Origin of the sequence: Nocardia sp. NPDC059691, assembly GCF_042733915.1 — a bacterium.
Lineage (GTDB): Bacteria > Actinomycetota > Actinomycetes > Mycobacteriales > Mycobacteriaceae > Nocardia > Nocardia sichangensis.
The window spans coordinates 1-57093 of record NZ_JBHWFB010000009.1 but is presented as its reverse complement, the minus strand read 5'-3'; the positions used below and the strand labels follow the sequence as shown (position 1 = coordinate 57093).

The window sequence follows — 57093 nt, the reverse complement described above, 5'->3', positions numbered from 1 at the left end:
CGGTCGGCCGGGGGACGTCGCCGCGCAGGACGCGCACCCCGCCGTGTGTCGTGTCGAGGATGTCCACCAGCAACGCCAGGCGCTGCCAGCGCGGCAGCTCCTCGGCGGGCGCGGTGAGATACCCGAGGCCGAGCGCGATCGCCCGCGCGCCGAAGATCCGGGCCATGTAGTCGAGCTCGGGCGTGGGCCGCACGCCGAGCGCCGTGGTCAGCGTCCGCGGGGCCACGAGCGCGGCCGAGCCCAGCGCGACCCGCCCGAGCGCCAAGCCGCGCAGCGCACCGGCCAGTGCGGAGCGGTTTCGCCGCCTGCTGTTCGTCACCATGATCCGAGCCTCGCCCACAATGCCGATCAGGTCGATTACCAGCGAGGTAATCGACCTGATCGGCGGCGTGTCGAAGGACTCAGGGCAACGGGACCCACTGGTTGAAGAACCAGAATCCGTGCGGGCTCGGCTGCGGGTCCTGGTGGTGCTGCTCGGGAACCGGGCCGCGGCCGTGGTCACGATCGTCGTGGCCCGGATCCGCGCTCGCGACGCCCGCGCCGACGCCGACCGCCGCCAGAGCGATGCCTCCGACGGCCGCGGCCTTCGCCACCTTGGACTTCAACGCCTTCATACTCGTTCTCCTTGGTATCGGCCCGTGGGGCCATCGGCCGGACTTCGACCGCGAGAACGATGCTCGGCCCGGGATCTCGAGGGAGCCCGATACTGCGCTGGGAAATAGCTGGCAGCCGGATCGATATCTCCAGCGAATTCACAGCTTAGACAGCGTTCCCCGGCCGGGCTCGGACGCGATGATGGTTCGGAACCCGGACCCGGCCGTCGACGCCCTCGTCACGGCCTACCCTGAGATCTTCCGCCAGCCACCCCAGGAGAGGACATCCGTGAAGCTTCTCGTCACCGGCGGCGCCGGCTACATCGGCAGCGTCGTCGCGCATCAACTCGTCGACGCGGGCCATGAAGTGGTGATTCTCGACGACCTGTCCACCGGCTTCCCGGCGAACCTTCCGCCGCGCGCGACGTTCCACGAGCTGTCGATCCACCGCGTCGCCGATGTGCTCACCCCGGCGGCGGGCTTCGACGGCGTGCTGCACTTCGCCGCCAAGATCGAGGTCGCCGAATCGGTCGCGAATCCGGAGAAGTACTGGTGGAACAACATCGAAGGCTCGCTCGCCCTGTTGCGCGCCGTTCGCGCCGCGGGCACCCCGCGCCTGATCTTCTCCAGCACCGGGTCGATGTACACCGGCGACGGCAGCACACCCTTCGACGAAAGCGCCGAGGTGCGTCCGGCCAACCCGTACGCGGCGACCAAGGCGACGGTGGACCTGATGATCGCGGGCGAGTGCGGCGCGAGCGAACTCGGCGCGGCGTCGCTGCGCTACTTCAACGCCTCCGGCGCCGTCGCCACCGGTGACACGCACCTGGGCGAGCGGCACGAGCCGGAGTCGCACCTGATCCCGATCCTGCTGCAAGCCGCTGCGGGACAACGTGATTCGTTCACCCTCTACGGCACCGACTACCCGACGCCGGACGGCACCTGCATCCGCGACTATGTGCATGTGGCCGATCTGGCCGCCGCGCACCTGCTGGCGCTGGAGGCCATCCGTCCCGGCGAATACGAGGTGTACAACCTCGGCAACGGCAGCGGGTACTCCAACCGGCAGGTGCTCGACACGGTGCGCGAAGTCACCGGACGCGATTTCCCGGTCCACTACGGCCCGCGCAGGCCGGGTGACCCGGCCGTCTGCGTGGCCGCGAGCGGCAAAGCGGGGACCCGGCTCGGCTGGAAGCCACAGCGCCCCGACCTCGCCGACATCGTCTCCGACGCATGGGAGTTCCACCGGTCGGTGCACGGCGACTGATCGACCGGGAGAACGATCCAGCGAATCTCCGTGATTCCCGGGCAACCTTCGTCGGCGGGCCCGGGAAACACGAGTCGCTCAGAGGATGAGCAGGATCAGCGCCTTCTGCAAGGTGTCCACGATGCGGCCGATGGTGATCGCGATTTCGACGGTGCCCATGACAGGCCCCTTTCCTCGGACATGGCAAATCCTCGACACATCAATTCAAACGCGCGCGAACGGGATTCGCCAAGCTCGCGCGGGAACGTAGGTGGTCGAGGCGGCTTGATCCGCGTGTCCTCGCTCTTCGAATCATCTGTGTCGCGGCACCGGTCGCGACCGCGGGGCGGAACGTCGCCGCGCGCAAACCTTTCGATCGACCGTCAGGAGCACCTGTGACATCGTCGCAACCGTTGGCCCGGAGACACTCGCACGACTGTTCTCGGCGGGCGGCGGATACGGTCGGGCGGGCCGCGGCGATGCTCGACATGCTTCCCGTCGTTCCCGACGCGGTACACGCTCGGCTCTCGGCACTCGCCGAGGGCATCGCGTGCGAGCCGAACTGCGATCTCACCCGCGCTTTGCGCGATGTCGTGGTCCACCTCGCGGCGACAGCCGAACTCGCCCACCGGCACCGCGTGACGGCGCTCGCGGACGAACTCGCCGAGATCATCGGCATCGTCGAGGAATGCGGCCGGAACACGGCCCGATCGTTCGCGGCACCGTGGGATCCGGTCGGGGCGGCGCGCTATCGCGCCGAGATCCTGCGGCTCGCGGGTGACGCCGACGACGCGTTCCGCCGCTTGTTCGCACGGTGGTACTTCGACATCGACGATCTGGCGGCGATCGCCGGGATGCGGGATGTCGGCGACGAACTGGAGAACGTGATCAGAGCCTTCGAGTCGGTCGCCGACGCCGTGCTCGTCGCGCAGCCGCCGAACGAGCTGTCCGGGTGACTCGGCCCCACTACATCCCGACGACGTCGATGATCGGCGCCGGGTAGTCCGCCGTATCGACGTTTTCCCGCCACGGTCGGTGAATGCGCGCACCGGGTAGATGCGCCAGCTCCGGAATCCAGCGCCGGACGTACGCGCCGTCCGGGTCGTAGCGCTGCGCCTGGCGCAGCGGATTGAGCACCCGGTTGGGCCTGGTGTCGGTCCCCGTACCCGCGACCCATTGCCAATTGAGCTGGTTGTTCGCCAGATCGCCGTCCACCAGCCAGCGCAGGAAGTGCTCCGCTCCGACCCGCCAGTCGACCAGCAGCGACTTGGTCAGGAAGCTGGCAGTGATCAGTCGTGCCCGGTTGTGCATCCAGCCTTCCGCGCGCAGCTGCCGCATGCCCGCGTCCACGACCGGGTGCCCCGTGCGCCCGTCCCGCCAGGCGTCGATCGCCTGCTGGTCGTCGCGCCAGCGGATCGAGCGGGGACGGTAGTCCGACCAGGCCGCGGACGGGCGGGCGGCCAGCAACTGGTGGTAGAAGTCGCGCCAAGCCAGCTGCCTGGCGAACGCGTGGCCGCCCTCGCTCGACATGTCGACCCGGTGCGCCAGTTCCACCGGCGACAAGCAGCCGAAATGGAGGTAGGGCGACAGCCGTGAGGTGGCGTCGGCGGCGAGGTCGTCGTTGTCGCGCGCGTAGTGTTCCACCGGGCCGGACAACCAGTCGCGCAGGATCTTCCGGCCCGTCGTCTCACCGCCCACCGTGAGCTGGGGCGACGTCGGGCCCGCGCACAGCTCGGCCGCGTCCGGCAGCGGCAGGCCGGACACCCGCGGCACCGTGAGGTTGCGCGGCTTGTTCAGCGGCTTGCGCTGTAGCGCGTCGGTCCAGCGCCGGAAATACGGGCTGAAGACCGCGAAGTGGTCGCGCCCCGTGGCGGGCAACAGCGTCTCCGGATCGGCGGCGGTGACGGTGGCGGGATGCGTGTGCAGCAGGCAGCCGCGGCGGGAGAGAAGCTCGCGCAGCGCGCGTTCCCGCCGGCGGCTGTAGCCGCTGACGTCGGCGGCGACGTGCACGCTCGCGGCGCGCACCTGCGCCGCCACGCGATCGACCTCCGCGGCCACGTCACCGCGGCGCACGACCAGGCCGCCGCCGATGGCGCGCAGTTCGTCGTCCAACTCGGCGAGGGCGGCGGCGAGGAACCTGGCTCGGTTGGGCGCGGCGAAGCGGCCGGAGAGGATGGCGTCGTCGAGCACGAACAGCGGCACCACCTCGGCGCCCTCCCGGTGCGCGGCGGTCAGCACCGGATTGTCTCGCACCCGCAGGTCGCGGGTGAACAAAGCGATCGTGACGGTCACCGCACACGCTCCCGACATGCGGCACGAATGGTCATTCTCGAGCCTCCTTCGGACGGTGCGGTCGTGCTCGGCGCCCATGAGGGCCGCGCCGGGACGGCATCGGGCGGCTCAGCCATACCGCGCGACGCGACCCTCGCGAGCGCCGAACACGCCGGATCACCCCGCGCAGAGCGGGACGATGCGCGACTCACCGCCTGTCGTCGGTGAGGTCAGATACAGGCAGGTGTTCTGGCCCGCGGCGGTGATCGCCGCGCGCACCTGCTGCCACGCATCGGCGTCCAGCGACACCGCGCGAGCCAGGACGAATCCGGATGCCCGGCTCGGGTCGGTGACCACCGCCCACGAATAGTCCGGGCCGAGCGCGGTGACGATGTAGTTGGTCGGCCCGTCCAAAGCGTCTTGGGTCGGCACGCTGGGGAAGCTGACGTGCAGTTGCGCCCCGGTCTCCCGATCGTTGACCACCGCGGTGCCGTTGATCTCGTTCTGCGTGTTCGCCCACGTGGTGCAGGTGTTGCGCACCGCGATATTGCCCTGCGGATCGAGCGCGTAGTTCGCTTGCGTGTCCCGCGCGCAGGTGAGGTTGAAGTACTGCGGGATAGCGGCGAGTTGACGCCACGTGCCCAGATACCGCTCCAGTTCGAGGCGCGGCACCGGCGCGGGCCCGGCGACCTGACCGGGCTCCCCGGAGGCGCCCACAGCCGCCAGCGCCGTGACGGACAGGGCCGACACCGCCGCGATGAGCAGGCGGGTGGACGTACGCAGCAGATCGCGACGGTGCACGCTAACTCCTCGGAAATCGGCGACGCGGTCCACATTACCATAGAACGATGCATAATTGATGCAAACAGCTCTTCACGGAGGACCGATGACACCGCGGACAGCGCCCCGGCGCACGGCGACAGCCCGTCGGCTCACGCGCGACCGCCCGGCCAGAGATCGAGGATGACGTGGCGCCGCCGCGCGGACCCGTCGACCGGCCGGGTGGAACGAATCCCGTCGGCGGCGGGCAGAATAGTGCGATGCCCGCCGGTCCCGTCCCCGTGTCCGACGCGGCCGGATACACGGTGCGCGCGGTCGCCGAACGCCTCGGTATCCCGACCGCGACGCTGCGCAGCTGGAACCGCCGCTACGACATCGGCCCGCCGCAGCACCGCCCTGGCAAGCACCGCCTGTACACCGAGGCCGACATCGCCATGCTCGAGCGGATGCTGACCCTGATCCGCGCGGGCGCGAGCCCGGCGGGTGCGGCCGCCGCGGTGCGTGGGCCCGCGCCCACCCTCGGGCGCCGCGAATCGTTGCTGGAGGCGGCCTTCGCGTTGGACACCACCGCGGTCTCCGATCGGATCGAAGCGCATGTCCGCGCGTTCGGCGTGGTGGACACCTGGGATCTGCTGTGCCGACCGGCTTTCGCCGACATCGTCGACCGCCAGCTCAGCGGTGAGGGCTGCATCGATGTGGAGCACTTGCTGTCCTGGTGCGTGATCTCGGTGCTGCACCGGACGAACCCGCCGTCGGCGCCCGTCGGCACGACGCCGGTGGTACTCGCCTGCACCAGCGGGGAAACGCATTCGCTTCCGCTGGAGGTGCTGCGCGCGGCCCTCGCCGAACGCGGTGTGGGGGCGCGGATGCTCGGCGCCGACGTGCCCGCCGCCGCGCTCGCCGACACCTTGGCCCGGTTCGAAAACCCCGCCGCCGTGCTGCTGTGGTCGCAGCAGGAGTCCACCGCGCTGACCTCCGCGGTACGCGCGTGCCTCGGCGCGAGGGCCCGAGTCCTGGTCGGCGGCCCCGGCTGGGAGGCGGTCCTCCTCCCCGACGGCGTGGAACGTGTCGACAGTCTGCTCGACGCCGCCGACCTGCTCGCCTGAGGCGTCGAGATACGCCGGAACGGAACACTCGCCGCGGATCGTTCTCCGGCGCAGATCATGTGGGACCCGATCGATGACTGACGGCACCGATCCTTCTCCCAATATTCGATGCAAAATTGATGCATTACCGACAGGTGTATCGCTGTCGCAGCGCCACAGTAGGAAGACGAGCGATGATCGAGCACACGCCACCGCCATCCCAGCTCTCGCCACCCGTCGGCAGCGATGCGCCGTAACACGATTCGGCCCTCGCCTACGCAACGCCTCGCGTCGACTGCGGCCACCGACCGGACGCGACTCGCCCATGAACGACATCCCGCCGGACCCAGAACCGCCTCAGGCGTCCCCTCGGTGTCGCCCAGGTCAGTCCGCGGGCCTGCCGAGCAAGTGCCGCAGCGCCGGTTCCAGGGCCGGGGTGCGGAACGGGTGACCGGCTTCGGCCAGTCGCGCGGGCACGACACGCTGGCTGGCCGATGCCACTTCCCGGTTGCCTTCGCGCCCCAGTAGCAGCGCCGGACCGAACCCCGGCACCGGCAACAGTGCGGGCCTGTGCAACACGCCCGCGAGGACCGCGGTGTACTCCGCGTTCCGAACGGGTTGCGGAGCAACCGCATTGACCGCACCCGACAACCCGGTGTCCCAGAGCGCCCGATGGTAGACGTCGATCAGGTCATCGATCCCGATCCACGACAGCCATTGCCGACCGTCACCGATGCGGCCGCCGAGCCCGGCCGTGAACAACGGGCGCAACAGCCGCAGCGTGCCGCCGCGCGGGGACTGCACGATTCCGGTGCGCACGCGCACCACCCGCACCCCCGCCTCCGCGGCGGGCGCCGTGGCGGCCTCCCATCCTTCGACCACGTCGGCGAGAAAGCCCGCACCGCGCGCCGACTGCTCGGTCAGCGCCTCGTCGCCCCGGTCGGCGCCGTAGTAGCCGATCGCGGAAGCGCTCACGAACACCGGCACCGCCGCCCGGGCCGCCACTTCGGCGAGTGCGCGGGTCGGTCCGATCCGGCTGTCGGCGATGGCTCGCTTGTGCCCCTCGGTGAACCGGCCCGCGATGGAAGCGCCGGCCAGATGCACCACCGCGTCCACGCCGTCGAGCAGATCCGGCGCGGGCTCGGCGGTGACCCACTGCCTTTCGTCCGCGGCGCGGGGTGGATGCCGGACCAGCCGCACCACGCGATGCCCGCCGGCGGACAGGAACGCGGCCAGTGCCGAACCGACCGTGCCGGATGCTCCGGTCACCGCGACGGTCTTCGACACGAACCCCGCCCCCGCCGCCCGCGCGTGGGCCGCGAGATCGTCGGCGAGCTGCCGGTGACGGTAGGCGAACATGGGGCGCAGCACCGCGGCGGGCACCGGCGCGTCCACCCGGTCCACCACCCGGGTGCGCGTCTCGTCGACGACCTCGAAATCGTGGGTGTGCCGCCACGGCAGCAGCCCGGCGGGCAGCGACCCGATTCCGTCGACGGTCACCGCGTCGACGAATCGGCGCGGCGGGTCGTACTCACGAGGATCGTGCCGGGCCACCCAGCGCAGGCCGCCGGGCAGTCCGAGCACCGCCTGCCCGTCGCGGAGCGAGTCAGATTCGGCGCGGGGCGACACCGGCTGCCAGGGCGGCGCCAGGCGGGTCATGGCGCCGGGGCGCGCGTGCCAGGCGAAAACCTCGGACCGGGGTAGATCGATGACGCTCGCGTACTCGATACCCATGACCCGACTGTAGCCCGAAATCGCCCAAACGCAGCGTTTCCGCATCGTTTTGTCGAAGCTATCCGAGAAAGCGCAGGTAACTACCCGCGACCAGTTGGTCCGATGCAATATCACCGACTCGATAGATTCGCGAGCGGCACAGGCCCCCGAGGTCAGGTTACGAACGGAATCAAGGCTTTCCGATCCACCGGACAGTCGGCGAACTTCTCCAGATCGAAGCCGACGGCGGTGGTGGCGAAGCGTCCGCACCATCGAGTTCCTTGTCGTGCGGAGGCGACCGGCGCGGACGCACCGGAACACGACGCCAGAACTAGAACTTGTTCTACCATGTGTCGAGTCCGGTTCACGTCGACGGAGGTTCTGCCATGCCGCTGGATCACTCGAGCGCAGCGCTGCTGACGGCCGTCGAGGCGTCGCCGCTCGCGGTCGCCGCGCACGACAAGTCCGCGTGGGTCGGCCTGTTCGCCCCGGACGCGGAGGTCAACGACCCGGTGGGCTCGCGCCCGCACGTCGGCCGCGCCGCCATCGAACGCTTCTACGACACCTTCATCGGGCCGAACACCATCGCGTTCCGGGTCGAGCGCGACCTGGTCCATCCGCCGACGGTGCTGCGCGACCTCACCATCGTCACAACGATGTCGACCGGCGCCACCGTCTCGGTCCCGATGCATCTGCGCTACCGGCTGGTGGAACAGGACGGCGTCTGGAAGATCGCCTACCTGGCCGCGCACTGGGAGCTGGCGGGCATGATCTGGCAGCTGTTGCGCACCGGGCTGCCCGGCCTCGCCGCCGCGTTGAAGCTCGGACCGCAATTGATCGTCAACCAAGGCGTCGGCGGGGCGCTGGGCATGCTGCGGGCGCTCGGCGGCGTGGGTCGTCGCGGAAAGCGAGCTACTACAAAGCTTTTCGCCGCCGCGGCGAGCACCGACCTCAGCCGCGTGCGCGAGCTGCTCGGGCAGCGAATCGACATCGAACTGCCCGCGGGCACACCGGTGTCGATGGAGGAGTTCACGAATCGGGCGCGCAACATGCGCTGGAGCAAGGTGATCGCCGCCGGACGCACCGTCACGGCGAGTGTGCGGCTCGGCGCGATACCGGGAGTCGCGGTCGTGGAGTTCGCGACCGATGGCGACGGCATCACGAGTCTGCGGTTCTATCTCGATTCCGTCTGATCCGAGCTCACGTCATCCACCGCTTTCGAACGGCACCGATGCCGCCGGTAGCCGGACGGCTGGTGCCGCCCGGCTACCCGTCACCAGTCGATCAGGACGCGAGCCGCACGGCTGGGACGTGCTCCTCGGCGCGGACCGGCGGCTCGATCGAGGCAGGCGGTGCGGGGTGCTCGGTCCACCCGGGCGGGCCGAAGACGTACCCGAGCCGCCCGCGCCAGGTGCTCGCGCCGCGCACGTCGCGGATCAGCGCCGCCAGTTCGTGGTAGTTGACCTTCAGCGGATTGTCGGTGCCGATGTTCTTGGTGAGGCCATAGCGGACCGGTTCGGACTCGGCGGCGAAGCTGCCGAACATGCGATCCCAGATGATGAGGATGCCGCCGTAATTCTTGTCGATGTAGGGCTTGTTCGACCCGTGGTGCACGCGGTGGTGCGACGGGGTGTTGAACAGGAACTCGATCGGGCGCGGCAGCGTCTCGACCCGCTGGGTGTGGATCGGGAACTGGTAGAGCAACCCGATGCCCTGCAACAGGAAGATCATCCAGGCCGGGAAGCCGAGCAGCGCGGCGGGCACCCACGCCAGTCCACGCAGGATGTTGGGGATCGGGTGCAGCCAGGAGAGACGCAGCGCGGTGGAGAGGTTGAAGTGCTCGCTGGAGTGGTGCACGTTGTGCGCGGTCCACATCAGCCGGACCCGGTGATCGGCGCGGTGCGCCCAGTAGTAGCAGAGATCCGTCACGATCAAGCCGAGCACCCAGACCCACCACGATCGCGGCGACAGGTGCAGCGGCGTGATCGCCGCGGCGACGACGACCGCCGAGAACGGCACCAGATGCTGCATCAGCGGCTTGACCAGCCTGCCCAGCGTGAACGTCGTCACGTTGGATGCGGTGTCGCGGGCCGATCCGCCGTTGCCGGATCGGTCGGGATCACGGCGGTAGGCGATCCACTCGACCAGCATGAGCGCCGCGAATGCTGGGATGGCGTAGGTCAGCAACTCGAACTCCACACGGCCCATGGGTACTCCTTCTTCGTCTGCCGTCGATCCCCGACGCTACGGGCTCGGGCCTGGGAAGACATCGCGCCGACGAGGGACTTCGCGTCCCCCGCACGGGGGACGCGGGCGCGTCCGCACCCGGGCAGAGTTGTCGTCCGTGCGGCGTCTTCGGACGGGGCCCGATCATTAGGATCACCCTCAGGGCTCGGCACCGGAACCGAATGGAGGCGGTGACGAACTGGTGGACGTGAGCAGGTCGCTGGCTCGCCAGTCGGTGGTGGTCGCCGTGGTGGCCGCCGCCATCGACGCGGTGGTGCTCGGTCTGTGCGGCGTGTTCGCGGTGGCGCCGTGGCAGACGGTCGCCGCCGTGACGGCGATCGTCGCCGCCGATCTCGCCTTGGCCGCGCCGCCCCGGACGGCGGGCGTGGTCGCGGCGGTGCAGGTGCTCGTCCGGCTCCTGGCCGCGCTGCTGCTGTACCGGCACGGATTCCCGGTGCGATTCGCCGACGTCGGGTTCCTGGTGGCGGGATATCGCGCGGGGGCATGGCTCGCCGGGCCGACCTCCGTGCTCACCATGCTGCTGCTGTGCGCGGGAGTCGCGGGAGCGCACCTGTTCACCGACAGCGCCGCGGCGCACGACTGGCGGCTGTTGCTCGCCGCGACCGTCTCCGCGGGCTGCGTACCGTGGCTGGTCGGCCGTTACACGGCGGCGCGCGGCGCCTACATCGCCGATCTGGAGCAGCGCGCCCGATTGCGGCAGCAGGAGCACCGGACGGCCGTGGAGCGCGCCGTCACCGATGAGCGGGCCGCCATCGCCCGCGACCTGCACGACGTGATCTCGCATCACGTCAGCGCGATCGGCATCCACGCGGGCGCGGCGCGGCTGGCCCTCGGCGGCACGCCGAGCGAGGCCGCCGCCCGGTCGCTGTCCGCGGTGGAGTCCAGCAGCCGGGCCGCGATGGTCGATCTGCGCCGCCAGCTCGACCTGCTGCACGGCCACGAGGACGAGGGGCAGCGCCAGCCGGGACTGGCCGACATCGACGGGCTGATCGAGCACGTCCGCGCGGCCGGGCTGGACGTCGAGACAAACGTGCGCGGCGAGGCGGTGGAACTGCCGGACTCGCTGAACATCACGCTGTACCGCATCGTGCAGGAGATGCTGACCAACGCGCTGCGGCACGGAGACGGTACGCACGCGCGACTGGAGGTGGAGTACCTGCCCAAGCGGGTGGTGCTGCGCGCGACCAATCCCCTCGCCGCCGAACCGGTCACCGCGGACACCTCGGTACCGCGTGGCCTCAACGGAATCCGCCGCCGCGCCGAGCTGTTCGACGGCGACCTGGACTACGGCCGCGACGCCACGCACTGGCACACCACGGTGTCGGTGCCGATCGGAGGATCGTGAACCTGCCCATCCGCGTCCTGATCGCCGACGACCACAGCATGTTCCGTTCCGGCCTGCGCGCCGTCGTCGACAGTCAGCCGGATCTGGATTGCGTCGCCGAGGTGAGCGACGGCCGCGCCGCGATCAGCGAGACCGCCCGGGTACGACCGGATGTCGCGATCCTCGACGTCCGGATGCCGAAACTGGACGGGCTCGCCGCCACCGCCGCGATCGTGGCCGCGGGCGGCACGCACGTCCTGGTGCTCACCACCTACGACAGCGAAGCCAACCTGTATCGCGCCCTGCAGGCGGGCGCCAGCGGGTTCCTGCTGAAGAGCCTGCCGCCGGAAGAACTGGTCACGGCCATCCGGATCGCGGCGCGTGGAGACGCGCTGATCGACCCGTCGATGACCCGCCGTCTGGTCTCCCGCTTCGCGACCACGCTCGCACCGCCGCGCACCCCACCGGAGGTCCATCAGCTCACCGCCCGCGAACTGGAGGTGCTGCTGTTGCTCGCCGACGCGCGCAGCAATGCCGAGATAGCCGCGCAGCTCGGCGTCGGCGAGGAGACGGTGAAGACCCACGTCTCCCGTATCCTGGCCAAACTCGGTGTCCGCGATCGCATCCACGCCGTGGTCTACGCCCATCAGCACGGTCTGGTGTCGCCGGAATCGGCGCGCTCCGACTGACCTATCGCCCGGGGCCTGGACCTCGATGAATCGCCGCACCCGTCGGCACGAGCGTCGTTCATGAACCGTGTCGACCGGGCCCTACGCTCCCGCGCCGCGAGCCGCGGAGTCCGTCGACACCCCCGCCGAGACCACGATTGCTCCGGCGGCGACAACCGAGCGCGGCGGCTCGGTTGTCGCCGCCGGACGACTCACGCGCCGGTCGGCGGCTCCCCGACTGTCGTCGTCGGATCGATGAGGCCGAAGACCTCACCCTGCGGCCCCTGGACGAGGCCCATGCGGCCGAAGGGACTGTCGTCGGGTCCGGACATGACGGTGGCGCCGAGATCGCGCGCCTTGGCGAGCGCGTCATCGGTGTTGCCGACCTGGAACCAGGCCAGCCAATACGACGGGTTGTCGCCCGGCATCTTCGTCGAGTCGTTGATGCCGCCGACGGCGTCCCCGCCCTGCGGCAAGCTGAAGGTGGAGTAGACGAAATTCTCCCCGTCGCCGATTTCGGAGTACTGCCAGCCGAACACATCGGCGTAGAACTCCTGGGCCTTCTTGTAATCGCTGGTGTGCAGCTCGTTCCAGCAGTAGGCGCCGTGCTCGTTGTATACCCCCGCGCCGCTGTGGGCCTTTGCCTCCCAGATCCCGAAGACCGCGCCGGTGGGGTCGGCGCCGACGACCATGCGGCCGACATCGAGCACGTCGAACGGTTGCATCATCAGCGAACCGCCCGCGGCGTTCACCTTCTCCGCGATGGCGTCGGCGCTGTCGGCGGCGAGGTAGGTCGTCCACACCGACGGCATCGGCATGCCTTCCGGCTTGGGTCCGATGCCCGCGGCCGCGCGGCCGTTGCGCATCGCCATCAGGTATCCCCCCGCCTCGGGCGGGCTGTCCTGGATCTCCCAGCCGAAGAGTGCGCCGTAGAATTCGCGGGCGCGCGCCGGGTCGTCGACCTGGCAGTCGACCCAGCACGGTGTTCCCTGCGGCCAGCTTCCGTCATGAGTGGGCATTGCGGGTGCCTCCTGATACGGGTTGCCGAATGTGCGGCCGAGACAGCCGGCACACGGCTAGTCAACCATCAGCATTCCGTTGGAGTGGGCCGATTCAGCCGCGACTCCGGTCCTGTTCGCGAGCCTGAGACCAGGCGAAAGACCCCCTACACAGATCAGTCCCCGGTAGTCTCGTCGTTTCCGTGATCCTCAGTCGTCGCTGAGTCTCCGGTTTTGCGACTGGCTTGCCGGGGGCCTAGCCGGATCCTGGGTCGGTGTCTTCACTGCCTACCGACGTCTCAGCTGACAGTGCGCTCACCTACCGGTGCTCCGGTGTAATGACTAGTTTCCTCCACATTTTCCGCTAGTCAAGAGGGTCGGCAGCGCAATTCTCCGAGCCGGGCGCGCCCGTCTTCGCCGCGCCACAGGCATCCTTCAGCAAATCGATCTCGACGTGTACGCTCGGTATCCGAACCATGCGATTGTGACCGAGGTCACACCTCGTCGTCCGACTGCACCCGCCTGGGGCGGGCCGTCCCGTTGGAGTTTCCATGGCGCTCGCTCCCCCTCCAGTTCCTACCAGGGAAGGCGTGCGCGAGCACACCTGTCGCAACCGCCCCGCCGTGGACCCAGGATCCGTCACTTCGGAGACATGATGAGCGCACCGAACCGATTCGACGAGTTGCAGCATCGCGTCGCGGACCTCGCACCGGTCTTTCGCGAGCCGCTGGACTCGCCCTACGAGATCTCGAACGCGTTGTTCGCCGCCCTCCGGCACGTTCTGCACGACGTGGGCGGCCAGCCGGACACTCCGGTCGAGTACCGGGAGAAGGAGGAAGAGGCCTGGGAGATGAGCACGTACGTCACCTGCGAATGCCTCGGCTGGCGCGGCGTATGGAACTCCGAGGAACGCAGGCGAGCGGAGAACGACCTCGGCGCGACGCTGTACTTCGGCCTCCCCTACTACGCGCGCTGGGCGACCGTCGCGGCGAAGACATTGGTCGCCAAGGGATTGATCACCCCCGACGAACTGTCGGCCAAGCTGGACGAAGTACGCGCACGAATGGAGGCGCGCACATGAGCAGGAGGTACCGGATCGGCGACCGTGTGCGCGTCCGCGACGCCACGTCGATGTTCCACACCCGCATGCAGGCCTACACCCGCGGGCACATCGGTGTCGTCGTCGAGTACCGGCCGGAGTGGATCATCCCGGAGGACGAGGCATGGGGACGGGACGACGGTCGCGTCGAGCCGTTCTACGTCGTGCGATTCCGCCAGAAGGATTTATGGCCCAAATACACCGGCTTCGACGTCGACACCTTGGAGACGGAGGTCTCCGAGCGCTGGCTCGAGCCCGCGGAGGAGGATGCCCAGTGAGCCCGACCCACGATCACGACGCGCACGCGCCGATCCGGACCAGCGAAGAGATCAGCGAATTCGAGGTGCTCGAGACGGCGGTGCGGGAACTCGCCATCGAGAAGGGGCTGTTCTCCCAGGAAGACCACCGCAGGTTCGCGGAGTGGGCCGAATCGGTGGGTCCGCACGGCGGGTCGAAGCTGGTCGCCAAGGCGTGGACCGACCCCGAGTTCAAAGCCCGCATGCTCGCCGACGGCACCGAGACGTGCAAGGAGATCGGCATCGACTGGCGCGATCCGACCGGATCGGGGACGCCGAGCGACTACACCTACTTCTACGTGCTGGAGAACACGCCCGAGGTGCACAACGTCATCGTGTGCACGCTGTGCTCGTGCTATCCGCGACCGGTGCTCGGGATGTCCCCGGACTGGTATCGCACGCCCAACTACCGTCGCCGCCTGGTGCGCTGGCCCCGCGAAGTGCTCGCCGAATTCGGCTTGCACTTCCCGCCCGACGTCGAGATCCGCGTGCACGACTCCAACCAGAAGTCGCGGTTCATGGTGATGCCGATGCGCCCCGAGGGCACCGAGGGCTGGACCGAGGAACAACTGGCGGCCATCGTCACCCGGGACACGATGATCGGCGTGGCACTGCCCCAGGCCGATTGGACCGCACAGCAGCCACCGAACCGAGTCGAAGCCGCCGCCGAGAAGGAGGGACGCCCGTGACGAGCGGTCCGTACGAAGTCCTGCTGGAGACCTTGGACCCCACGTCGCACCGGGAGACCTCGCTGCCCGAACTCGACGGCAAACCCGACCCGTGGGAGTCCAGCATGCAGGCCACGTGCGAATGCCTCTCGTGGCGCGGCGCGTTCGACAACCTGGAACGCCGCCACGCCGAGGACACACTGGGCGAGACGATCTATCGCGACTTCCCGGTACGCACCCGCTCGGTCGTCGTCACGGCGCACACCCTGATGGATCGCGGCGTGATCAGCCCGGACGAATTACGCGCCCGCATGGACGCCGTCCGGGAGCGATTCCACCGGCAGTAGCCCCTCGGAACCAGCCCGTGGGCTGCGAGCGGTAGGCGTCTTCCTACTTCGTCGGCGCCGGGTTGAACGGCTGGTTGATCGTGGTGAAGTATTGCGAGGCCGCCAGGATCGCTACGGGGGCGGTCACCAGCAGCTGCCCGACCAGAGTCCCCAGCGCTCCGATGGCGAGAATGCCGCCCAGGCAACCCACCGCCGCGGCAGGCAGGAACGCGCCGAACAGGCCGACGATCGCGGCCGAGGCCACCGTCGCGCCCGCGATGCCGCCCAGGACGCAGCCGACGGCTCCGCCGGTGAGGCCGCCGACGAGGGTGCCGATCGTGGCGCCCGCGGCGATGGTGGATGTCATCCGGCTCCAGGCCGCCACCTCGCGGTCGTACGGGGTCTTCCAGGGAGCGGAGTCCTCGTAAGGCAGTGCCACCGGTCGGTAGACGGCGTGGCCGAGGTCGAATCGCGGCGTCAGGGTGGCGGTGTGACCGGTGATGTCCGCGGTGATCGGAAAGACGAAATCGTCTACCCGAAACGACAATTCGGTGCCCGCGAGCACCGTGCCGTCGGTCGCGGTGATCTTGAACACGCCGTCGGCGGCGGTGAGCGATCCGCCGTCGGTGGTGACGGTGACGGCCTGCGGGGTGCTGACGGCGGTGTAGTTCACCGCCTCGTCGCCCGCTGCGGGAGCCGCCTGAGCGAGATTCACGGCGGTCGTGGTCGCGGCGACGGCGAGCGCCGTCGACACAAGTATCTTCTTCATTTCGATCCTTGTTCGGAGTGAATTGACTTACGAGAGGTCCGAATCGGTGGTCACGGGCAGCAGCACGGTGACCACCGGAAAAACGAGGGCGCTGCACACCGAGCACAGCGATCCCACCGCCCAGAAGGGCGAGTCGGCCTGCAGCAGTGCGGCTGCCGCCGCGGTGCCCGCCATCATCCCGCCGTACTGCAGCGAGGAATTCAGCGCCAGCACCGTGCCGCGGGCCCGCGGCCGCAGGGTGCCCGCCAGCGTCGTCAGCGCCGACTGGCCCAGCCCCACCGCGCCGCCCCAGACCACCTGGACCGCGACGGCCGCCACCAACGACCCGGTGGACAGCGAGAACGCGAGGACCGAGGCGGCCGCCACCAGCGTGGCCACCGCGACGACCCGGCGGCCGCCGACGGCATCGGCCAGCCGCCCGCCGCAGACATTCCCGGCGACGCTCATCGCGCCGCCGCCCGCCAGCGCCAGACCCACTGCGCCCGTGGACAACCCGAAGTTGTCGGCGTAGAAGAGCCCGGCATTGGCGAACATCCCCTGCAGGCCCGCGGTCCACAAGAACGTGCACAGCAGGGTGTACACCACCGCCGCATCGCCCAGCGCCGCGCGGATCGGCGCGTCACCGGCCGCCGCCGTCGGCGCACCGCCCGGTACCAGCCTCGCGAGCGGTCCGAGCAGCGCCGCGGCGGCGATGCCGATGCCCCAGAACGTCCAGTGCCACGACACCGCGCCGGCGAGGAACGCACCCGCGGGCACGCCGACCACCGACGCGCCCATCATCGCGCCCACGATCACGCCGATCGCGGCACCGCGCCGCCGCGGCTGCACCTGCCCAGAGACATGGGCCAGGATCGCGGGCACCAGCATCGCCGCGCCGACGCCGGAGAGCACTCGAAAGCCGAGCAATACAATGAAATTCGCGCTGAATCCGGTCGCCGCGGCGCCGGCCGCGAAGACGGCAAGCCCGAGCGTCATCAGCCGCGTCCGGCCCCACCGATCCGACAGCGGCCCGAAGACCGGACCCGCGACCAGATAGGCCAGGGCGTACGCGGTGACCAGCAGTCCGCCCACCCGCGGCGGTGCGCCCACCTCGTGGGTGATCCGCGGTGCGAGCGGGGAGACGACCAGCGCGTCCAACCCGACGAGACAGGCACAGGTGGCCAGCACGGTCAGCCAACGCCATTGCGGGACGGCGCGGGCCCGGGAGCCCGCTGCCGAGGTCACCACCGGGCCGGCAGCGTCTTCGGTCGCAGGGTCAGCAGTCCACTGGACCATTCGACGTCGTCCGGCGGCACGGCCAGCTGTAACTCCGGCAGCCGCCGCGCGAGGGTCGCCAGCCCGATCTCGAGCTCGAGCCGTGCCAGGCCCGCACCCGGGCAGAAGTGGCTGCCGTGCCCGAACGCCACATGTTTGACATCCTCGCGGAACAGATCGAGCCGGTCCGGATCGTGGACGTGGCGGGTGTCGCGCCCCGCGGCATGCATGATCGGGATGACGCCCTCGCCCTTGCGCACCGCGACGCCACCCACCTCGAGATCATCGGTGGCGATGCGCAGGAAGCCGATCTCCGAGGGCGGCGCGTAGCGCAGCAGTTCGTCCACCGCGTGCCGCACCACCTCCCGGTCATCGACGCGCGCGACCAGCGAGGCCCACTGATCCTGGTGCCGCAGTATTTGATACGTCGCGCGACTGAGCGCGCTCACCGTGGTGTCGTGCCCCGCAACCAGCAGATTCACTGTCAGCCAGACCAATTCCTGCTCCGAGAGGCGGTCCCCGTCGTCGCGCGCGGTGATGAGGTCCGACAGCAGGTCCTCGCCGGGCGCGCTGCGGCGCTCGGCCAGCAGCGAGACGACATAGGCCGCGGACTCGTCCCTGGCCCGCAGCCGCTCGTCGGCGGTGTGGGCGGTGATGCTGACCAGATGATCGGTCCAGCGCTGGATGTCGGCCCGGCGCTCCCGCGACGCGCCGAGCAGATCGGTGATCACCCAGATCGGCAGCAGGGCCGCGAAGTCGTGGTGCAGATCGGCCGGACGCGGACCCGCTTCGAGGGCGTCGACGAGTTCGTCGGCGATCTCCTGGATCCGCGGCCGCTTCTGTTCGGCGCGTTTAGGTGTGAAGGCCGGCGAGATCAGCCGCCGCAGCCGCCGGTGGTCGGCGCCGTCCTGGCTGAGCAGATTGAAGGGATTGTCTCCGAAGTCGGGGCCCTTGATCACGCGCGGAGCTCCCGGCTCCCGCAGGGCAGCGCGGGACAACCGCGAATCCGACAGTGCCGCAACGACTTCGTCATATCCGGTGACCGCCCAGGCGGTGTCGCCACTGGGCATGCGGACCCGCACGACCGGGCACTGCGCGCGGAGTTCGGAAAAGCGTTCCGGCGGCTCGCCGAGTGGGCCGAGCGGAAAGGGGTAGGAGTCGAGATCTTCTTCGACGATTTCAGTCATCGGGATATTTCCTTCCAGAGCCGAAGGAGGTTGAGGGAAACCGAATCGGACACGATTCGAAAGTTTCAAAACTCTCGAACTAAACGATAGCAGCCGAGGTCTCCGTCAACAAGACGGAAACTCGGCGCCGCGGTCGTCAGCCCGCTTGTGAGGTGATGGCCACACTCGGCCGCAGATATACGATCGCCTGCGCCCGGGTGCGCACCGATAACTTGCGCAGGATATTCGACACGTGGAATTTCACGGTCTTGTAGCTGACGTGCAGAACTTGAGCGATTTCGCTGTTGGACAATCCGTCGGCCACCAGGATCAGGATTTCCAGCTCGCGCTGGGTCAACGTGTCCAGAGCGGTGACCGACCGGGTAGAGGCCGCGGGCAGATAGGGCACCGTCGCTTCGAGCACGAGCCGGGTGATCGAGGGCGACAGCAGCGCCTCACCGCGGATCACGCTGTCCACCGCGTTCACCAGATCGACGGCACTGGAACGCCGTGAGACCAGGCCACGGACGCCGGCCTGCAGATATCGCAGCAGCAGTTCGCTGTCGGTGCCGTCCGACACCACCACCACACCGACACCACGGTCGGGACGGATGCCGGTGAACCGGGCGGCCAGCGCGGGCCCGTCCCAGCCCGGGTTGGCACAGTGGTCGAGCACGACCACATCCGCCTTGCCCGCCGCGACCATGTTCAACGCCGCCTGGCTGTTGGTCGCAGGCCCGACCCAGCCGAGGTCGGGCATGCCACGCAGAATAGAAACCAGTCCGCTGCGCATGATCTGCTCCCCGCAGACCACCACTACTCGAGCCGCCGCCGTGTTCCGTCCGGCATCTTCGCCGAATTCGCCGGTCTCGTGATTTGCGCCTAACAACTTCATCTGCGCCCCGCAAGCTTCTGTAGTTATAGGTGGGTCCCGATTGTTGAGAATCCGACGACCTTCCCGATAACGCGAAATCGAAAGACGGTTACCGGCAAGATCGATATCTGTCAAACTAACACAGGCCCACGTGTGCGGCAACAGGTGCGCACTCCTACTAAAAATTCCGTCGCTATTAATGATCTCCGAGAATATTAATCTTGTTCGAGGATTCGACGATCGTCCCACAACCACCGCCCGCCTCATCGCGGGGCCAGCTCGCGCACCGTGCGCCACACCGCGGCCGGCCCACCGGCCAGCAACTCCGGTGACGACTGGAGCATCACGACCGGCGTGTCGACGCCCGCGTCGACGTAGCGCTGAATCTGCTCGCGGCACCGCGCCGTATCGCCGTGGATGAGAATACCGTCCACGACCTGGTCCGGGATCGCCGCCGCGGCCCGCAGCGGATCGCCGCTGTCGACGTACTTGTTCACCAGGGCAACCACTTCGGCGCGGCCGAGCCATTCGTGGAAGGCGCGGTAGGACGGGCGGGTGAACAGGTGCGCGAGCATCCGGCGCCCGGCCGCGCGGGCGTATTCGACGTCCTCGGTCGGGCATACGAAGATGCGCGCCACCAGTTCACCGCGGCCCCGGTCCTCGCCCAGTGCTCGCACGACGGTCGGAATGTCCTCGGCCGCGAGGAAATTCGTGATCGATCCGGCCCCCTCGCGGAAGCCGAGCCGCAGCATCCGCGTGCGCAGCGCGCCGACCATGATCCGCGGCGGTTCCGCGGCCGGATAGCCCAGTTGGAAGCCCTCGAAGTCGATAGTGTCGAACGGACCCGTCACGACGCCGTGGGTGAAGACCTGCCGCAGGAAGCGGACCGTGTCGCGCACCCGGCGGTAGGGCTCGGCCATGGGGACGCCGTTCATTCCGGTGACCAGCTGCGGGCCCGAGGAGCCGACGCCGATGACCACCCGGCCGGGCGCGAGATCGGCCAGCGCCGAAGCGGTTTGGGCGATCACGGCGGGTCCGCGCGTGTAGACCGGCACCACCGCCGTCCCCAGCCGAAGGCTCGGCGACCCCCAGGCCGCGGCCAGCACCAGCGGGGTGAAGGCGTCCACGCCGGCGAACTCGCCGGTCCACGCGTCGGTGTAACCGAGGTCGGCCAATTGCTCCAAGATCACGCGATGGTCGGGCAGCGAAACCAGCGGTAACGGCAGCGTGATTCCGTATCGGGGCATGAGAAACCAACCTCCCACATCATTGGCATCGGGGCGCTGTTCGGGCACCACGCAGTCGTAATACGTTGTCCCACAAGTAAGTTCGATAGTTGTACATCTATCGAACTAAAGCTACTATTCTCGATGTCGGCTTGGCAAGTACCGGGCCGGATCATTCCGGATTCCCGGTACGCGATAAAGGCAGGAATCACCTCATGTCGGAAATCAAAATCGAAATCGATGCGACCGAGGCCGGGTTCGATCCCGCGCGGCTGCGGCGCTTCGACGACTACCTCGACCGGCTCGTCGACGCGGGCCGCATGGCGGGCTGGGTCGGAATCATCGCCCGCGACGGCAAGGTCGTGCACGTCGGCACCGGTGGACATCGCGACGCCGAGGCCGAACTGCCGATGGCGACCGATTCGCTCTTCCGGGCGTGGTCGCTGACCAAGCCGTTCACTTCGGTCGCGGCGATGGCGCTTTACGAGGAGGGCGCGTTCGGGCTCAACGACCCCGTCAGCGACTACATCCCCTCGCTCGCCGACGTCCGCGTCTACAAACGGCTCGGCGGCGGTAACCTGGAGACCGAGCCGGCCCGCGAACCCATCCGCATCTGGCATCTGCTCACCCACACCGCGGGATTCACCTACGGTTTCCATCACTCCCATCCGGTGGACGAGCTGTACGTCCAGCGCGGATTCGAGTGGAGCGCTCCTCCCGGCATCGATCTGGCCACTGCCGTGGACACCTGGGCCACGCTGCCGCTGCTGTTCGAGCCGGGCACCGCGTGGAATTACGGGGTGAGCACCGACGTACTGGGCCGACTCCTCGAGGTGGTGTCGGGACAGTCGCTCGACCGCGTGTTCGCCGAGCGGGTGCTGGATCCGCTCGGCCTGCACGACACCAAATTCTGGATCGAGCCCGAGGAGGTCGACCGGCTGGCGGCGATCTACATGGCCGATCCGGCGACGGGGCGTGCGGTGCGCAACGACGTGCTCGCGGGCGGCGATCCGACGCACCGGCCGAGCTGGCTGTCCGGCAGCGCGGGCCTGATCACCTCCGCCGCCGATTTCCATCACTTCCTGCAAATGCTGTTGCACAACGGCGCCTGGAACGGCGGGCGCGTGCTGTCGCCGCAGACGGTGAGATACATGACCACCAACCAGCTTCCGGGCGGCGCGGACCTGGGCGCGATCGGGCGCCCGGTGCTGCCCGCGCTCACCACCCTGAACGGCCTCGGTTTCGGCTTCGGCTTCTTGACCGCCGAGAATCCGGCCGCCACGAAAGTCATCGCGACGCCCGGCGAATTCTCCTGGTACTCCGCCACGAGTACCTACTTCTTCGTCGATCCGGTCAAGCGCATCACCGCGATGGCGTTCCCGCAGCTGTTCCCGTCCAAGGCGTTGCCGCTGTACTCGCGGCTGCGCCAGCTCGTGCACGCCGCGGTGGTCGACTAGCGCCGATCGCGAGCGGGGCGCCGGTCGCGATCGGCGTCCCGCCGCGGCTGCTGGCTTGTTCATGCGACCACTTCCGTTGCTGCGCGAGCGTTCCGCCCAATGCTGCTCGGAGCGCGGCGAGCTGTCTTCGGCCGCGGGCCCGGTATCCCTCACGAGGCATCAGCCCTCGGTCCGGTCGGCGGACCTGGACCTTGGACCGGTATCGGACGAGAAAACGACTATGATCGAAATCTCGATCGGGCACGAACGCAGCGGAAGGCGGCCATCATGGCGCGAGTAGTGAACCAGCCGGCTCGCGACGACCTGGAACTCACCGCCATCTTCCACGCGCTGAGTGATCCGGCCCGGCTGGCGATGGTCTGCGAGCTGGCCGCGCGGATCGACGAGATGTCGTGCAGCGAACTGAACCCCGACCTGACGAAGTCCACCCTGTCGCATCACCTGAAGGTCCTGCGCGAGGCCGGGCTCACCGCGACCCGCGTCGACGGCGTGCGCCGCATGGTCTCGCTGCGCGCCGCCGATCTCGACGCCCGCTTCCCCGGCCTGCTCGACACGGTGGTGCGCAGCGCCGCCGCGCCGGTCCCCGCGCGGGCCTGATCTCCCGAAAGCCGCACCGGCACCGACTCTTCCGTTGACGAGCGGCATGCCGCCTGTCACCATGTGGTCATGATTTCGATAATCGTCGAAATCTAGTACAACTACTCAAGGCAGGTGCCTCATGGTTTCCTCGACCACCGCTGCCCGCGACGAATCCGACGTCGGCAGCCGTCGGCTGCTGATCGTGGGATCGATCTGCGCGGCCCTCGTCGGGCTCGACGCGCTGATCGTCGCGCCGCTGGCGCCCACCATCACCAGGGACACGCACGCCTCGGTGGATTCGGCGGGACTGCTCGTCACCACATACGCCCTGGTCTACGCGGTGACCGGGCCCTTGTTCGGCCCGGTGTCGGACCGGTGGGGGCGGCGCAACGTCATTCTCACCGGGCTCACGATCTTCAGCATCGGCACCGCATTGACCGGCATAGGCTCGAATTTCGCCGTGCTGCTCGTGTTTCGCGGCCTGGCCGGGCTCGGCGCGGCGATGATGGTGCCGAGCATCTTCGCCGCGGTCGCCGATGTCGTCGCGCCGGAGCGGCGCGGGCGTGCCATCGGCATCATCATGGGCGCGCTCACCGGCTCGTCGCTGATCGGCGTGCCCGTCGGATCCTTCGCCGCGGACGCCTTCAGCTGGCGGGTGTCCTTCTGGGCCATCGCCGTGCTCGCCGCGCTGGCATTGGCCGTCGTGCCGCTGACCCTGCCGCGCATCCCGGTCGCCGCGACCCAGGCCGCGGTGCATCCGCTGCGCGCGTACGTGGACAAGTTCCGCGCCGCGTTCAGCAATCCGTCCGTGTTGTTCGTACTGTTGTCGACGTTCTTCTGGACCGCGGGAAACCAGGGCATGTGGGCCAATGTCGGCGTCTACTTCACGACCAATTTCGACCTGTCCACCACGGCGATCGGATTGGTGCTGCTGGTGATCAGCGCCGTGGGCGTCTGCGGGAACTTCCTCGGCGGGCGGCTCACCGACCGGTTCGGCAAGCGTGTGGTGATCGCGGCCGCCGGCCTGGGGGTGGCGGTGGCGCTGATCGCCTTCTCCAGCCTCGACGGTGCGCTGGTCGTGCCGGTGATCGTCGCGGCGCTGTGGGTGCTGGCGTTCAACATCGGCGCCTCCTCGATCACCACGCTGGTCAGCGAGTTGGCGCCGGCAGCGCGCGGTACCGCGTTGGGGCTGAACTCCTCCGCGCTGTACGCGGGGTCGACGGTCGGCACCTCCGCCTCGGTGGCGGTGCTGTCGGGCACGCACAGCTTCGTCTGGCTCGGCATCACCTGCGCCGTTTCCTGCCTGCTGGTCTTCCCGATCGTGCTGGGCCTGGTCCACGAGCAGGCCGCCGAGGCGGTGGCGTGAGCCGCCTCGGCGGTCGCGGCGAAAGGTAGAATCGGCCCAGTGCGCGCACTCCAGCATCCCTCCATCGAATCGGTGAGCCTGCCCACCCTGCTGCATGCCCTGTCCGACCCGGTGCGGCTGGAGATCGTGGCAAGGCTGCGGCAGGAGGAGGCGATCACCTGCGGCGGATTCGACGTCCCGGTGAGCATGTCCACGCTCTCGCACCATCTCAAGGTGCTCCGGATGGCCGGTCTGCTGCGGGTGATCCAGGAGGGCAGCTACCGTCGCAACGAATTGCGTTACGACGAGGTCGAGGCCCGCTTCCCGGGAGTGCTCAGCTCGATTCTGCACAACGCCCCCGCCCTCGTCCCGGCTACGAGCTGAAGGTCCGGGTGACCGGGCCGAAGGTCGAGGTGACCCCGGCTGCGGAGCCGCAGCCGGCGATGTCGGCGGTCAGGTAAAGCCCCGCGCCGTCGACATGGTCGCCGAGGAATTCACCGTCGGTCACCGTGCCGGAGATGACGATCAGGGTTTGCCCGGCGGGCCGGTTGACGTAGACGGTCCGGAACTCGAAGGTGCTGTGCCGTCCGTTGTTCCAGTCGATCCGCGAGGCGCCGGTCCCGGCGGCAGGTCCGCACCCGATCGTCGCGGGCCCGCCCGCGTGGGTGGCGCCTCCGGTGATGGTCGGATCGCTGGAGACGCACGAGCCGAACACCGCGTCGGTGCTGATCCGCACCGGCCTGGGCGTATCGGTGATGCCAGGCGAGTAGCTCACCGTACTCGTTCCCGCACAGGCGATATGGGTGGCGGCGGCCCGCGCGGGCGAGGCGGGCCACAGGGCGGTCGCGGCGGCCACCGTGGTGACCGCGGCGGCCGTCAGGACGAACGTCCTCACAGGTCGGCTCCTTCCGTGGCGGCGGCCGCCGGAGCGACGGTCAGCCCGGCGCTCGATGGCGGCGGCGTATCCGATTGCGAAGCAGCCTGTTTCGCCGCCGCGGGTGCGGGGATCACCACAGCGGCAGCGACACGGCGGCGGGGGCGGCTCCAACGCCGCACGATCGCATTCTCGAAGCCGGAGTACAGCCCCCAGGCGATCAGGGTGTCCAGCACCAGGAATCCGAGGATGACCAGGATCGCCGCTGGTGTCGCCCAGGCCTGCTGGATGCCGAACAACTGATGGCGATAGTGCAGGACGAGCTCGTGGATCATGTAGAACGCGAACGAGATGTCCCCGAGCCAGACCACGAAGCGCCACCGCCACGGCGAGAATGTGCCGCGCACGTCGGCGGTCGCGGCGGCCAGGATGAGCAGCGCCGTCGGGATCACGCCGACCGCGACCAGCGCCCACATGTACGGCGCCCAGAGCTGGACCACGAGCCCCGCGACGACCAGCAGCGAGGCCGGGGCGAGCGTCAGCGGCGCGCGGCGCCCCGACAGCAGCAACTTCGCCAGCAGGATGCCCAGCAGAAAGTCCAGCACGCGCACCGGCGGGAAGAGGTAGAGGAACCAGAACTGGTACACCGGGACGTCGGTGGCGAACGGCACCCGCGGCTGATCCGGCAGCAGAAGCGCGAAGAACGGCAGCAGCACGATGGTCGTGAGCACGCCGATCGTCGCCGCCCACAGCCGTTCCGGGCGGATCCGCTCGACCGCGGCGAGCAGCCAGGGGAACAGCAGGTAGAACAGCGCCTCGCAGCACAGCGACCAGGCGACGGTGTTCATGCTGGCGAAGTTCTGCACGACCGGCACCCAGGTGTGCACCAGCAGCAGGTTCGGGATCGCCACCCCGGCGGTGACCGACTTGCCGGCCCAGATCAAAAGCCCGAAGGCGATGGCCCAGGTCAGGACGTGGTTGGGATAGATCTTCACCAACCGCCGCCGCCAGAACGCGCGCTTGGTGTCGCCCGGCCGCGCGGACCAGGTCAGGACGAAACCGCTGAGGACGAAGAAGAACCCGACGCCGGTCCAGCCCTCGCGTTTCAGCAGAAACGACGCGGCGTGCTTGGCGTCGGGATCGGTGAAGAATCCTTCCAGCGAGATATGCGTGAAGAACACCAGAAGTGCCGCGGCGAACCGCATTCCGGTGAGCGTGTGCAAACGGGTGGATCGGGGCGCTATCGGCGCTTCGGTCACGGGAACCCTCCTGAGCAGACCGAGCGGAAAGAAGACCCGTTCAGTGTCCGAAGAGGGCATACCGGACGTCTTCGGTCAACGGACCGGTTCGGATGCCGGTCTCCCGGCCGGTCCTCCGGCGGGTACCTGGACCGCGGACCCGGCCAGCACGGCCGCCAGCCGGGGACCGAAGCGCTCGGCCAGCAGGGCATCGCCCGCGGCGTCGGGGTGCAGTCCGTCGATCGTGAGCCCGGCGTCGGCGGCCCCGAACAACTCGTCGCCGGGAACCAGATGCAGGTTGCCGTCGCCGAGGCCCTGTAAGACCCGGACCACGTTCTCCACGAGTTCGCGCACGCCGGACAGCGTGAGCTCGTGCGGATTCGGCTCGTGTTCGCGCTCTACCCACACCGGCGGGGAGAAGACGACCACCGGCACGTCGGGGTGGGCGTCGCGGATGGTCTCCAGGAATCCGGCCGCCAGCCCGCCGAGCGAGCGTTCGGTGAACGGGCCGCGGATGTAGAGGTTGGGTCCGAGTTCGACGGAGATCAGGTCGGCGGGCCTGCTCGCGATCGTCCGCGCCACGAACGGGTCCAGATAGGCCTGTGCTGCGAATCCGAGATCCAGCAGCCGCCAGCCGTAGCGGCGCGCGATGCGGGCGGGCCAGGTCTCGCTGGGCGAGGCGGTGACCAGGCATTGGGTGATCGAGCTGCCGTAGGTGATCCAGCGCGGGCCGGTCGCGGGCGCGGGCTCGATGGTGGCCGATGCGGCGACCGAGATCGGGCCGACCTGGGTGATCGCGCCGCGGTGCGGAAGCCACAACTGCACTTCCGACCGCTCTCCCGGCAGCCGGGCGATCAGTTCCTCGGCGCCGGCGCCGACCGGAAGGCTTTGCGACAGTCGCCCGTTCACGAAGACGTCCACGGTACGCGGACGCGGGGTCCACACCGGCGTCGAGCGCAGACTCAAGGACAGTTCGGGCGCGTCGGTCACGACGCCGATGCGCACACCGGTCGGGACCACGGCGTGTTCGGTCAGTTCCGGGGAGAACGCCGTGGCCAGCCGGCGCGGCGGCAGCCGCCAAGGCTGGCGCCAGCCATCGGATTCGGTCACATCGACGACGCCGTCCCAGCCGGTGGGTATGTGTGCTGTCGTTCGCTCGGTCATGATTTCGATTGTTATCGAAATCTAGATCAAAAGCCATACCTCGCGGCGCGCGGTCATCGATCGACCGCCGCTTGCGCCGATTGCGCCGAATCCGGCTGTGTCACCACCACACTGGGCGTCCGGGCACGATCCAGCCGCAGCGCGAGCGCGGCGGCGCCCACGATCAGCACCAGATGCACCCAGAGAACCGCCTCGACGGCCGTGGCGTACTCGCCGCGCCCGGGCCCGCTACCCGCCACGGCGAAGAACAGCGTCCCGAGCACGGCGAGTCCGACCGCACCCGAGAACTGCTGGGTGGTGTTCACGACTCCGGAGGCGCTGCCCGCCTGGTGCGGCTCGACCGTCGCCACCGTGACGCCCAACGCGGCGGGCAGGATGAACATATTGCCGAAGCCGAGCAGCGCGTTGCCGATGACAACCCAGCCGAGCCAGATGTGCCCGCCGAACCCGTGCAATGCCACGCCGAGCCCGATCAGTGTCACGATGTCGATGCCGCAGCCGAGCACTATCGCACGGGCCTGCCCGTGCGCCGCGATCACCCGCCTGCCGACCATCGGCGCCAGCACGACCAGCGCCCCACGGGCGGCGAACGCCAGCCCGGCCTGTAAGGCGCTGAGCCCGAAGCCTTCCTGGAGCAGCAGCGTGACCGCGAAGATGCCGCTGGTGAACGTCGCCATGAACGCGACGTTGATCAGGATGCCGAACATGGTCGATCGCCGCCGGAAGAAGTCGAGGTCGATGAGCGGGTCACCGCCCGCGGCCGCCAGGCGGCGCTCGTAGGCCAGCACCGCGAGCAGGCACGGCACGGCCGCGACCAGGCAGACCCAGGTCCACAGCGGCCAGCCCAGTTCGCGCCCGAACGACAGCGGCGCCAGCGCGAGCGCCAAGGCGGCCGTGATCCCGATCAGGCCCAGCGGATCCAGCCCGGGCCTGCGATCGAGAGTGCGCGCGGGAAGCACCCGCACGGCGACGGCCAGCATCACCGCTCCCACCGGCAGATTGAGGAAGAACACGGTGCGCCAACCCCATCCGGCGACATCCGCCGAGATGAGCAGTCCACCGAGTACCTGCCCGACCACCCCGCTGGCCCCCGCGGTCACGCCGAACCAAGCCAGCGCCCGGGTCCGGTCCCCCGCGTCGAAATTGGCCATGATCGTGGCCAGCACCTGCGGGACCATGGCCGCCGCCGTGAGGCCCTGCAGGATCCGGGCGCCGACCAGTTCCACCGGCGACTGCGCGAGCCCGCACAGCATCGAAGCGACGGTGAAGCCCGCCATGCCGATCAGGAACAGCCTGCGGTAGGTGTAGAGGTCGCCGAGCCTGCCCCCGGTGATCAGACCGGCGGCATAGGCGAAGATGTAACCGCTGACGACGAGTTCGAGCGCCGCCGGTCCCGCGTGCAGCTCGCCGCGGATCGCGGGCAGCGCGATGTTGACCACGTTCGTGTCGAATCCGGACATGAACGTCGCCGCGAGCACGACGGGGAGCAAGAGCGGCGACCGCTGCGGGTTCGGGGGCGTCACGATGCCTCCTGGAAATCGTTGGAGGTCCAGTCTTTCGAGTCCGCGAGTCGCTGTCTTCGGCCCGCGGCCCAGGATCGGGGCGGGACCGGGGACCGTAGGGCCTGCGCCGGTTCATGCCCGCGGCCCCGTGTAATCCGGCAGCACGGGCACGGCCGCGAGGAGTTCGCGGGTGTACTCCTCGCGCGGCGTCGTGAACAACTCGTCGGCCGCACCGGATTCGACCACTCGGCCCGCGCGCATCACCACGATCTCGTCGCTCAGGTGGTGCACCACGCCCAGATCGTGCGAGATGAAGATCAGCGCGACACCCAGTTCGCGGCGCACCCGCAAGAGCAGGTCCAGGATCTGCGCCTGAATCGAGACGTCCAGCGCCGAGACCGGTTCGTCACAGACGATCAGGTCCGGCCCCGGCGCCAGCGCCCGCGCGATGGCGACGCGCTGCTGCTGTCCGCCGGACAGTTCGAGGGGGCGGCGCGATAGGACCGAATCGGGTAATCCCACCGCGGTCAGCAGGTGGCGGGCCCGAGCCTGCCGGTCTGCGCGCCGGACCTTTCCCGCCTCCAGCGCCTCGTCCAGCACCCGGCGAACGGTGAACCGCGGGTCGAACGAGCCCAGCGCATCCTGGAAGATGGCCTGCAGGCGCACCCCCGGAGTAACGGTGACCGTACCGCCGTCCAGCTTTTCCAGGCCCAGCAGCGCCCGCGCGAGTGTGCTCTTGCCCGAACCGGATTCGCCCACCACGCCGACGACTTGGCCGGGAGCGACCGAGAGGTCGACCCCGTCCAGCGCCGCGAACGGCGCACCGTCGGGATCGCGGAACACGCGGCGGGCGTCGAGCACGCGCACCAGCGCGCCCTTGGGCCGGGGCGTGCGCGGCGCGGGAAGCTGTGCCGCCAGATCGAATTCGGCTGGCGACAGGCGTGCGCCGCGAGTGTGCGCCGACGGCACCGCGGCCAGCAGCAGGCGGGTGTAGTCGTGCGAGGGGTTGGCGAGCACCTCGGCCGTCGGCCCCTGTTCGACGATGCGGCCGTCGCGCATCAGCGCGATCCGATCGGCGACCTCGGCTACGGCCGCCAGGTCGTGGCTGATGAGCAGCAGCCCGGTGCCCGCGTCGCGGATTTCGCGCAGCAGGACGAGAATCCGCCGCCGCACCGAGGCGTCGAGGGCGGTGGTGGGTTCGTCGGCGATCAGGAATTGCGGCTCGGCTGCCAGCGCCGTCGCGATCAGCGCCCGTTGCCGCAGCCCACCCGAGAGTTCGTGCGGATACTGCCGCAAGCGGCTGCGCGCGTCCGGAATCCCGACGCGGGTGAGCAACTGCTCCGAACGGTTCGTGACCTCCGCCGCCGCAACCGTGCGGTGAATCCGCAGCGCCTCGCGAAGTTCCTGCTCGATGCGCCGCAGCGGGTCCAGGGATCCCAGCGCGTTCTGCGCCACGTAGCCGACCGTGGCGCCGCGAACCCGGCGCCACCGGCGCTGCGACCAGCCACGGCCGTCCTGCCCGGCGATCCGTAACCGCTCCGCCCGCACCCAGCCGTCCCGTTGGGTCAACCCGATCAGCGCTCGGGCGGCGACGCTCTTGCCCGAACCGGATTCGCCCACCAAGGCCACGCATTCGCCGGCCTCGATCGTCAACGAGATCCCGTGCACCACCTCGATGCGACCGAAACCCGCTGTAAAATCGGTGATTTCCAATGCTGTCATCGCGCCACCCTGCCCTCAGAGAGTCCTTGCCAGAAACGGGCCAGGACCGTGATCGACACCACCGCGGCGACCACGAACAGACCCGGGAAGACGCCGAGCCACCAGGCGCGGCTGAGCAGATTGCGGGACTCGGCCAGCATCGAGCCCCATTCGGGCGTGGGCGGCACGGCGCCGAGCCCGAGGAAGCTCAGGCCCGCGCCCGCGATGATGCCGGTGCCGACGCCCAGCGGCGCGAGCACCAGCAGCGGCGCCAGCGCGTTGGGCAGGATGTGGCGCACCGTGATGCGCCATCGGCTCTGGCCGAGGGTGCGCGCCGCCTCCACGTAACCGCTGATCCGCACCACTAGACCCTGCGAGCGGACCAGGCGGGCGTAGTACGGCGTCGCCGCCAGCCCGATCGCCAGGGCGGAGTTGCGCGCACCGGGCCCGGAAACCGCGATCAGCACGAGCGCCAGCAGCAGCCCGGGAAAGGCGAGCAGGATCTCGGTCAGCCGCATCAGCACCGCGTCGATCAGCTTCGACGGACCCGAGGCCAGCAGACCCACGACCGATCCCAGCGCGACCGCGATCGCGGTCGCGGCCACGCCGATACCGAGGGAGGTGCGGGCGGCGTAGACGGTCCGGGAGTACACGTCGCGGCCGAGCCGGTCGGTGCCGAACGGATGGGACGGGCTCGGCGGATGCAGCGCGACCCGCCAGTCGTTCACGGCGGGGTCCACACCGGTGAGCAGATGCGGCGCCACCGCGGCCACCACGATCAACAGCAGGACGACGGCCGCGGGCCATACCGGCCACGGCACCGATCGGAACCGGACGGGCGACCCGGTCCTGATGTTCGGGACGACGGTCATTTCCTCACCTCCGCAGCCGGGGATCCAGGACCAGATACAGCAGGTCCACCACGAGATTGATCACGACGAACAACAGCGCGGCGAGCAGGACGACCGCGTTCACCACGGAGAAGTCCTTGGTCATCACCGCGGAGACGGTCATCTTCCCGATACCAGGCCGCGCGAACAGGGTTTCGGTGAGCATGGCGCCGGTGAGCAGGACGCCGAGCATCCAGCCCGTCATGGTGACCGTCGACAGCGAGCCGTGCCGCAGCACATGCCGCAGCCGCACCGCGGGTTCGGTCAGCCCGCGCGCCCGCAGGGTCAGTACGAACGGCTGCTCGAGAGACCGGTCGAGCGTCTCGCGCAGCACCTGCCCCAGCTCGCCCGCCATCGGGATGGCCAGGCACAGCACCGGCAGCACGAGGCTCGCCATGCCGCCACCGCCCGCGGGCGGGAACAGGTGCAGCTGGAACGAGAACAGCGTCAACAGGATCAGTCCGATCCAGAACGCGGGCAGCGACACCGCGAGCAGTTCCGAACCGGATACCGCCGCGCGCACGAACCTGCCGCGCCCCGCGGTCGACAGCGCCGCGGGCACCGCGATCACCAGGGCCACCAAGATGGCTCCGGCCGCCAGTTGCACGGTGGGCCACAGCTGGCTCTGCAGCGCGGTGCGCACATCCTCGCTCAGTTGATAGGAGTGACCCAGATTCCCGGTCAGCGGTCGCAGCACCGTGTGCAGGTACTGCCGCCACAGCGGCTCGTCCAAGCCGAGATCCGCGGCGATCTGCGCGCGCACTTGCGGCGAAGCGCTGGTCTGCGCGCCCAGCAAAGTGTCCACCGGGTCGCCGGGCGTCAACCGCAGGGCGAAGAACGTCACCGTCTGTGCCCCGAGCAGCACCAGCGCCCCGGTCCACACCCGGTGTGCGATGATGCGAAATAGTTTGTGCCTCACTTGGACTCCACCCAGGTGTCGTAGAACTTGCTCCAGCCGTTGGCATCCAAGGCGAAGTCGTGTACCCGCGACGCGGCGGCATAGTTGCTGTTGTAGACGTACACCGGCAGCCCATAGGCCTGATCCAGGATCAGTTGCTGCGCCTGCTGATAGAAGCCGTAGCGCCGCGCCGGATCGGTGCCGGCCCGGCCCTGCGCCAGCAGTGCGTCGACTCCGGCGTCGTGCACCTGCCCGGTGTTCGAACCGCCTTTGCGGGCATCGCGATCGGACTGGTACAGCGTGGCCAGCACGTCCGGATCGGACCGGCCCCAGCTGCCGCCGGTCATCTCGTAATCGTTGCGCTTGAGCAGATTGGTGTAGGTGCCGTAATCGACCGGTTCCAAACGCAATTCGATGCCGACCTTCTTCAGTTCCTGCTGCACCGCCTGGGCCACCACGTCACGGGACTCGCGAATCAGATTCGACGCATATGGCAGCCCTATGCTGAAGCGGCGCCCATCGCGGGTGCGGTAGCCCTGCGCGTCGCGCCCGGTGTAGCCGAGTTCGTCGAGCAACCGGTTCGCGGTGGCGACGTCGTAGCCGGCGCGCCCCTCCGCGGCGCGGTCGTAGCCGGGCGTGGTGGGCGAGAGCGGTGCGTAGGCCCGCGGGTATTCGCCGAAGTAGACGCTCTTCACGATGCCGTCGAGGTCGACGGCCGCGCCCACCGCCCGCCGGGCCCGGATATCGGAGAACGGTTCCTTGGAGACATTGAAGAAGTAGGTGTACGGCACGCCGGGCGAATTCCGGTTGACGAGCTGGAAATCCCCGTCGCGGCGCAGATCCGCGATCTCCGTCGGCGGAGTGTCGGAGATGACGTCGACCTGGCCGCCGCGCAGTGATCCGGTGCGCACGGCGTCCTCGGTCAGGACGCGCACGGTGAGCCGTTCCAGATAGGCCGGTCCGGTGTGCCGCGCGTTCGCCGGGGGCCAGCGGTACTCGTCGTTGCGGACGAAATCTATGCCCTGCCCGCGGCGGACCTCGACCTCACGGAAGGGACCCGAGCCAACCGCGAACCGGCCCCCCGCGCACAGGTCGTCGGGGTGCTCGGCGAGCACCGCGGGTGAATAGAAGCCGAGATACGCCGTGCTCGCCGCCTGCAAGAACGGGACATTCGGCGATTTGAACCGGACGCGCACCGTGTATTCGTCGAGGACGTCCGTCCCCGCGTAAGGGCCCAGCAAACTGGCCGCATACTGAGATTTCGTTTTCGGCGAGACAATATGCTCGAAGTTCGCCTGCACCGCGGCGGCGTCGAACGGCCGACCGTCGAAGAATCGCACGTCCCGGCGTAGCGTGAAAGTGTATTCCCGGCTGTCGTCGGAGATCTGCCAGGCGGTCGCGAGCCACGGCGCGAAGGTGCCGTCGGTTTTCTGTGCGACCAGCGAGTCGAATACATTTCGCTGCAATTCACCCACGATATCGCCTGCGCTGACATGCGGGTCGATACATGTCGCCTCGCGATGCACACCATAGGTCAGCGTGCCGCCGGGCCGGGGCGGTCCGGCGTCCCGGACCGAACCGGATCCGCCGGTCGAACACGCGGTGCACGCGACGACGAGCGCCGCGAGCACAGCCGCCGATCGGGCCATCGGCAGATTCCATTTTCGCATCACACATTCTTTCCGACGGATGGGGTAGCACAGAAATACGGTGCAAGGAGTGAACCCCCACGTATGGCGCCCGCCCATATTTTCCGACGCGGTGGATTCAAAGCATTGACATTGCTTCACATCCTGTGGTGCACGTATTTTCGGCGAGTAAAGGCCCTGCACCGCAATGCCTTCCCCGCCGCCGGTCCAGGTCGCGACCAGTCCCCGGTCCAGTCGTATATCGATAGGAACCGGGCCTGGGACGTGAATTCAATAGAGACCACAGCCGGAAGACCGGAACTCGCTTTCGAAACAGACTGGATTTCATCTCCATTCGACCGTTTTCATTCCGCCGGCCCGATCAGGAGGCCCACTAGATGGCTGTGTATGTGGCGCAGACGCGCGACGACATCACCGATACGCAACTGCAGGACATCCTCACCCGGCTCCGCCAGGTTCCGGCGAAGGCGACCACCCGCCGCACCCGCACCGGATTCTTGATCGTCACGTGGGCCGAAACCGGCCCGCTGCTCGAGGCCGAGCTCGCCCGCAGCGAGCATCTGGTGCGGGTTCTGCCCGAGAGCAGCTCTTTCCCGCTCGCCGCCCGCGAGTACCGTCCGGAGGGTTCGGTCGTGCGGGTCGGAGCGGTGCCGGTCGGCGACGGCCGCCCGGTGATCATCGCCGGTCCGTGCTCGGCCGAGACGCCGGAGGTGCTGCTCGAGACCGCGCGGGCGGTCCGGGCCGCAGGCGCGGACATGTTGCGGGTCGGCGTATTCAAACCTCGCACATCGCCCTACAGCTTCCACGGTCTGGGCCCGGACGGACTGGCGATGCTGCGGGACGCGCGCGCGGAGACCGGTCTGCCGGTCGTCACCGAGATCCTCGACGTGCGCGACATCGACCGCGTCGCCGATGCCGCCGACCTGTTACAGGTCGGGGCGCGCAACATGCAGAACTTCACCCTGCTCACTGAGCTTGCCCTGACGGGCAGGCCGGTGCTGCTCAAACGCGGCCTGTCGGCGACCGTGCACGAATGGCTCAATGCCGCGGAGTACCTGCTCGCACACGGCAACGACCACGTCATTCTCTGCGAGCGCGGCATCAGGACCTTCGAGCGCGCGACGCGCAACACCCTCGACCTCAACGCGGTTCCGGTGGTCAAACACCTGTCGCACCTGCCGATCCTGGTCGATCCGAGTCACGGCACCGGCGCCACGCGCTATGTGCCGCCGATGTCCGCGGCCGCCCTCGCGGCGGGCGCCGACGGGGTGATCGTCGAAGTGCACCCGCGCCCCGCCCAGGCGCTCTCCGACGGCGACCAGTCGCTCGATCTGCCCGAATTCGCCCAGCTGGCAACGGATTTACGGGCACTCGGCGAGGCACTCGGACGCGGCGGGGTCGCTGCCGAACCCGAACTGGTGGAGCTGGCATGACGACGACCGGCACCGACCTATTCTTGGACGGCACCGCGTTACGCGTGGCCGAGGTCGCAGCGGTGGCACGCCGGACCGTACCGGTGAACCTCGGCATCGCCCCTGCCGCGCTGACGGCCATGCACGAATCCGTGCTGTTGAAACGCGAACTGATCGACACCGGGATCCCGATCTACGGCGTCACCACCGGGTTCGGCGACAGCGTCAATCGCCAGATCTCCCCGGCGAAGGCCGCCGACCTGCAACGCAATCTGATCGTCTACCACCTCAACGGGGTCGGCCCGGTGACGGCGCCGGACGTGACCCGGGCGACCCTGCTGATCCGCGCCAACTGCCTCACCCGCGGCCCGTCCGCGATCCGCCCCGAAGTGGTCTCGACCCTGCTGCGGCACCTCGACGCCGATATCTTGCCGCTGATCCCCGAGCGCGGATCCCTCGGCGCGAGTGGAGATCTCGTACCGCTGTGCTATGTCGCCGCGGCGCTGCTCGGGGAGGGCGAGGTGCGGTATCGGGGCGAGGTGCGCCCCACCGCGGAGGCGCTGCGTGCCGAGGGCATCGCACCGGTGGTGCTGGAGCCGAAGGAGGGCCTGGCACTGATCAACGGCACCGCCTTCACCTCGGCTTTCGCGGCGCTCGCGGTCGCCGACGCCGCCGAGCTGGCCTACGCCGCCGACGTCGCGACCGCCATGACCTGTGAGGCCCTGCTGGGCAACGGCTCCCACTTCCATCCCTTCGTGCACGCCAACAAGCCGCATCCCGGACAGGGCGCGAGCGCCGAGTTGATCCGCGGTCTGCTCGACGGATCCGGCCTCACCACCAGCTACGAGGAGATCCTCGTGCGCCGGTCGGGGCTGGAGGGCCGGGGCTTCCGCACCCTCGACCATCGCATCCAGGACAAGTACTCGGTGCGCTGCGCGCCGCACGTCAACGGCGTGCTGCGCGACAGCCTGGAGTGGGTGGGGCGCTGGATCGACACCGAGATCAACTCCTCGACCGACAATCCGCTGTTCGCCTGGGAGACGGGCGAATTACATCACGGCGGCAATTTCTACGCCGGACACGTCGGGCAGGCGATGGATTCGCTGAAGGTCGCCGTCGCCAGCCTCGCCGACCTGCTCGACCGCCAGCTGGAACTGGTGGTGGACGAGAAATTCAACGCCGGGCTCACGCCGAACCTGATCGCCCCCCGCGACGCGGAGGACTACGAGTCCGGGTTGCACCACGGCTTCAAGGGCATGCAGATCGCCGCTTCGGCGGTCACCGCGGAGGCGCTCAAGCACAGCGGCCCGGCGACGGCGTTCTCCCGCTCCACCGAGTCGCACAACCAGGACAAGGTCAGTATGGGCACGATCGCGGCCCGCGACGCCCGCACCATCATCGAGCTGACCCGGCAGGTCACCGCGATCCACCTGCTGGCGCTGGCCCAGGCCGTGGAGATCCGCGGCGTGCGCCGCGCCGCCCCCGCGATCCGCCGCGTCCACGAGCTGATCCGCGGCCACGTGCCGTTCACCGACCGCGATCGGCGGATGGACCACGACATCCACCAGGTCGAACGGCTCATCGCCGACGGCTCGGTGCGCGCCGCCGCCGACGTCGCCGACCCCCTCTTCCCCACCGATCGCTAGGAGAGACCGATGCTGTTGTTACGCGACGACGATACGCGTGCGAAGAATCAGCGACTGCTGGCCGAGCACACCGCGCTGGTCCGGTCGGTGTACGCGGGCACCGCCGACCTGGATCGGGTGCACGCGGCGAAACTGCTGGAGACCGTGCGCGCCGCGGGTCGTTCGAAGATGTACGAGGATTCCGTCCCGGCCGGGCTGCTCGAGGAGCTGGACACCGGCGCGCCCATACCGACCGAGCGCGTGCTGACCGAGATCCTGCCGTCGCTGCCGTTCCTGGGCAAGAAGGAACTGGGCCGCTTCGGGCAGTCCGCCTTCACCCGTCCGCTGGACGAGTTCCTGCACTACTACGAATCCTCGGGCACCACGGGCGCCCCCGCGGCCGCGCCGAAGGCGCTGGACGATCTGCTGATCAACACCGTGAACATCGGCGAGATGTGGGCGCGGCTGCTGCAGCCCAAGGACATCGCGCTGATCCTGATCAACGCCCCCTTCGCCCCTGCGGCCTACCAGTTCGAGAAGGCGCTGGAGTATCTGCAGGTGATGTCGCTGCGCCCCTGGGTGGACAACATCACCGGCGACTACACCCGGGTGCTGCGGCTGATCGATCAGCTGGGAGTCAACGTCTTCATCGGGCCGCCGTCGCGGCTGCTCGAGATGGTGCAATTCGCTCATCGCGCCGAGCTGCCCGCGCCGAAATTCGACCGCCTGCTGCTGATGGCCGAGCAGACCGGCCCCAGCTTCCGCCGTCACCTCGAGAGGCTGACCGGAGCGACGTCGTTCGTCTCCTCCTACGGCTCTTCGGAGACCGGCACCCCTGCCGTCACCTGCGAGCGCGGACAGCTGCATCTGCAACCACAGAGTTTCCTGCTCGAGCTGGTCGACGAGACCGGCATCCGGCGGGTGGACGGCCGATCCGACCGCGGCGAGCTGGTGATCACCACTCTCGACCTGCCCGCTCGCCCGCTGCTGCGCTACCGCACCGGCGACTTGGTGGATATCGACGGCACGCCGTGCGGATGCGGTCTGCACACCGCCGTCCTGCGCACCCAGGGCCGGTCCCAGGACCTGATCGTGCTGGACCGCACCGGAATTCGTCAGAACGACCTGGAACAGGCGGTCTGGGAGGAGCCGCTGCCCGACGCGACGGTGTTCAACTACATGGTCGTGGTGCGCGGGCGGCAGATCGTCTTCCTGGTCACCTACGACGGCGATCCGGCGGGTCCGTGGACGGCGGTGCTCACCGACCGGCTGCGCGCCCTGTTCGGCGGCCTCGAGGTGACTGTACGGCCGGTGGAGAAGCTGCCGCCGCTCGCGTCGCTGGGCCAGTACCTGGGCTGGAAGCTGTCGCGCGTCCTCGATCTCGACGAAGAGCAGAACTGGGCCCGGCTACCCGCGCCGATCGACGCGGTGGTGCGCCAGACCCTGTCGGAACTATCGCCCAACTCCTGAGGAGGCTGTCGATGTCCGGAATCACCGGCTGGCTGGATCGGCAGCGCGATCTGCGCGAGCACGGGGCCGCCGTTCGCGCCATGTCCGATGCCCTCACCCACCGCGGACCCGACCACGGCGGGGCCTGGATCGACCGGCACGTGGCCCTCGGCCACCGCGCGGCGACGGTGGCCGACACGCGGCCCTGCGGGCAACCGGCGGTCGTCGCCGACGCGGGCCGCCCGCTGGCGGTGCTCACGCTGTCGGGCGAGATCTACAACACCGGCGAACTGCGCGCCGAATTGACCGGGCGCGGCCACGTCTTCGCCGGTGACACCGACGAGGACGCCGAGGTCGTTGTGCATGCCTACCTCGAATGGGGCGGCGATGCGGTCCGGCGGCTCAACGGCGCCTTCGCGTTCGCGGTATGGGATGTGCGCCGGTCCGAATTGTTCTTGGCGCGGGACCGATTGGGTATCGAGCCGCTGTATTACGCCGAGCACCCGAGCGGGCTGCTGTTCGGTTCGGAGCCGAAGGCCCTGCTGGCCAACGACCTGTTCGTACCCGAGGTGGACGCGCACGGGCTGATCGACATCTTCACCGTCGCGATGCGGCGACCCGGCGACGCGGTGTACCGCGGCCTGCGCGAGGTCCGCCCCGGCTGGACCGTGCGCGTCGATCACAACGGCCTGCACCACACCCGGTACTGGCGACTGGAATCCGCGCCGCACCCCGACGATCTGCACACCACCGTGGACACACTCGACGCGCTGCTGACCGACATCATCGGACGCCAGACCCGCACGGGCGCACCGGCCGGATTGCTCTCGGGCGGGCTGGATTCCAGCGTCATCACCGCGCTCGCCGCACGTTCGGTCACCGCGGCCACGGGCGCGAAACTGTCCACGTACTCGGTGGACTTCGCGGGTGGCGACGACGATTTCACTCCCGACGCACTGCATTCGAGCCGGGACGCGCCGTTCGTGCGCGCGGTGGTCGACCACGTCGGCACCGATCACACCGAGGTGATCCTGGACGCACCCGCGCTGCTGGACGAGATGACCGAAACTCTGCGTGCCCGCGATATCCCCGGCGTCGGCGATCTGGACGTTTCGCTGTATCTGCTGTTCCGCGAGGTCCGCAAGTACGCCTCCGTGGTGTTGTCCGGCGAGGGCGCCGACGACATCTTCGGCGGCTATCCGTGGTTCGTGGCCGAGGCCGCGAATCCCACGGGTGGCTTCCCATGGGGCGCGGGCAACACCGACCGCAACGGCATGCTCTCGGCGGAACTGCGTGAGCACCTCGATCTGGACGCGGCCGTCGCCGAGCGGCACGACGAGGCGGTCGCCGAGGTGTCGCGGCTGGACGGCGAGGACGCGGCGGCACGACGCGTTCGAGAGGTGTTCCACCTCGAGATCACCCGCTTCCTGCCGTTCCTGCTGGACCGCAAGGACCGGATGAGCGCGCGCACCGGTCTGCTGGTCCGGCTGCCCTTCTGCGACCACCGGCTCGTCGAGTACCTGTGGAATCTGCCCTGGGACCTGAAGCGGCACGGCGGACAGGAAAAGGGCATCCTGCGCACCGTCGCCGAGCCGTGGCTGCCGCCGCAGGTCGCCAAGCGCCCCAAGAGCGGCTTTCCGTTCGGTCAGAGCCCCGAATATCTCGCGGCGGTCCGCGCGGCGACCCGCGAGATGCTGGCGGACCCGTCGTCGCCGGCTCTGGCGCTGCTGAACACGACCGCGCTGCGCGAGTTGGCCGACAGCGATCGCTGGCACAACGGCACCTTCACCCCACCGCCGTGGCTGCCGCGCGCGCTGCAGTTGAACACCTGGCTGCGCGAATACCGCGTCGCCGTGCGGCTGTGACGCCGTGCGGTCCACCCTTCAGGAATACCGAGGTTCCCTCATGACAGTCGGAATTCTGGACATCGATTACCACGTCCCGCGCACCGAGGTGTCCAACGACACGATCAGCGCGTGGGCGGACACCACACCGGAATGGATCGTCGATCGCACCGGCATCCGGACCCGGCGATACGCCCACACCACCGATCCCACCTCGACGCTCGCCGTGGCGGCGGCCCGCAGACTGCTGGACCGGCACCAGGCGGATCCGTCCGCGATCATCGTCGCGACTTCGACCCCGGACCATCCCCTGCCCGCCACCGCGGCGATCGTGCAGGGAATATTGGGCTTCCGTGACATTCCGGCCTTCGACGTGAACGCGGTCTGCACCGGCTTCCTCTACGCGCTGCGGCTGGCATCGGCACTGGTCCGTGACGATCCGCGGCGGCGGCCGGTGCTGGTGATCGCGGCCGACAAGTACTCGACGATCATGGACCGGAGCGACCGCAGAACCGTCGCCCTCTTCGGCGACGGCGCCGCGGCGGCCCTCGTCGGACCGGTGCCCGATGGCTCGGGTCTGCTCGCCCAGCAGTTGGTGACGCACGGCGCGCTGCACGACACCGTGAAGGTTCCCGCGGGCGGTTCGCGGCAGCCGATCGACGCGCGGGCGCTGGAACAGGGCGACCACTATTTCAAGATGAACGGCCGCGGCGCACGGGATTACGCGCTCAACACGCTCCCCGCCCTCGTCGACGACGTGCTGCGGGAATCGGATCTCGGCGTCGGCGACATCGATCGTTTCGTCTTCCATCAGGCGAATCTGCGCCTGGTGGAAGAGCTCGCCGTCAAGATCGGCGCGGATCCCGACCGCGTCCCGGTCACCGTCGACCGGTTCGGCAACACCGGGGCCGCGTCGGTTCCGGTGACGCTGGCCCACTCGCATCGCGAGCGGCCGATCGCGCACGGCGAGAACATCCTGCTCGCCGGCGTCGGGGGCGGGCTGACCGGCGGCGCCGCGGTGCTGCGCTGGCACCGGACGGGTGGGAGCGACGGGTGAACGATCGTCTGAGTGGGAAGCGAGCGGTCGTCACCGGGGGCACGCGCGGGCTCGGCCGGGCCATCGCCGACGCCTTCGCGGCCGAGGGCGCGCACGTCGTGTGCGCGGGACGCACGGATCCGGCGGGCCACCCGGACTGGCCGCGCGAATTCACCTATCTGCCGGTGGATGTCACCGACGCCGACTCGGTCGAAGAGATGATGAGCCGGGCCGCCGACACCCTGGGCGGGATCGATATCGTCGTCGCCAACGCGGGGGTCAGCATCGACGGCCGCGTGCATCGCACGACCGCCGCGGACTGGGCCACGACGATGGCGGTGAACGTCAACGGCGTCTTCCACACGACTCGGTCGGCGATACCGCATCTGGAGAAGACCGGGGGGACGATCATCAACGTCTCCTCGAGCATGGCCACTCGCGTCGCGGTGGGGGCGGCCGCCTACTGCGCGTCCAAGGCCGCGGTGGAGATGTTCACGAAAGTGTCTGCCGCGGAACTGGGCTCGCGGAACATCACGGTCAACTGCCTCGCCCCCGGAATTCTGGACGGTGGCATCGCCGACGACCTCGCCCAGAACCCGAAGGCGTGGGAGCTGTACCGGGACCGCCTGATCGCCAAGCGGGTCGGCCGCGTCGCCGAGGCCGCGGCGGGGGCGGTCTTTCTCGCGAGCGGCGACTCCTCGTACGTCAACGGCCACGTCCTGGAGGTCAACGGCGGGCTGCTGTGGGCGTGAGAGTCCGCGGCCGGGTAGAGCCGGGGTACGAGACCGTCGCGGAGGCCTTCGCGGAATATCTCGCCGAGACGCGCGGCGGCGCCGCGTTCTCCGCGACGGTCGACGGCGTCGCGGTGGTCGACCTGTGGGGCGGCAGCCGCGACGACGGCGACCGGCCATGGGAAGCCGATACGCTGCAGATCCTGTTCTCCGGCAGCAAGGTACTGATCGCCGTGTGCCTGCTGCTACTGCTCGAACGGGAGGAGTTGCGGCTCGACGCGCCGATCGCCGCGTATTGGCCGGAGTTCGCGGCCGCCGGGAAGGAGGACGTCACCGTCGCCGAACTCGTCTCCCACCGCGCCCGCCTGCCGGGCGTGCGCACGCCCTTCCCGAGCGATCCAGCGCCGGACGGCGCCCTGGCCGCGAAGCTGCTGGCCGAGCAACCGCGAGAGGACGACCCGGCGCTCGAACTCGCTTATCACGGAATCTCTTTCGGCTGGTTGTGCGGTGAATTGATACGCCGCGTCGACGGCCGCACCGTGGGCGCGCTCTTCCACGAGGAATTCGCCGCGCCGCTGGGCCTGGACATCTGGCTGGGACTGCCCGCGGATCTCGAACCGCGCGTCGGGCAGGTGCGCTACGGGCCGGGGTGGCGCGGCCGCGCCCCGGCACCGGCGGGATCGGCGCGGTTGAACCTCGCGGATTCCGTCTGGGCGAATCCACTCATTTTCCCGGAGCACGACATTCCGTGGAACCGCCCCGCCTGGCACCGGGTGGAGATCCCCTCCTCCAACGCGATCGGCACCGCGCGCTCCATGGCTCGGCTGTTCGGAGCGTTGCTAAGCGGCGAGACGCCGTTGTCACCGGCCACGCTGGCCCTGGGCACCACACCGCTGTCCGGTGGCTTCGACGCGGTGTTCAAGCGGCCCATGCGTTACGGCGTTGGCCTGCAACTGCAGACCGAACTCGGTCACCTCGGCCCGCATCCGGCCGCGTTCGGGCACGACGGCTCCGGGGGCGGTGTGCACGCGGCGTGGCCGTCGCACGCCGCATCGATCTCTTTCGTGCCCAACGAGTTACACCGGTCGCGTGGGCTGTATGCCCCGGTAGGGCGGATTCTCAGCGCCCTGCACCGCGTCCTCGGCGCATAGCGAGTCGAGGACGCGGAACCGGTTGACCGCGGGCAGGTGCTGTTCGCGTTTCTGCGAATCCTCCACGCCCAGCCCCTCGGCAGGCGCCAGGCCCAACACCGCGACCTTGCCTTGATGCAGGTTGTCGTGCACCTCGTAGACCCCTTGGGCGGCCTCGGCGAGGGGATAGGTCTTCGAGACCGTGGGGTGGATCAATCCCTTGGCGATGAGCCGGTTCGCCTCCCACGCCTCGCGGTAGTTCGCGAAATGCGAGCCGATGATGCGCTTGAGATTCATCCAGAGATAGCGGTTGTCGAATTCGTGCACATAGCCGCTCGTCGACGCGCACGTGACCACGACCCCGCCCTTACGGGCGACCAGCACCGAGGTGCCGAACGTTTCCCGTCCGGGATGTTCGAAGACGATGTCGACGTCCTCGCCGCCGGTCAGTTCGCGGATCCGTTTTCCGAATCTCTTCGATTCGCCCTGGTCCTGGACGCCGTCGCGCCAGAACCGATACCCCTCGGCCGACCGGTCGATGACCGCCCGCGCGCCCATCGCCCGGCACAGCTCGGCCTTCTCGGACGAGGACACCACGCACACCGGGAAGCCGCCGCCGGCCAGAACCAGTTGGGTCGCGTAGGAGCCGAGGCCGCCTGCCGCGCCCCAGATGAGCACGTTGTCGCCCGCTTTCATATCGGCGCCGTTGCGCGACAACAGTTGTCGGTACGCGGTGGAGTTCACCAAACCCGGCGAGGCCGCCTCCTCCCAGGTCAGATGCCGCGGCTTGGGCATCAGCTGATTGGCGCGCACCAGCGCGAGTTCGGCGAGACCGCCGAAATTGGTCTCGTATCCCCAGATGCGCTGGGCCGGATCCAGCATGGTGTCGTTGTGCCCGTCCGGCCCCTCCAGTTCGACGTGCAGGCAGTGTGCGACGACCCGATCCCCCGGCCGCCAGGCGGTGACCCCGGCGCCCGTGCGCAGCACGACACCCGCCAGATCGGAACCGATGACGTGGTAAGGCAGGTCGTGCCGGGCGGCGAGATCCGAAGTGCGCCCGTACCGTTGGAGGAAGGCAAAGGTGGGGACCGGTTCGAAGATCGCGCTCCACACCGTGTTGTAGTTGATCGATGAGGCCATGACCGCCACCAGCGCCTCGCCCGGGCCGACTTCGGGGACCGCGACCTCGTCGAGATGGACCGACTTGCGCGGATCACGCTCGGCGGGGTGCAGCCCCTCGAACATGCCGATTTCGTCGCGGTGCAAGGTGATCGCCCGATAGCTCTGCGGCACAGGCAAGTTCGCGAAATCCGCTGCGGTGGCGTCCTCCGCGAGAATGGCGTCGAGCAGTCCGTTCATCGTTCGTTCCCTCGTTGACACCTCGAAATACCTTGTGCCACTATAGCATGAATTCGAAATATGTAGAAATGTCGAACTATGGAAGCAGGGGCGTGATGCGGCTCAACCTGACGGCCGATGAAGTGCTCACCACCACCCGCTCGGTCCGCAGACGGCTGGATTTCACGCGCCCGGTGGAACGCGAGGTCATCGAGGAGTGCCTGACCATCGCCACCCAGGCGCCCACCGGGCAGAACCGGCAGCGGTGGGCCTTCGTCGTGGTGACCGATCCGCAGCAGCGGGCCGCGCTGGCGGATCTGTACCGCAAAGGCCGCAACATGCCGACCGAATACGTGCCGCGGGACGGCGTGGACTGGCGCGACGATCCGGTGCGCACCCAGCGCATGTACGCCACGGGCCCGCATCTGTACGAGCATCTGCACGAGGTGCCGGTGATGCTGATCCCGTGCGTACACGTGGTGCGCCGCCCTGACCCGGGCGTCGTCGACATGGCCAACAGCTACGGGTCGATCCTGCCCGCCACGTGGAGCTTCATGCTGGCGGCCAGGGAGCGCGGCCTCGGCACCGTCTGGACCACCCTGCATCTGCAGTACGAATACGAGGCCGCCCAGGTTCTCGGGATCCCCTACGAATCGGTGCTGCAGACCGCGCTCATCCCCGTCGCGTACACGATCGGCACGTCGTTCCGCCCGGGCGTGCGCACCGATCTGGACAATGTCGTCCATTGGAACAAGTGGTAGCGGAGCTCAGTAGAGCGCGAAAATTCTAGCGGGACCGCCGGTTCCGCCCCGGTGCTTCGAGGCCCCGACCACAAGTGTCGCGCCGGCGTCGGGTACGTCCGGCAGGCCGTTGAGCGCCTCGAGTCCGTAGCGGCCCGACGGCAGGAACGTCCGATGGACCGGGATCGCGCGGTCGCTCCCCCGGTCCAGGCCCGTGGAGTCCACGCCGATGCCGACGACCTCCCGCTGATGGATCAGGAAGTCGGCGGCCTCGGCGCTGAAGCCGGGCCACCGATAGGTGTCGGTCCGCTCGTCGTGATTCAGGAACGCGCCCGGGATCGGCACCCGCTGCGCCCAGCCGGATTCCATGACGACGACCGCGCCCTGCGGCAGCGGGCCGTGTGCGCGCTCCCAGTCCCGGATGTCGCGCACCGTCACGGCCGCCGTGGCGTCGCGGTCGGCGCGCTCCGCGATGCGGATGACCGCGAGCGGCGCGACCAGGTTCTCCGCCGGGATGGCGTCGACCGAGAGACCCGCGTCGTCGAAGTGCAGCGGCGCGTCGATATGGGTGCCCACATGTTCGTAGATGTCGAGCCGCCCGGCGTTGTACTGGTTGTCGGCCATGCAGGCCACGCGCCCGAACTCGGGCCGCTTGCTGACCAGCTCCCACACCGGGAAGTCCGGGGTCAGCGTATGCGTCAGATCCACCACCCTGCCGAAACCCCGCTCGCGGACGAGTTTCACACCGGCCCCGACAACGTCCCCACCCGAAACCTCCGACGAGTCCCCACCATCGATCAGCTGTGGCGCACACACAGGTCTTCCTCCTTCACACCGTGGTCGCTGCCAGTCTGATCCCGTCTCCCCTCGCTGTCTTCGGTCTCCGGCCCGAACGCGCGGCTCGACCAGAGACCAGGACCCGCACTCCCGCCGGTCGCCGCCGCAGCGCGCCGACGTGTCGCGATAACCGGACTCGCGGGTCGACATCATCGACACCGCCCGCAAGGACCTGCTGGGCGTGTGGCGGGTCGGCAAGGGACTGGCCACCGGCACCCTGCCGATCGACGACTGCGCCGATCCATCGGACGCGAACCACTGGTGGACGGTGTGCCGCTGGGCATGGTCGGCCAGCTGGTAGACGCGCGTCCGATGCGCCACGCTCGGCGGAAACGCCACCGATGCCAGGACCTGCCAGAACAACGAAAACGGCTCCGGAACGATTGTTCCGGAGCCGTTTCCCTAGTAGCGGGGACAGGATTTGAACCTGCGACCTCTGGGTTATGAGCCCAGCGAGCTACCGAGCTGCTCCACCCCGCGTCGGTGAACACAACATTACACATGGGTTCGCAGAGTCTGCAAATCGCCAGCTCAGAGGCGGTTTCAGCGAGGTGAACAGACCGCACGACAGGAACATCCGCCCGCCACCGAACTCCGAAACCATCCCGCAGCAATCGCGATGCCGCACATTTCCACACCGCGCCCTCAAGATTCACCACCGAAAACCCACTTCAAACGTGACCTACTTCACCATTTCGAGGTGATCTCACTCACATAACGATGCGATAACTTCGCATGGAATCAGCGTGTTGACGACGTTTCCCACCTGGTAAAACTCGCATATTCGAGTTATTCGAATCATGCAATTCCGGCGTTATCAAGATGTGATCTGCTGAGAATTCTTCGTTACCGTCACTCCACGGCCCGGATCATCCGAGACGGGCTCGAACTCGAACCGCCGAACACCGGTGACCCTGTCCCGCGGCTCGAGGATCCCCGACGACCTGGGGACAGGGACACGGCAGTAAGCACGATCGCCGTGCCGGCGGGCGCAGGGAGGGAAACGACCATGACTGAGAACCGGAAGATCAGCACCCGCGCCATCGGCTTCGCCGCCATCACCGGCGCTCTTGTTGCCGTCCCGTTCGCATTCTCCACCGCTTCCGCCTCCGCGGCCACCCACGACTGGGACGGCGTCGCGCAGTGCGAGAGCGGTGGCAACTGGGGGATCAACACCGGAAACGGCTACTACGGTGGCCTGCAGTTCTCGCAGAGCACCTGGGCCGCCAACGGCGGCAAGGGCTCGGCCCACACCGCCAGCAAGGCGGAGCAGATTCGCGTGGCGGAGAACGTGCTCGCCACCCAGGGCCCCGGCGCGTGGCCGGTGTGCGGCCGGTACCTGCGCCAGGGCACCTCCGAGCCCGAGACGCTGGCCCCGGCGGAGGAACTTCCCGCCGTGCCCGAGCCCGCCCAGCCCACCGTGAGCGCGGCGCAGTCCGTGGTCGAGAAGGCCAAGTCCGCCGCGGACGAGCTGGCCGAGCAGTACGGCCTGAAGGGACAGTTCGAGCAGATCTTGAGCCAGAACAGCGCGCTGATCGACTCCCTCGGTCGCTGACCCATCCCGCGCCGAAAGAAAGACGCCGCCATCGCGATGATGGCGGCGTCTTTCTTCGTGCCGGTCCTATCCGGCGGCACTACTCAGCGACCGGCGTCCTGATACGCCTTGACCGCGGCGTCCAGCTCGTCCAGCGCACGGCCGAAGTCCTGGAAGTTCCCGCTGCGCATGGCGTTGCGCACGTTCTCGATCTTGCGGTTGAGCTCGGCCGCCGCGGCGTCCTTGGCGGCGGACGATCCCGTCGCCGGTGGCGGGACCGAAGCGGGCGGCGGTGTCGAGGCGTTACTGGTCCCGTTGTTGCCGTTCTCGGCGGGGACCGGAGTGGTGCCCGGCTTGGGCCTGGTGCCCGAGTCACCGCCGAACGGCGTCGCCAGCGCGCCCGCGCCGGGGATCACTTGGTTCAGCGCGTCCGCCAAAGTCGAGGCGTAGCCCACCTTGACGTTGCCCGCCTCGTCGCGATAGCTCACCAGCACCCGCAGCAGCTGCGGGAAGGTCGCCGTGTTCGGCCCGGTGTTGCGTTCGTTGTAGAACGGCTCCACATAGAGGATGCCGCCGTCCGCGACCGGCAGGGTCAGCAGATTGCCATATTTGATCTTGTTCGAATTGGACAGCAGCGTTTTCTCGCGGGACACCTCAGGCGAGGTCGTCATCCGGTTCTGCGTCTGCTGCGGACCCAATGTCTGTGTGTCCGTTGGCAATCGAAGAATCGTGAATTTCCCGTAGCCGTCCGGGTCGGAACGCACCGAGATATAGGCCGCGAGATAAGGCCGGTTGTAGCCGGTCATCGCACTGGTCAAATTGAACGTCGGCTTGTTCGTTTTCGGGTCGCCCAGCAGCACGTAATACGGCGGCTGGTTGGCGGTGGTCCCGCCCTCGGTGGTCGGGTCGGCGGGAACCGACCAGAAAGCGTTGTTGGTGAAGAATTCTCGGGGATCGTCCACGTGATACTTCGACAGCATCTCGCGCTGCACCTTGAACAGATCCTCCGGGTAGCGGAAGTGCGCCCGCAGTTCCGGCGAGATCTCGCTCTCCGGCTTCACCGCGCCCGGGAACACCCCGCGCCATGCCTTCAGCACCGGGTCCGAGGAGTCCACCTCGTAGAGCGTGACGCTGCCGTCGTACGCGTCGACCGTCGCCTTCACCGAGTTGCGGATGTAGCTGACCGCCTTACGCGGCAGCAGCCGCCCGGTCTTCTTGTCGATGCTGTCCTCCAGCGCGCCCTCCAGCGAGGTGGTCTGCGCGTACGGGTAGTTGTCCAGCGTGGTGTAGGCGTCCACGATCCAGACGATCCGTCCGCCGACCACCGCGGGGTAGGCGTTGCCGTCGGTGGTCAGCCAGGGCGCGACCTTCTGCACCCGCTCGCGCGGGCTGCGGTTGAAGATGATCTTCGAGTCGTCGCCGATGGCCGAGGAGAACAGGATGTTGCGCTCGGCGTACTTGGCCGCGAAGGCCAGGCGGTTGAACCAGTTGCCGATCGGCACGCCGCCCTTGCCGGTGTAGGTGTACTGGGCGGTGTCGGAGTCGTACTCGCGCGGACGCTGGCCGTCCATCGCGCCGACGATCGCGTAGTCCGGGTTCGCCTGCGAGATCAGCTCGCCGAAGTAGACGCGCGGCTGGTCCACCTTGATCCGCTGCTTGTCCGATGGCGTGAACAGATCGCTGACCATGAAGATCGGATAACCGCCGTCGCCGCTGCCCCCCGCGGCGTTCGGATCGTCCGACGGCGGCTTGTTCACCCGGTTGGCCGGGGCGGCGACGAAGCCGTTGCCGTGGGTGTACACGGTGTGGCGGTTGATCCAGTCGGTCTGGTTGCCGCTCAGCGCCGCGGGCGAGAGCTCCCTGGCGGCGACGATGTAGTCCTGGACGTCACCGTCGAGGTTGTAGCGGTCGATGTCCAGCGACTCCGGGAAGCCGTAGAAGTTCTTCAGCTGGCGCAGCTGCGTGAAAGTGGGCGAGAGGATGTTCGGGTCGAGCAGCCTTGCGTTGCCGACGGTCGCGGCGTCGACCGGCACCTCGAGCGGGCTCTTGCTGCTCTCGCCTTTGTAGTCCTTGTAATCGATCCTGTCGTCGGTGATGCCGAACGCCTGCCTGGTGGCGGCGATGTTGCGTTCGATGTACTCGCTCTCCTTGTCCGCGGCGTTCGGCCGCACCGAGAACTGTTCGACCACCAGCGGCCACACCGCGCCGACCAGGATCGAGGACAGCACCAGCAGCGCGGCGGCCATCGCGGGCACCCGCAGATCGCGCAGCACGATGCCCGCGAAGAAGGCCAGCGCGCAGATCACCGCGATGGACAGCAGGATCAGCTTGGCGGGCAGCACCGCGTTGATGTCGGTGTACGAACCGCCGGTGAAGGTGGGTTCCTTGCGGCTGCTGGAAAGCAGTTCGTAGCGGTCGAACCAGTAGGCGATCGCCTTGAGCAGGACGAAGATCCCGGCCAGTACGGCGAGCTGGATGCGCGCGGGGCGGGTGAGCGTGCCCTCGCGGCCGGTCAGCCGCAGGCCGCCGAAGACGTAGTGGGTGACCAGGCTGGCGAAGAACGCGATCACCACCGCGACGAACAGCCAGTTCAGCACCATCCGGTAGAAGGGCAGGTCGAAGGCGTAGAAGCCGACGTCGAGGCCGAACTCCGGATCCTTCTCGCCGAACGATTGGCCGTTGAGGAACAGCTGCACCGTCACCCAGTTCGACTGCGCCACCAGACCCGACAGCAGGCCCAGCAGCACCGGGATGCCGACGCCGAACAGCCGCAGCCTGCTCATCACGGTGGTGCGGTAGCGCGCGATCGGATCGTTCGGACCCGCCACCGGCACGAACACCGGCCTGGTGCGGTAGGCCAGCAGCAGCGCCAGCCAGACCACCAGGCCGACGAAGGCCGCCACGACGAGGAACAGCAGCACCCTGGTCCGCAGCACGGTGAGATACACGTTGCGGAAGCCGACCTCGCCGAACCACAGCCAATTCGTGTAGGTGTCCGTCAACCGCGGCCCGAGCAGCAGTAACGCCGCTAGGACGATGGCCGCCACCAGCAGCACACGGCTGCGTCGGGACAGCGAAGGTAAGCCGGTGGGGGGCCGCATGCCCACGATGCCACTCTCCAAGGTCCGGCGACGCTCGCACCGATACGCTCGGCCGATGCGCCGCAGTCCGATGTTGCGGGTGGTCCTTCCGGACCGTCTCGGCCCACTCTACGGAAATCGGACACCATGCAGCTGGCAGGGTTGCGCTTGCCGCGCCGGGGAACCGATCGCCCGGGTTTCCGGCTGTCCGCGCCTGCGGTTTGATTGGATGTTCGCGTGACCCCAGACCTGCACGCCGAACTCGTCCTTGCCCGATCCGTCCGGGAGGTGGCGGAATTCGTCGATGCCGAGGGGTGGGGCCGTCCCCCGCAGATGTTCGCCCTGGTGCCGACCGCGGACCTGGTCGCGGCGCAGCCGGAACTGGAGGATCAGCTCGACGAGGGCGACGAGCTGACGCCGGTCGCCCAGGAGGCTTTCCCGGACGACATCACCGGCGGCTCGATCGCCCTGGACGAATTCCTGGCCACCACCAGTTGGCCCCCCGCCGTCCGCGGTTGCGTGCTGGTGCAGGAGATCGTGGTGCTCCCTCCGGACGCCGAATCGACGCTCGACGACGCGCTCGCCCCGCTGCTGGCCGACCACGATGCCGCCGACGCGGCCGCGCGCGCCGCCGCCGAGGCGCACCCGGAGCGCCGGGAGGCCCGGTTGTTCGCCGCGGTGCTGCGCGACGGCGCGTCGCTGTGCCTGTTGCAGCTGCGCCCCGCGGACGACGCGGACGATTTCGGCGACCTCGACCTGCGCACCTACCCCAACCTGGCGCCGAACCTCGTCGAAGCGCTGCATCACACGCTGGAGTGAAGCGCTGACGCTCCGGTGCGGCGCTGCGCGGCCCGATCGCGGTTCAACGGCCGGGCGCGCGGCGTTCTTCGGTCGGGATCACCAGCCGCTGCGCGGTCCGGGCGAGTCGCGCGGCTTCCGTCGCGGATTGTCGACCGGCCGAGAGATCCGGCTCACCCGCAGCCGACCGGTTCCTTGCCGGTGTTGATCTCGTTGAGCGACTGCACCGCGCCGGTGAGGGTCTCGACGCGCACCAGCCGCAGGCCGTCGGGAGTCCGCTGTTTGGCCTCGTCGCAGTTGGCGGCGGGGACCATGAAGGTCTCCGCGCCCGCGTCCCGCGCGGCCATCATCTTGTACTGGATGCCGCCGATCGGACCCACCTTGCCGTCCTGATCGATGGTTCCGGTGCCCGCGACGAACTTGCCGCCGTCCAGTTCGCCGGGGGTGAGCTTGTCGATCAGGGCCAGGCTGAACATCAGACCCGCCGATGGGCCTCCGATGTCGGCGAGATTGAACGCGACCTCGAGCGGCGGCCGGGCGCCCTCGCCCGGCGTCACGCCGAGGTAGCCCTTGGCCGGGTCGCCGGGGCGGGCGCCGAGCACGATCGACGCGGTCTGCTCGGCGTTGTCGCGCCGGAAAACCACGGTGAGCGTGCTGCCGGGCGCCTGGGACGAGACCGCCGTCACGACGTCCTTGGGTGTCGTCATAGGCGTGCCGTTGATGCTGATCAGCTCGTCACCCGCACGCAGCGCGTCGCGGGCGGGCCCGTCGTCGGACACCTTGCGCAGCAGCACGACCGTGGGCAGGTTCAGATAGTGCAGGGCGGCGACCTCGGCGTTGCCCTCCGAGTCCTTGAAGTCCTCCTGGTTGGACTTGTCGATCTCCTCGCGCGACACGCCGGGCGGGTAGACCTCCGAGCGCGGCACCAGGCCGTGCTTGCCGCTGGCCCAGAAGCCGAACGCCTCGAAGATGCTCAGCCCGTCGCGCACCGAAACCGTGGTCATGTTGAGATGGCCCGTGGTCGGATCGACCTCGGTGCCCCGCACATCGACGACGTCCTTGCCGTCCACCGTGCCGAGGGTGTTGAAGGTGGGGCCGGGCCCGAGTGCGACGAACGGCACAGTCAGTACGCTGCCGACGACACCGAGCACGAGCACCGGGATCAGTGCGGCCACCAGGGTGAGGATCCGACGATTCACCTGGACCACAGTAATGACAGCCCGCGGCGTGAGTGGGCGGAGGCGGTCATTTCGCCCGGGCGCGCCGCCTCCGGTTTCGCGCCGCGCGAACACAGGGACGCTGTGCTACACGCGTAACGTGAAGAGCATGAACGACCTCCCCTTCGGATTCTCGAACCGCGACGACGACGATCGCAAGCGCGGTGACGAGCCGAGCGGTCCCGGCCCGAACGACCCGTTCGGTTTCGGTATCGGTGGGTCCGGCGCGGGCGGATTCGACCCGGCGCAGCTCGGCCAGATGCTGACCTCGCTCGGCCAGATGCTCAGCGGCATGGGACAACCGGGCTCGGCGCAGGCCGGGCCGGTGAACTACGACGTCGCCAAGCGGCTGGCCCGCCAGCAGCTCGGCACGACCGTCGCCCCGGTGAGTTCGGGCGCCGCGAGCGCGGTGACCGACGCCGCGCATCTCGCCGAACTCTGGCTCGACGGCGCGACCACCCTGCCCGCGGGCGCCGCCAAGACGGTCGCGTGGACCGCCAACGACTGGATCGAGCAGACCCTGCCCACCTGGCAGCGGCTGTGCGACCCGGTCGCCGAGCAGATTTCCGGCATGTGGACCGCGGCGCTGCCGGAAGAGGCCAGGCAGTTCGCCGCGCCGATGGTCGGCATGCTTGGCCAGATGGGCGGCCTGGCCTTCGGATCGCAGCTCGGCCAAGCGCTCGGCCAGCTCGCCAAAGAGGTGCTGACCTCCACCGACATCGGCCTTCCGCTCGGCCCCACCGGCACCGCGGCGCTGCTGCCCGCGGCGATCTCGGAGTTCAGTGCCGGACTGGAGCAGCCGGAAAGCGAGATCCTGGTGTTCCTCGCCGCGCGTGAGGCCGCCCACCAGCGGCTGTTCGCGCACGTGCCGTGGCTGCGCCAGCAGGTACTCGGCGCGGTCGAGGACTACGCGCGCGGCATCCGGATGGACTTCTCCGCGATGGAACAGGCCGCGCAGAACATCGACCCGATGTCGCTGACCGATCCGTCGAAGCTCGAGGAGATCTTGGCCCAGGGCACGTTCGAGCCGCAGACCACGCCCGAGCAGAAGCAGGCGCTGGAACGGCTGGAAACGCTGCTGGCGCTCATCGAGGGCTGGGTGCAGGTGGTCGTCGCCGACGCCGTGGGCGACCGCTTGCCCGGCGCGGGCGCGCTGGCGGAGACGCTGCGCAGGCGGCGCGCCACCGGCGGTCCCGCGGAACAGACCTTCGCCACGCTGGTCGGGCTGGAGTTGCGTCCGCGCAAGCTGCGCGAGGCGGCGGCGCTGTGGCGCAGGCTCACCAGCGACGCGGGCATGACCGCCCGCGACCGCGTGTGGGCGCACCCGGACCTGCTGCCGGATTCCGACGACCTGGACTCCCCCGCCGGTTTCATCGACTCGGTCATCGGCGGCGGCGCCACCGTGTTCGACGACCCGCTGGCGCAATTGGCCGAAACCGAGGCTCGTGAGCGAGCGGCACGCGAGCAAAAGGACGACGACACCGGCCCCGACCTGGGCAAAGAAGGCGGCGAATCCTCCTGATTCAGGCTGTGGATGACGCGAAATCCTGTGGATAACCAAGGATTTCGCCACGGGCCGCACCCCGCGGGGTTCGCATACTGATGACATGACAACGATGTGTCGTGGTCCTCGATTGCGTCCGCGGGTTACCGTCCTGGTCCGCCCGACCGGGGTCGTGCAACTCGGGTGCGATCCGGAAACCGCCGTGGTGCTCGATCCGGAAGGCATGGACGCCGAGACCGTCGTCACCTTCCTCCGCCTGCTCGACGGTCTGCGCACCAAGCCGCAGATCATCTGGCGCGCCGGAGAATGCGGTATCGACGCCGAACGCGCCGTGGCATTGCTCACGCTGGTCGACGAAGCCGGACTGCTGGACCACCCGGAGGAGCGGGCCGGTCACGTGCGAACAGTGCGAGTACACGGCCTCGGGCCGCTGTCCGACGCGGTGTCGGCCGGCTTGCGGGCGCTCGGTATGCGGCCGAGCCGTTCCCGGGACTACCCCACCGGTACGGCGACGGCGCGGTCCTGGGGAGTGGACCTCGTGGTGCTCGCCGACACGCTGATGCCCGACCCCCGACTGGTGAGTGATCTAGTGCTGCACCAGATCCCGCACCTTTCACTGCGCATCCGCGACAGCAAGGGCGTCATCGGTCCCTTGGTGTTGCCGGGCGTCACCAGCTGCCTGCGCTGCGCGGACCTGATCCGCGCACGGAACGACACCGACTGGCCACACATGGCGGCCCAACTACTCGGCCGCATCGGCCACGCCTCCCCCGCCGGAATCGCCGCCACCACGGCAATCGCCCTCGCCGAACTCGAAACGATCATCGACTGCTCACCCCGGCGAACCCCCGCCACCTTGAACGCGACGCTGGAACTGGACCTGGACTCCCACACCCTCGATCGCCGCCGATGGGACCGCCATCCCGACTGCGGGTGCGTGCACCTTTCCGCAGCGCACGGCGTCGGAATACAGCCGTGATGCCTCCACCCAGGAACTCATCTGGCGACCGCGAGCACGAAGCGCATCGGTCCAACCCACCGACGGCGACGTCGGTCACCGACTCCGCACCGTGGGCGTGGCGGGCGCGGGACAAGATCACCTTCGCCGCGCTGGACTGGCGGCCGGACACCTCGCTGAAGCTGATCTGCCTGGATGGGCCCCGCCATCTCGAACGCGACTCTCGAACTGAATTCGGATTCACACCCTCGGTCGGCGCGGACGGGACCGGTACCCCGCATGCTTGTGCGCACTCGTTTCCGCAGGTCATGGACACTGAAGCCGATGGTGATCAAGATTGCCGTGGCCGACCGGCCGGTCCGTCCGCCATGATGGGTACGTGTCTGAGATCGTGCGCCGTCGCTCGTCCCGCAACGCCAAGTTGGCCAAGATTCCACTCGGCATAGCCGGGCGGGCGGCCGTGGGGTTCGGCAAGAAGCTCGCCGGAGGCGACAAGTCGGAGATCAACGCGCAGCTCAATCAGAAGGCCGCGGAGCAGCTGTTCACGGTGCTCGGCGAGCTCAAGGGCGGCGCGATGAAGTTCGGGCAGGCGCTCAGCGTGATGGAGGCCGCGGTCCCCGAGGAGTTCGGCGAGCACTATCGCGAGGCGCTCACCAAGCTGCAGGCCGCCGCGCCGCCGATGCCGGCCGCGACCGTCCACCGCGTGCTCGACCAGCAGCTCGGCACCCAGTGGCGGTCCCGCTTCCGTGAGTTCGACGACGCCCCGGCCGCGTCGGCCAGCATCGGGCAGGTGCACCGGGCGGTGTGGTCGGACGGGCGCACCGTCGCGGTGAAGGTGCAGTACCCCGGCGCCGACGAGGCGCTGCGCGCCGATCTCAAGACCCTGTCTCGCATGTCCGGCCTGGTCGCTTCCGTGATCCCCGGCGCGGACGTGAAGCCGATTCTCGCCGAGATCACCGAGCGCACCGAAGAGGAGCTGGACTACCGCAACGAAGCCGCCAACCAGCGCGCATTCGCCAAGGGCTTCGACGGGCACGCCGAGATCGTGGTGCCGAAGGTGGTGGCGAGCGCGCCGAAGGTGATCGTCACCGAATGGCTGGACGGCGTCCCCGTCTCCACGATCATCAAGCAGGGCGCCGAGGATCCGGAGGGCACCCGTGCGCTGCGCAATCGCGTCGCGGGGCTGATGGGCCGGTTCCACTTCTCCTCCCCGGAGGTGGTCGGACTCCTGCACGCCGACCCGCACCCGGGCAATTTCATGATGCTGCCCGACGGCAAGTTGGCGGTGATCGATTTCGGCGCCTGCGCACCGATGCCGGACGGTTTCCCCCCGGTGCTGGGCCGAATGCTGGCCCTCGCGGTCGAGGAGCGCTTCGCCGAACTCACCGAACTGCTGTACGACCACGGCTGGGTGATCCCCGGCCGAGTGGTCACCCACCAGGAGATCGCCGACTACCTGCGGCCGTTCACCGACCCGATCCAGTCCGACTCGTTCCACTTCACCCGCAGGTGGATGCAGCGGGTCGCGGGCAAGGCTTCGGAGATCTCCAGTCCGGAGATGAAAACCGCACGCGCACTGCAACTTCCGGCGCAATACGTGATGATCTTCCGAGTACTCGGCGGCTCCGTCGGCATCCTGGCGCAACTCGACGCCGAACTGCCGTTCATGCAATTGGTCCGCACCTGGATGCCCGGCTTCGTCGAGGAACGCACCGCCTCCTGAGCTGAACCCCCTCGAACTCGGTCGAAGCGATAGCCCCCGCGCTGAACCACGCAACTAAAGCGCGCAACTAAAAGAACCTTCACGCCACCCCCGGCCCCGTCGGGTGCGAGTCTTACGAGCACCGTCCGCGGCCCGTCTCGCGGCCGAGTGACCGAAGCGCATGCGACGCAGTCGCGAGTCTCGGTCGCTCGGGCGCGAGACTTCCCGGGGCCGCGAACACGCAGCGCCGCAGGCGCT

At 68.8% G+C, this 57093-nt stretch carries 51 protein-coding genes, 1 tRNA gene and 1 pseudogene (1 of these 53 only partly in view); 28 read left to right on the top strand and 25 right to left on the bottom strand.

The features are described from left to right. Both ACFV2O_RS20520 and ACFV2O_RS20515 read right to left on the bottom strand, forming a co-directional pair. On the bottom strand, positions 1-322 hold the 5' portion of the coding sequence (locus tag ACFV2O_RS20520; RefSeq protein WP_379253164.1) for a hypothetical protein. The gene continues 74 nt to the left of window position 1, outside the view; 322 of the gene's 396 nt are visible here — the first part of the coding sequence; the start codon lies at positions 320-322; its stop codon lies beyond the left edge, outside the window. 79 nt (positions 323-401) lie between these two features. Beyond that, positions 402-605: a hypothetical protein gene (locus ACFV2O_RS20515; RefSeq protein ID WP_379253377.1), complete on the bottom strand. Its 204-nt coding sequence runs from the start codon at positions 603-605 to the stop codon at positions 402-404. Between ACFV2O_RS20515 and galE the strand changes: the two genes are divergently transcribed. Then, entirely contained in the window at positions 595-1860 is a 1266-nt protein-coding gene (gene galE, locus ACFV2O_RS20510; RefSeq protein ID WP_379253163.1) for a UDP-glucose 4-epimerase GalE, read from the top strand. The genes ACFV2O_RS20515 and galE overlap by 11 nt on opposite strands. A 374-nt stretch (positions 1861-2234) precedes the next feature. Beyond that, positions 2235-2795: a hypothetical protein gene (locus ACFV2O_RS20505; RefSeq protein ID WP_379253162.1), complete on the top strand. Its 561-nt coding sequence runs from the start codon at positions 2235-2237 to the stop codon at positions 2793-2795. A gap of 10 nt (positions 2796-2805) precedes the next feature. Here ACFV2O_RS20505 and ACFV2O_RS20500 read toward each other — a convergent pair whose 3' ends face one another. Both ACFV2O_RS20500 and ACFV2O_RS20495 read right to left on the bottom strand, forming a co-directional pair. Beyond that, positions 2806-4131 carry a cryptochrome/photolyase family protein gene (locus ACFV2O_RS20500; RefSeq protein ID WP_379253161.1) on the bottom strand — a complete coding sequence of 442 codons (1326 nt, stop codon included), beginning with the start codon at positions 4129-4131 and terminating at the stop codon, positions 2806-2808. Between the two features lie 156 nt (positions 4132-4287). Next, a complete protein-coding gene (locus ACFV2O_RS20495) occupies positions 4288-4911 on the bottom strand; it encodes a lipocalin family protein (protein WP_379253160.1) in 624 nt (207 codons plus the stop codon). A 239-nt stretch (positions 4912-5150) separates the two neighbouring features. Here ACFV2O_RS20495 and ACFV2O_RS20490 point away from each other — a divergent pair, with 239 nt between their 5' ends. After that, positions 5151-5996, top strand: coding sequence for a MerR family transcriptional regulator (locus ACFV2O_RS20490; protein WP_379253159.1), 846 nt, complete (start codon positions 5151-5153; stop codon positions 5994-5996). Positions 5997-6359: 363 nt separating this feature from the next. On the opposite strand, the gene ACFV2O_RS20485 is transcribed toward ACFV2O_RS20490, so the two are convergent. Further along, the gene (locus tag ACFV2O_RS20485) at positions 6360-7709 is read right to left on the bottom strand and encodes a TIGR01777 family oxidoreductase (protein ID WP_379253158.1); all 1350 of its coding nucleotides are present in this window, start codon (positions 7707-7709) and stop codon (positions 6360-6362) included. 365 nt (positions 7710-8074) lie between these two features. On the opposite strand from ACFV2O_RS20485, the gene ACFV2O_RS20480 reads away from it, so the two are divergent. Beyond that, positions 8075-8881: a nuclear transport factor 2 family protein gene (locus ACFV2O_RS20480; protein ID WP_379253157.1), complete on the top strand. Its 807-nt coding sequence runs from the start codon at positions 8075-8077 to the stop codon at positions 8879-8881. 91 nt (positions 8882-8972) lie between these two features. On the opposite strand, the gene ACFV2O_RS20475 is transcribed toward ACFV2O_RS20480, so the two are convergent. Further along, positions 8973-9896, bottom strand: a complete 924-nt coding sequence (locus ACFV2O_RS20475) for a sterol desaturase family protein (RefSeq protein WP_379253156.1) — start codon at positions 9894-9896, stop codon at positions 8973-8975. Positions 9897-10116: 220 nt separating this feature from the next. Here ACFV2O_RS20475 and ACFV2O_RS20470 point away from each other — a divergent pair, with 220 nt between their 5' ends. Together ACFV2O_RS20470 and ACFV2O_RS20465 are read left to right on the top strand one after the other, a co-directional pair. Further along, positions 10117-11280 (top strand): sensor histidine kinase, encoded by a 1164-nt coding sequence (locus tag ACFV2O_RS20470; protein WP_379253155.1) that lies wholly within the window; start codon positions 10117-10119, stop codon positions 11278-11280. Continuing rightward, on the top strand, positions 11277-11948 hold the full coding sequence (locus tag ACFV2O_RS20465; protein ID WP_379253154.1) for a response regulator: 672 nt from the start codon (positions 11277-11279) through the stop codon (positions 11946-11948). The genes ACFV2O_RS20470 and ACFV2O_RS20465 overlap by 4 nt, the downstream gene beginning before the upstream one ends. A gap of 191 nt (positions 11949-12139) precedes the next feature. Here ACFV2O_RS20465 and ACFV2O_RS20460 read toward each other — a convergent pair whose 3' ends face one another. Beyond that, entirely contained in the window at positions 12140-12946 is an 807-nt protein-coding gene (locus tag ACFV2O_RS20460; RefSeq protein ID WP_355079880.1) for a VOC family protein, read from the bottom strand. A 634-nt stretch (positions 12947-13580) separates the two neighbouring features. On the opposite strand from ACFV2O_RS20460, the gene ACFV2O_RS20455 reads away from it, so the two are divergent. From ACFV2O_RS20455 to ACFV2O_RS20440, 4 genes are read left to right on the top strand one after another with little or no spacing between them, the layout of a single operon-like run. Next, on the top strand, positions 13581-14006 hold the full coding sequence (locus ACFV2O_RS20455) for a hypothetical protein (protein WP_355079882.1): 426 nt from the start codon (positions 13581-13583) through the stop codon (positions 14004-14006). After that, complete coding sequence (locus ACFV2O_RS20450) at positions 14003-14302, top strand: SH3-like domain-containing protein (protein ID WP_379253153.1); 300 nt, start codon at positions 14003-14005, stop codon at positions 14300-14302. The genes ACFV2O_RS20455 and ACFV2O_RS20450 overlap by 4 nt, the downstream gene beginning before the upstream one ends. After that, a complete protein-coding gene (scnC, locus tag ACFV2O_RS20445; protein ID WP_379253152.1) occupies positions 14299-15009 on the top strand; it encodes a thiocyanate hydrolase subunit gamma in 711 nt (236 codons plus the stop codon). Before ACFV2O_RS20450 ends, scnC begins: the two co-directional genes overlap by 4 nt. Beyond that, a complete protein-coding gene (locus tag ACFV2O_RS20440; RefSeq protein WP_379253151.1) occupies positions 15006-15335 on the top strand; it encodes a ScnB in 330 nt (109 codons plus the stop codon). Before scnC ends, ACFV2O_RS20440 begins: the two co-directional genes overlap by 4 nt. Before the next feature lie 43 nt (positions 15336-15378). Here ACFV2O_RS20440 and ACFV2O_RS20435 read toward each other — a convergent pair whose 3' ends face one another. From ACFV2O_RS20435 to ACFV2O_RS20415, 5 genes are all read right to left on the bottom strand, one after another. After that, positions 15379-16083 (bottom strand): hypothetical protein, encoded by a 705-nt coding sequence (locus ACFV2O_RS20435; RefSeq protein WP_379253150.1) that lies wholly within the window; start codon positions 16081-16083, stop codon positions 15379-15381. 27 nt (positions 16084-16110) lie between these two features. Further along, on the bottom strand, positions 16111-17310 hold the full coding sequence (locus tag ACFV2O_RS20430) for an MFS transporter (RefSeq protein ID WP_379253149.1): 1200 nt from the start codon (positions 17308-17310) through the stop codon (positions 16111-16113). Continuing rightward, the gene (locus ACFV2O_RS20425) at positions 17304-18524 is read right to left on the bottom strand and encodes a cytochrome P450 (protein WP_379253148.1); all 1221 of its coding nucleotides are present in this window, start codon (positions 18522-18524) and stop codon (positions 17304-17306) included. Before ACFV2O_RS20425 ends, ACFV2O_RS20430 begins: the two co-directional genes overlap by 7 nt. 136 nt (positions 18525-18660) lie before the next feature. Then, positions 18661-19539: a response regulator transcription factor gene (locus ACFV2O_RS20420; RefSeq protein WP_355079893.1), complete on the bottom strand. Its 879-nt coding sequence runs from the start codon at positions 19537-19539 to the stop codon at positions 18661-18663. Positions 19540-19640: 101 nt separating this feature from the next. Continuing rightward, positions 19641-20624 (bottom strand): LLM class F420-dependent oxidoreductase, encoded by a 984-nt coding sequence (locus ACFV2O_RS20415; RefSeq protein ID WP_379253147.1) that lies wholly within the window; start codon positions 20622-20624, stop codon positions 19641-19643. A 194-nt stretch (positions 20625-20818) separates the two neighbouring features. Here ACFV2O_RS20415 and ACFV2O_RS20410 point away from each other — a divergent pair, with 194 nt between their 5' ends. The 4 genes from ACFV2O_RS20410 to ACFV2O_RS20395 all read left to right on the top strand — a co-directional run bounded on the left by ACFV2O_RS20410 (position 20819) and on the right by ACFV2O_RS20395 (position 24368). Continuing rightward, positions 20819-22060, top strand: coding sequence for a serine hydrolase domain-containing protein (locus tag ACFV2O_RS20410; RefSeq protein WP_379253146.1), 1242 nt, complete (start codon positions 20819-20821; stop codon positions 22058-22060). A 267-nt stretch (positions 22061-22327) separates the two neighbouring features. Then, on the top strand, positions 22328-22657 hold the full coding sequence (locus ACFV2O_RS20405; protein WP_355079898.1) for a metalloregulator ArsR/SmtB family transcription factor: 330 nt from the start codon (positions 22328-22330) through the stop codon (positions 22655-22657). Positions 22658-22778: 121 nt separating this feature from the next. Continuing rightward, positions 22779-24005 carry an MFS transporter gene (locus tag ACFV2O_RS20400; protein ID WP_356960819.1) on the top strand — a complete coding sequence of 409 codons (1227 nt, stop codon included), beginning with the start codon at positions 22779-22781 and terminating at the stop codon, positions 24003-24005. Between the two features lie 39 nt (positions 24006-24044). Continuing rightward, positions 24045-24368, top strand: a complete 324-nt coding sequence (locus ACFV2O_RS20395; RefSeq protein WP_355079902.1) for a metalloregulator ArsR/SmtB family transcription factor — start codon at positions 24045-24047, stop codon at positions 24366-24368. Here ACFV2O_RS20395 and ACFV2O_RS20390 read toward each other — a convergent pair. From ACFV2O_RS20390 to ACFV2O_RS20355, 8 genes are all read right to left on the bottom strand, one after another. Beyond that, complete coding sequence (locus ACFV2O_RS20390; protein ID WP_379253145.1) at positions 24358-24879, bottom strand: hypothetical protein; 522 nt, start codon at positions 24877-24879, stop codon at positions 24358-24360. The two genes, ACFV2O_RS20395 and ACFV2O_RS20390, sit on opposite strands and share 11 nt — an antisense overlap. Further along, a complete protein-coding gene (locus tag ACFV2O_RS20385) occupies positions 24876-26117 on the bottom strand; it encodes an acyltransferase family protein (protein ID WP_379253144.1) in 1242 nt (413 codons plus the stop codon). The genes ACFV2O_RS20390 and ACFV2O_RS20385 overlap by 4 nt, the downstream gene beginning before the upstream one ends. 75 nt (positions 26118-26192) lie before the next feature. Next, complete coding sequence (locus tag ACFV2O_RS20380; RefSeq protein WP_379253143.1) at positions 26193-27260, bottom strand: SGNH/GDSL hydrolase family protein; 1068 nt, start codon at positions 27258-27260, stop codon at positions 26193-26195. 53 nt (positions 27261-27313) lie between these two features. Further along, complete coding sequence (locus ACFV2O_RS20375; protein ID WP_379253142.1) at positions 27314-28783, bottom strand: MFS transporter; 1470 nt, start codon at positions 28781-28783, stop codon at positions 27314-27316. A gap of 111 nt (positions 28784-28894) precedes the next feature. Then, positions 28895-30484, bottom strand: coding sequence for an ATP-binding cassette domain-containing protein (locus ACFV2O_RS20370; RefSeq protein WP_379253141.1), 1590 nt, complete (start codon positions 30482-30484; stop codon positions 28895-28897). Further along, a complete protein-coding gene (locus ACFV2O_RS20365; protein ID WP_379253140.1) occupies positions 30481-31335 on the bottom strand; it encodes an ABC transporter permease in 855 nt (284 codons plus the stop codon). Before ACFV2O_RS20365 ends, ACFV2O_RS20370 begins: the two co-directional genes overlap by 4 nt. Before the next feature lie 4 nt (positions 31336-31339). After that, positions 31340-32272, bottom strand: a complete 933-nt coding sequence (locus ACFV2O_RS20360; RefSeq protein WP_379253139.1) for an ABC transporter permease — start codon at positions 32270-32272, stop codon at positions 31340-31342. Beyond that, entirely contained in the window at positions 32269-33900 is a 1632-nt protein-coding gene (locus tag ACFV2O_RS20355; RefSeq protein ID WP_379253138.1) for an ABC transporter substrate-binding protein, read from the bottom strand. Before ACFV2O_RS20355 ends, ACFV2O_RS20360 begins: the two co-directional genes overlap by 4 nt. A gap of 377 nt (positions 33901-34277) precedes the next feature. On the opposite strand from ACFV2O_RS20355, the gene aroF reads away from it, so the two are divergent. Genes aroF through ACFV2O_RS20320 form a run of 7 tightly spaced genes read left to right on the top strand, consistent with a single transcriptional unit; the run spans position 34278 to position 43148 of the window. Next, complete coding sequence (aroF, locus tag ACFV2O_RS20350) at positions 34278-35333, top strand: 3-deoxy-7-phosphoheptulonate synthase (RefSeq protein ID WP_379253137.1); 1056 nt, start codon at positions 34278-34280, stop codon at positions 35331-35333. Continuing rightward, positions 35330-36958 (top strand): histidine ammonia-lyase, encoded by a 1629-nt coding sequence (gene hutH / locus ACFV2O_RS20345; RefSeq protein WP_379253136.1) that lies wholly within the window; start codon positions 35330-35332, stop codon positions 36956-36958. Before aroF ends, hutH begins: the two co-directional genes overlap by 4 nt. 9 nt (positions 36959-36967) lie before the next feature. Next, a complete protein-coding gene (locus tag ACFV2O_RS20340) occupies positions 36968-38407 on the top strand; it encodes a phenylacetate--CoA ligase family protein (RefSeq protein WP_379253135.1) in 1440 nt (479 codons plus the stop codon). Between the two features lie 11 nt (positions 38408-38418). Continuing rightward, the gene (gene asnB / locus ACFV2O_RS20335) at positions 38419-40251 is read left to right on the top strand and encodes an asparagine synthase (glutamine-hydrolyzing) (protein ID WP_379253134.1); all 1833 of its coding nucleotides are present in this window, start codon (positions 38419-38421) and stop codon (positions 40249-40251) included. A 40-nt stretch (positions 40252-40291) separates the two neighbouring features. Beyond that, a complete protein-coding gene (locus ACFV2O_RS20330; protein ID WP_379253133.1) occupies positions 40292-41287 on the top strand; it encodes a 3-oxoacyl-ACP synthase III family protein in 996 nt (331 codons plus the stop codon). Then, positions 41284-42018 carry an SDR family NAD(P)-dependent oxidoreductase gene (locus tag ACFV2O_RS20325; protein WP_379253132.1) on the top strand — a complete coding sequence of 245 codons (735 nt, stop codon included), beginning with the start codon at positions 41284-41286 and terminating at the stop codon, positions 42016-42018. The genes ACFV2O_RS20330 and ACFV2O_RS20325 overlap by 4 nt, the downstream gene beginning before the upstream one ends. After that, positions 42009-43148 carry a serine hydrolase domain-containing protein gene (locus ACFV2O_RS20320; protein WP_379253131.1) on the top strand — a complete coding sequence of 380 codons (1140 nt, stop codon included), beginning with the start codon at positions 42009-42011 and terminating at the stop codon, positions 43146-43148. Before ACFV2O_RS20325 ends, ACFV2O_RS20320 begins: the two co-directional genes overlap by 10 nt. On the opposite strand, the gene ccrA is transcribed toward ACFV2O_RS20320, so the two are convergent. Then, positions 43074-44486, bottom strand: coding sequence for a crotonyl-CoA carboxylase/reductase (ccrA, locus tag ACFV2O_RS20315; protein ID WP_379253130.1), 1413 nt, complete (start codon positions 44484-44486; stop codon positions 43074-43076). The genes ACFV2O_RS20320 and ccrA overlap by 75 nt on opposite strands. 92 nt (positions 44487-44578) lie before the next feature. On the opposite strand from ccrA, the gene ACFV2O_RS20310 reads away from it, so the two are divergent. Further along, positions 44579-45226: a nitroreductase family protein gene (locus ACFV2O_RS20310; RefSeq protein WP_379253376.1), complete on the top strand. Its 648-nt coding sequence runs from the start codon at positions 44579-44581 to the stop codon at positions 45224-45226. A gap of 6 nt (positions 45227-45232) precedes the next feature. Here the strand turns inward: ACFV2O_RS20310 and ACFV2O_RS20305 are convergent, their stop codons facing one another. Beyond that, entirely contained in the window at positions 45233-46021 is a 789-nt protein-coding gene (locus ACFV2O_RS20305) for a cyclase family protein (RefSeq protein ID WP_379253129.1), read from the bottom strand. 151 nt (positions 46022-46172) lie between these two features. Here ACFV2O_RS20305 and ACFV2O_RS20300 point away from each other — a divergent pair. Further along, positions 46173-46342, top strand: a pseudogene (locus ACFV2O_RS20300) (glycosyltransferase family 2 protein); the annotation flags it as partial. A 106-nt stretch (positions 46343-46448) separates the two neighbouring features. Here ACFV2O_RS20300 and ACFV2O_RS20295 read toward each other — a convergent pair. After that, positions 46449-46522 (bottom strand) — tRNA-Met (locus ACFV2O_RS20295). Between the two features lie 529 nt (positions 46523-47051). Between ACFV2O_RS20295 and ACFV2O_RS20290 the strand changes: the two genes are divergently transcribed. Beyond that, positions 47052-47597, top strand: coding sequence for a transglycosylase family protein (locus tag ACFV2O_RS20290; RefSeq protein ID WP_355079939.1), 546 nt, complete (start codon positions 47052-47054; stop codon positions 47595-47597). An 83-nt stretch (positions 47598-47680) separates the two neighbouring features. Here the strand turns inward: ACFV2O_RS20290 and ACFV2O_RS20285 are convergent, their stop codons facing one another. Continuing rightward, complete coding sequence (locus ACFV2O_RS20285) at positions 47681-50683, bottom strand: UPF0182 family protein (protein WP_379253128.1); 3003 nt, start codon at positions 50681-50683, stop codon at positions 47681-47683. Positions 50684-50893: 210 nt separating this feature from the next. On the opposite strand from ACFV2O_RS20285, the gene ACFV2O_RS20280 reads away from it, so the two are divergent. Continuing rightward, a complete protein-coding gene (locus tag ACFV2O_RS20280; protein WP_355079943.1) occupies positions 50894-51475 on the top strand; it encodes a PPA1309 family protein in 582 nt (193 codons plus the stop codon). Positions 51476-51627: 152 nt separating this feature from the next. On the opposite strand, the gene ACFV2O_RS20275 is transcribed toward ACFV2O_RS20280, so the two are convergent. Beyond that, positions 51628-52653, bottom strand: a complete 1026-nt coding sequence (locus tag ACFV2O_RS20275) for a PDZ domain-containing protein (protein WP_379253127.1) — start codon at positions 52651-52653, stop codon at positions 51628-51630. A 127-nt stretch (positions 52654-52780) separates the two neighbouring features. Between ACFV2O_RS20275 and ACFV2O_RS20270 the strand changes: the two genes are divergently transcribed. From ACFV2O_RS20270 to ACFV2O_RS20260, 3 genes are all read left to right on the top strand, one after another. After that, entirely contained in the window at positions 52781-54193 is a 1413-nt protein-coding gene (locus tag ACFV2O_RS20270) for a zinc-dependent metalloprotease (protein ID WP_379253126.1), read from the top strand. A gap of 85 nt (positions 54194-54278) precedes the next feature. Further along, entirely contained in the window at positions 54279-55154 is an 876-nt protein-coding gene (locus ACFV2O_RS20265) for a hypothetical protein (protein WP_379253125.1), read from the top strand. A gap of 358 nt (positions 55155-55512) precedes the next feature. Next, positions 55513-56856, top strand: a complete 1344-nt coding sequence (locus ACFV2O_RS20260) for an ABC1 kinase family protein (RefSeq protein ID WP_379253124.1) — start codon at positions 55513-55515, stop codon at positions 56854-56856. Positions 56857-57093: the final 237 nt, after the last annotated feature.

What these genes read in the sequence shown, in the direction of transcription:
- ACFV2O_RS20490 (WP_379253159.1), top strand. Translation starts at nt 5,151, where the DNA reads ATGCCCGCCGGTCCCGTCCCCGTGTCCGACGCGGCCGGATACACGGTG.
- ACFV2O_RS20485 (WP_379253158.1), bottom strand. Translation starts at nt 7,709, where the DNA reads ATGGGTATCGAGTACGCGAGCGTCATCGATCTACCCCGGTCCGAGGTT.
- ACFV2O_RS20480 (WP_379253157.1), top strand. Translation starts at nt 8,075, where the DNA reads ATGCCGCTGGATCACTCGAGCGCAGCGCTGCTGACGGCCGTCGAGGCG.
- ACFV2O_RS20475 (WP_379253156.1), bottom strand. Translation starts at nt 9,896, where the DNA reads ATGGGCCGTGTGGAGTTCGAGTTGCTGACCTACGCCATCCCAGCATTC.
- ACFV2O_RS20460 (WP_355079880.1), bottom strand. Translation starts at nt 12,946, where the DNA reads ATGCCCACTCATGACGGAAGCTGGCCGCAGGGAACACCGTGCTGGGTC.
- ACFV2O_RS20455 (WP_355079882.1), top strand. Translation starts at nt 13,581, where the DNA reads ATGAGCGCACCGAACCGATTCGACGAGTTGCAGCATCGCGTCGCGGAC.
- ACFV2O_RS20450 (WP_379253153.1), top strand. Translation starts at nt 14,003, where the DNA reads ATGAGCAGGAGGTACCGGATCGGCGACCGTGTGCGCGTCCGCGACGCC.
- ACFV2O_RS20435 (WP_379253150.1), bottom strand. Translation starts at nt 16,083, where the DNA reads ATGAAGAAGATACTTGTGTCGACGGCGCTCGCCGTCGCCGCGACCACG.
- ACFV2O_RS20425 (WP_379253148.1), bottom strand. Translation starts at nt 18,524, where the DNA reads ATGACTGAAATCGTCGAAGAAGATCTCGACTCCTACCCCTTTCCGCTC.
- ACFV2O_RS20415 (WP_379253147.1), bottom strand. Translation starts at nt 20,624, where the DNA reads ATGCCCCGATACGGAATCACGCTGCCGTTACCGCTGGTTTCGCTGCCC.
- ACFV2O_RS20410 (WP_379253146.1), top strand. Translation starts at nt 20,819, where the DNA reads ATGTCGGAAATCAAAATCGAAATCGATGCGACCGAGGCCGGGTTCGAT.
- ACFV2O_RS20405 (WP_355079898.1), top strand. Translation starts at nt 22,328, where the DNA reads ATGGCGCGAGTAGTGAACCAGCCGGCTCGCGACGACCTGGAACTCACC.
- ACFV2O_RS20400 (WP_356960819.1), top strand. Translation starts at nt 22,779, where the DNA reads ATGGTTTCCTCGACCACCGCTGCCCGCGACGAATCCGACGTCGGCAGC.
- ACFV2O_RS20380 (WP_379253143.1), bottom strand. Translation starts at nt 27,260, where the DNA reads ATGACCGAGCGAACGACAGCACACATACCCACCGGCTGGGACGGCGTC.
- ACFV2O_RS20370 (WP_379253141.1), bottom strand. Translation starts at nt 30,484, where the DNA reads ATGACAGCATTGGAAATCACCGATTTTACAGCGGGTTTCGGTCGCATC.
- ACFV2O_RS20365 (WP_379253140.1), bottom strand. Translation starts at nt 31,335, where the DNA reads ATGACCGTCGTCCCGAACATCAGGACCGGGTCGCCCGTCCGGTTCCGA.
- ACFV2O_RS20355 (WP_379253138.1), bottom strand. Translation starts at nt 33,900, where the DNA reads ATGGCCCGATCGGCGGCTGTGCTCGCGGCGCTCGTCGTCGCGTGCACC.
- aroF (WP_379253137.1), top strand. Translation starts at nt 34,278, where the DNA reads ATGGCTGTGTATGTGGCGCAGACGCGCGACGACATCACCGATACGCAA.
- hutH (WP_379253136.1), top strand. Translation starts at nt 35,330, where the DNA reads ATGACGACGACCGGCACCGACCTATTCTTGGACGGCACCGCGTTACGC.
- ACFV2O_RS20340 (WP_379253135.1), top strand. Translation starts at nt 36,968, where the DNA reads ATGCTGTTGTTACGCGACGACGATACGCGTGCGAAGAATCAGCGACTG.
- asnB (WP_379253134.1), top strand. Translation starts at nt 38,419, where the DNA reads ATGTCCGGAATCACCGGCTGGCTGGATCGGCAGCGCGATCTGCGCGAG.
- ACFV2O_RS20330 (WP_379253133.1), top strand. Translation starts at nt 40,292, where the DNA reads ATGACAGTCGGAATTCTGGACATCGATTACCACGTCCCGCGCACCGAG.
- ccrA (WP_379253130.1), bottom strand. Translation starts at nt 44,486, where the DNA reads ATGAACGGACTGCTCGACGCCATTCTCGCGGAGGACGCCACCGCAGCG.
- ACFV2O_RS20290 (WP_355079939.1), top strand. Translation starts at nt 47,052, where the DNA reads ATGACTGAGAACCGGAAGATCAGCACCCGCGCCATCGGCTTCGCCGCC.
- ACFV2O_RS20270 (WP_379253126.1), top strand. Translation starts at nt 52,781, where the DNA reads ATGAACGACCTCCCCTTCGGATTCTCGAACCGCGACGACGACGATCGC.
- ACFV2O_RS20265 (WP_379253125.1), top strand. Translation starts at nt 54,279, where the DNA reads ATGACAACGATGTGTCGTGGTCCTCGATTGCGTCCGCGGGTTACCGTC.